Annotated in this window: 58 protein-coding genes (2 of these 58 running past the window's edge); 48 read left to right on the top strand and 10 right to left on the bottom strand. The window is 66.2% G+C overall.

The window, feature by feature from the left end; all coding sequences use genetic code 11:
* From KGA65_RS10760 to radC, 15 genes are all read left to right on the top strand, one after another.
* On the top strand, positions 1-1246 hold the 3' portion of the coding sequence (locus KGA65_RS10760; protein ID WP_225863111.1) for a peptidoglycan D,D-transpeptidase FtsI family protein. It extends 542 nt beyond the left edge of the window; the window shows 1246 of its 1788 coding nt (coding positions 543-1788); its start codon lies off the left edge, out of view; its stop codon occupies positions 1244-1246.
* A 49-nt stretch (positions 1247-1295) separates the two neighbouring features.
* Entirely contained in the window at positions 1296-2813 is a 1518-nt protein-coding gene (locus KGA65_RS10755) for a UDP-N-acetylmuramoyl-L-alanyl-D-glutamate--2,6-diaminopimelate ligase (RefSeq protein WP_225863110.1), read from the top strand.
* Complete coding sequence (locus KGA65_RS10750) at positions 2810-4195, top strand: UDP-N-acetylmuramoyl-tripeptide--D-alanyl-D-alanine ligase (RefSeq protein ID WP_225863109.1); 1386 nt, start codon at positions 2810-2812, stop codon at positions 4193-4195. The genes KGA65_RS10755 and KGA65_RS10750 overlap by 4 nt, the downstream gene beginning before the upstream one ends.
* Positions 4185-5366: a phospho-N-acetylmuramoyl-pentapeptide-transferase gene (mraY, locus tag KGA65_RS10745; protein ID WP_225863108.1), complete on the top strand. Its 1182-nt coding sequence runs from the start codon at positions 4185-4187 to the stop codon at positions 5364-5366. The genes KGA65_RS10750 and mraY overlap by 11 nt, the downstream gene beginning before the upstream one ends.
* A gap of 10 nt (positions 5367-5376) precedes the next feature.
* Positions 5377-7158 carry a UDP-N-acetylmuramoyl-L-alanine--D-glutamate ligase gene (murD, locus tag KGA65_RS10740; RefSeq protein WP_225863107.1) on the top strand — a complete coding sequence of 594 codons (1782 nt, stop codon included), beginning with the start codon at positions 5377-5379 and terminating at the stop codon, positions 7156-7158.
* Positions 7155-8426, top strand: coding sequence for a putative lipid II flippase FtsW (gene ftsW / locus KGA65_RS10735; RefSeq protein ID WP_225863106.1), 1272 nt, complete (start codon positions 7155-7157; stop codon positions 8424-8426). The genes murD and ftsW overlap by 4 nt, the downstream gene beginning before the upstream one ends.
* Positions 8427-8431: 5 nt before the next feature.
* Positions 8432-9517, top strand: a complete 1086-nt coding sequence (gene murG, locus KGA65_RS10730) for an undecaprenyldiphospho-muramoylpentapeptide beta-N-acetylglucosaminyltransferase (protein ID WP_225863460.1) — start codon at positions 8432-8434, stop codon at positions 9515-9517.
* The gene (gene murC / locus KGA65_RS10725; RefSeq protein WP_225863105.1) at positions 9514-10920 is read left to right on the top strand and encodes a UDP-N-acetylmuramate--L-alanine ligase; all 1407 of its coding nucleotides are present in this window, start codon (positions 9514-9516) and stop codon (positions 10918-10920) included. The genes murG and murC overlap by 4 nt, the downstream gene beginning before the upstream one ends.
* Positions 10917-11891 carry a D-alanine--D-alanine ligase gene (locus tag KGA65_RS10720; protein ID WP_225863104.1) on the top strand — a complete coding sequence of 325 codons (975 nt, stop codon included), beginning with the start codon at positions 10917-10919 and terminating at the stop codon, positions 11889-11891. The genes murC and KGA65_RS10720 overlap by 4 nt, the downstream gene beginning before the upstream one ends.
* Positions 11888-12679, top strand: a complete 792-nt coding sequence (locus KGA65_RS10715; protein WP_225863103.1) for a cell division protein FtsQ/DivIB — start codon at positions 11888-11890, stop codon at positions 12677-12679. Before KGA65_RS10720 ends, KGA65_RS10715 begins: the two co-directional genes overlap by 4 nt.
* Positions 12680-12685: 6 nt before the next feature.
* Complete coding sequence (gene ftsA, locus KGA65_RS10710) at positions 12686-13918, top strand: cell division protein FtsA (protein WP_225863102.1); 1233 nt, start codon at positions 12686-12688, stop codon at positions 13916-13918.
* A 99-nt stretch (positions 13919-14017) separates the two neighbouring features.
* Positions 14018-15256, top strand: a complete 1239-nt coding sequence (ftsZ, locus tag KGA65_RS10705; RefSeq protein ID WP_225863101.1) for a cell division protein FtsZ — start codon at positions 14018-14020, stop codon at positions 15254-15256.
* 231 nt (positions 15257-15487) lie between these two features.
* Positions 15488-16693: a tyrosine-type recombinase/integrase gene (locus KGA65_RS10700; RefSeq protein ID WP_046196347.1), complete on the top strand. Its 1206-nt coding sequence runs from the start codon at positions 15488-15490 to the stop codon at positions 16691-16693.
* Positions 16690-17844 (top strand): PDDEXK nuclease domain-containing protein, encoded by a 1155-nt coding sequence (locus tag KGA65_RS10695; RefSeq protein ID WP_046196338.1) that lies wholly within the window; start codon positions 16690-16692, stop codon positions 17842-17844. Before KGA65_RS10700 ends, KGA65_RS10695 begins: the two co-directional genes overlap by 4 nt.
* Before the next feature lie 327 nt (positions 17845-18171).
* Positions 18172-18681, top strand: a complete 510-nt coding sequence (gene radC, locus KGA65_RS10690) for a RadC family protein (RefSeq protein ID WP_046196337.1) — start codon at positions 18172-18174, stop codon at positions 18679-18681.
* Between the two features lie 90 nt (positions 18682-18771).
* On the opposite strand, the gene KGA65_RS10685 is transcribed toward radC, so the two are convergent.
* Positions 18772-19389 carry a class I SAM-dependent methyltransferase gene (locus KGA65_RS10685; protein ID WP_046196336.1) on the bottom strand — a complete coding sequence of 206 codons (618 nt, stop codon included), beginning with the start codon at positions 19387-19389 and terminating at the stop codon, positions 18772-18774.
* 106 nt (positions 19390-19495) lie between these two features.
* Between KGA65_RS10685 and KGA65_RS10680 the strand changes: the two genes are divergently transcribed.
* Together KGA65_RS10680 and KGA65_RS10675 are read left to right on the top strand one after the other, a co-directional pair.
* Positions 19496-20470 carry an arsenic resistance protein gene (locus tag KGA65_RS10680; protein ID WP_046196346.1) on the top strand — a complete coding sequence of 325 codons (975 nt, stop codon included), beginning with the start codon at positions 19496-19498 and terminating at the stop codon, positions 20468-20470.
* 3 nt (positions 20471-20473) lie between these two features.
* Entirely contained in the window at positions 20474-21550 is a 1077-nt protein-coding gene (locus tag KGA65_RS10675; RefSeq protein WP_046196335.1) for a DMT family transporter, read from the top strand.
* A gap of 12 nt (positions 21551-21562) precedes the next feature.
* Here the strand turns inward: KGA65_RS10675 and chrA are convergent, their stop codons facing one another.
* Genes chrA through KGA65_RS10650 form a run of 5 tightly spaced genes read right to left on the bottom strand, consistent with a single transcriptional unit; the run spans position 21563 to position 25338 of the window.
* Positions 21563-22762, bottom strand: coding sequence for a chromate efflux transporter (gene chrA / locus KGA65_RS10670; RefSeq protein WP_046196334.1), 1200 nt, complete (start codon positions 22760-22762; stop codon positions 21563-21565).
* Entirely contained in the window at positions 22762-23484 is a 723-nt protein-coding gene (gene arsH, locus KGA65_RS10665) for an arsenical resistance protein ArsH (RefSeq protein WP_046196333.1), read from the bottom strand. Before arsH ends, chrA begins: the two co-directional genes overlap by 1 nt.
* Positions 23477-23899 carry an arsenate reductase (glutaredoxin) gene (gene arsC / locus KGA65_RS10660; RefSeq protein WP_046196332.1) on the bottom strand — a complete coding sequence of 141 codons (423 nt, stop codon included), beginning with the start codon at positions 23897-23899 and terminating at the stop codon, positions 23477-23479. The genes arsH and arsC overlap by 8 nt, the downstream gene beginning before the upstream one ends.
* 11 nt (positions 23900-23910) lie before the next feature.
* Positions 23911-25005: an ACR3 family arsenite efflux transporter gene (gene arsB, locus KGA65_RS10655; protein WP_046196331.1), complete on the bottom strand. Its 1095-nt coding sequence runs from the start codon at positions 25003-25005 to the stop codon at positions 23911-23913.
* 6 nt (positions 25006-25011) lie between these two features.
* On the bottom strand, positions 25012-25338 hold the full coding sequence (locus tag KGA65_RS10650) for an ArsR/SmtB family transcription factor (RefSeq protein ID WP_046196330.1): 327 nt from the start codon (positions 25336-25338) through the stop codon (positions 25012-25014).
* 226 nt (positions 25339-25564) lie between these two features.
* Between KGA65_RS10650 and KGA65_RS10645 the strand changes: the two genes are divergently transcribed.
* From KGA65_RS10645 to KGA65_RS10625, 5 genes are all read left to right on the top strand, one after another.
* Entirely contained in the window at positions 25565-25915 is a 351-nt protein-coding gene (locus KGA65_RS10645; protein ID WP_046196329.1) for a DUF2958 domain-containing protein, read from the top strand.
* A 65-nt stretch (positions 25916-25980) separates the two neighbouring features.
* Entirely contained in the window at positions 25981-26259 is a 279-nt protein-coding gene (locus tag KGA65_RS10640; protein WP_046196328.1) for a hypothetical protein, read from the top strand.
* 699 nt (positions 26260-26958) lie between these two features.
* Entirely contained in the window at positions 26959-27783 is an 825-nt protein-coding gene (locus KGA65_RS10635; protein ID WP_225863100.1) for a DUF932 domain-containing protein, read from the top strand.
* A gap of 64 nt (positions 27784-27847) precedes the next feature.
* The gene (locus KGA65_RS10630; RefSeq protein WP_225863099.1) at positions 27848-29899 is read left to right on the top strand and encodes a ParB/RepB/Spo0J family partition protein; all 2052 of its coding nucleotides are present in this window, start codon (positions 27848-27850) and stop codon (positions 29897-29899) included.
* Between the two features lie 63 nt (positions 29900-29962).
* A complete protein-coding gene (locus tag KGA65_RS10625; protein WP_225863098.1) occupies positions 29963-30175 on the top strand; it encodes a hypothetical protein in 213 nt (70 codons plus the stop codon).
* 135 nt (positions 30176-30310) lie between these two features.
* Here the strand turns inward: KGA65_RS10625 and KGA65_RS10620 are convergent, their stop codons facing one another.
* Positions 30311-30736 carry a nuclear transport factor 2 family protein gene (locus KGA65_RS10620; RefSeq protein WP_225863097.1) on the bottom strand — a complete coding sequence of 142 codons (426 nt, stop codon included), beginning with the start codon at positions 30734-30736 and terminating at the stop codon, positions 30311-30313.
* 35 nt (positions 30737-30771) lie between these two features.
* Positions 30772-31614, bottom strand: coding sequence for an NmrA family NAD(P)-binding protein (locus KGA65_RS10615; RefSeq protein WP_188590660.1), 843 nt, complete (start codon positions 31612-31614; stop codon positions 30772-30774).
* 102 nt (positions 31615-31716) lie between these two features.
* Between KGA65_RS10615 and KGA65_RS10610 the strand changes: the two genes are divergently transcribed.
* On the top strand, positions 31717-32640 hold the full coding sequence (locus KGA65_RS10610; protein WP_225863096.1) for an AraC family transcriptional regulator: 924 nt from the start codon (positions 31717-31719) through the stop codon (positions 32638-32640).
* 778 nt (positions 32641-33418) lie between these two features.
* On the top strand, positions 33419-33733 hold the full coding sequence (locus tag KGA65_RS10605; RefSeq protein WP_046196320.1) for a DUF736 domain-containing protein: 315 nt from the start codon (positions 33419-33421) through the stop codon (positions 33731-33733).
* Between the two features lie 359 nt (positions 33734-34092).
* Here KGA65_RS10605 and KGA65_RS10600 read toward each other — a convergent pair whose 3' ends face one another.
* Positions 34093-34386, bottom strand: coding sequence for a helix-turn-helix domain-containing protein (locus tag KGA65_RS10600; protein ID WP_046196319.1), 294 nt, complete (start codon positions 34384-34386; stop codon positions 34093-34095).
* Between the two features lie 206 nt (positions 34387-34592).
* Here KGA65_RS10600 and KGA65_RS10595 point away from each other — a divergent pair, with 206 nt between their 5' ends.
* From KGA65_RS10595 to KGA65_RS10555, 9 genes are all read left to right on the top strand, one after another.
* Complete coding sequence (locus KGA65_RS10595; RefSeq protein WP_046196318.1) at positions 34593-34940, top strand: DUF2958 domain-containing protein; 348 nt, start codon at positions 34593-34595, stop codon at positions 34938-34940.
* 341 nt (positions 34941-35281) lie between these two features.
* Complete coding sequence (locus KGA65_RS10590; RefSeq protein ID WP_046196317.1) at positions 35282-36067, top strand: DUF2285 domain-containing protein; 786 nt, start codon at positions 35282-35284, stop codon at positions 36065-36067.
* An 83-nt stretch (positions 36068-36150) separates the two neighbouring features.
* Positions 36151-36432: a helix-turn-helix transcriptional regulator gene (locus KGA65_RS10585; protein WP_043376244.1), complete on the top strand. Its 282-nt coding sequence runs from the start codon at positions 36151-36153 to the stop codon at positions 36430-36432.
* Between the two features lie 26 nt (positions 36433-36458).
* A complete protein-coding gene (locus tag KGA65_RS10580) occupies positions 36459-37316 on the top strand; it encodes a replication initiator protein A (RefSeq protein WP_043371598.1) in 858 nt (285 codons plus the stop codon).
* Between the two features lie 253 nt (positions 37317-37569).
* The gene (gene parA, locus KGA65_RS10575) at positions 37570-38208 is read left to right on the top strand and encodes a ParA family partition ATPase (protein ID WP_225863095.1); all 639 of its coding nucleotides are present in this window, start codon (positions 37570-37572) and stop codon (positions 38206-38208) included.
* Complete coding sequence (locus tag KGA65_RS10570) at positions 38205-38489, top strand: chromosome partitioning protein ParB (RefSeq protein WP_225863458.1); 285 nt, start codon at positions 38205-38207, stop codon at positions 38487-38489. Before parA ends, KGA65_RS10570 begins: the two co-directional genes overlap by 4 nt.
* Entirely contained in the window at positions 38486-39031 is a 546-nt protein-coding gene (locus KGA65_RS10565) for a DUF2840 domain-containing protein (RefSeq protein WP_043371593.1), read from the top strand. The genes KGA65_RS10570 and KGA65_RS10565 overlap by 4 nt, the downstream gene beginning before the upstream one ends.
* Positions 39028-39633, top strand: a complete 606-nt coding sequence (locus KGA65_RS10560) for a S26 family signal peptidase (RefSeq protein ID WP_043371591.1) — start codon at positions 39028-39030, stop codon at positions 39631-39633. Before KGA65_RS10565 ends, KGA65_RS10560 begins: the two co-directional genes overlap by 4 nt.
* Before the next feature lie 436 nt (positions 39634-40069).
* Entirely contained in the window at positions 40070-42085 is a 2016-nt protein-coding gene (locus KGA65_RS10555; RefSeq protein ID WP_225863094.1) for a relaxase/mobilization nuclease and DUF3363 domain-containing protein, read from the top strand.
* 53 nt (positions 42086-42138) lie between these two features.
* Here the strand turns inward: KGA65_RS10555 and KGA65_RS10550 are convergent, their stop codons facing one another.
* The gene (locus tag KGA65_RS10550) at positions 42139-42918 is read right to left on the bottom strand and encodes a GntR family transcriptional regulator (RefSeq protein WP_225863093.1); all 780 of its coding nucleotides are present in this window, start codon (positions 42916-42918) and stop codon (positions 42139-42141) included.
* Positions 42919-43392: 474 nt separating this feature from the next.
* Between KGA65_RS10550 and todJ the strand changes: the two genes are divergently transcribed.
* The 15 genes from todJ to KGA65_RS10475 all read left to right on the top strand — a co-directional run.
* Positions 43393-44199 carry a toluene degradation hydratase TodJ gene (gene todJ, locus KGA65_RS10545; protein WP_225863092.1) on the top strand — a complete coding sequence of 269 codons (807 nt, stop codon included), beginning with the start codon at positions 43393-43395 and terminating at the stop codon, positions 44197-44199.
* Between the two features lie 2 nt (positions 44200-44201).
* Entirely contained in the window at positions 44202-45137 is a 936-nt protein-coding gene (locus tag KGA65_RS10540) for an acetaldehyde dehydrogenase (acetylating) (RefSeq protein ID WP_225863091.1), read from the top strand.
* A gap of 11 nt (positions 45138-45148) precedes the next feature.
* Positions 45149-46210 carry a 4-hydroxy-2-oxovalerate aldolase gene (gene dmpG / locus KGA65_RS10535; RefSeq protein WP_225863090.1) on the top strand — a complete coding sequence of 354 codons (1062 nt, stop codon included), beginning with the start codon at positions 45149-45151 and terminating at the stop codon, positions 46208-46210.
* Positions 46211-46228: 18 nt separating this feature from the next.
* Entirely contained in the window at positions 46229-46639 is a 411-nt protein-coding gene (locus KGA65_RS10530; RefSeq protein ID WP_225863089.1) for a BphX family protein, read from the top strand.
* Positions 46640-46701: 62 nt separating this feature from the next.
* Entirely contained in the window at positions 46702-48078 is a 1377-nt protein-coding gene (locus tag KGA65_RS10525; RefSeq protein ID WP_225863088.1) for an aromatic ring-hydroxylating dioxygenase subunit alpha, read from the top strand.
* A gap of 31 nt (positions 48079-48109) precedes the next feature.
* Positions 48110-48691, top strand: a complete 582-nt coding sequence (locus tag KGA65_RS10520; RefSeq protein WP_310740956.1) for an aromatic-ring-hydroxylating dioxygenase subunit beta — start codon at positions 48110-48112, stop codon at positions 48689-48691.
* Positions 48692-48708: 17 nt separating this feature from the next.
* Positions 48709-49038, top strand: a complete 330-nt coding sequence (locus KGA65_RS10515) for a non-heme iron oxygenase ferredoxin subunit (RefSeq protein ID WP_225863087.1) — start codon at positions 48709-48711, stop codon at positions 49036-49038.
* An 18-nt stretch (positions 49039-49056) separates the two neighbouring features.
* Positions 49057-49887 carry a cis-2,3-dihydrobiphenyl-2,3-diol dehydrogenase gene (gene bphB, locus KGA65_RS10510; RefSeq protein ID WP_225863086.1) on the top strand — a complete coding sequence of 277 codons (831 nt, stop codon included), beginning with the start codon at positions 49057-49059 and terminating at the stop codon, positions 49885-49887.
* A 13-nt stretch (positions 49888-49900) separates the two neighbouring features.
* Positions 49901-50782, top strand: coding sequence for a biphenyl-2,3-diol 1,2-dioxygenase (gene bphC / locus KGA65_RS10505; RefSeq protein WP_225863085.1), 882 nt, complete (start codon positions 49901-49903; stop codon positions 50780-50782).
* Between the two features lie 36 nt (positions 50783-50818).
* A complete protein-coding gene (gene bphD / locus KGA65_RS10500; protein ID WP_043371562.1) occupies positions 50819-51679 on the top strand; it encodes a 2-hydroxy-6-oxo-6-phenylhexa-2,4-dienoate hydrolase in 861 nt (286 codons plus the stop codon).
* A gap of 123 nt (positions 51680-51802) precedes the next feature.
* Positions 51803-52459: an OmpW/AlkL family protein gene (locus KGA65_RS10495; protein WP_225863084.1), complete on the top strand. Its 657-nt coding sequence runs from the start codon at positions 51803-51805 to the stop codon at positions 52457-52459.
* Positions 52460-52638: 179 nt separating this feature from the next.
* Positions 52639-53850, top strand: a complete 1212-nt coding sequence (locus KGA65_RS10490; protein ID WP_048704391.1) for an NAD(P)/FAD-dependent oxidoreductase — start codon at positions 52639-52641, stop codon at positions 53848-53850.
* Between the two features lie 258 nt (positions 53851-54108).
* Positions 54109-55053: a LysR family transcriptional regulator gene (locus KGA65_RS10485; protein ID WP_046196307.1), complete on the top strand. Its 945-nt coding sequence runs from the start codon at positions 54109-54111 to the stop codon at positions 55051-55053.
* Between the two features lie 6 nt (positions 55054-55059).
* Positions 55060-55329, top strand: a complete 270-nt coding sequence (locus KGA65_RS10480; RefSeq protein WP_080731479.1) for an entry exclusion lipoprotein TrbK — start codon at positions 55060-55062, stop codon at positions 55327-55329.
* A gap of 237 nt (positions 55330-55566) precedes the next feature.
* Positions 55567-55732 carry the 5' end (the start) of a conjugal transfer protein TraG gene (locus KGA65_RS10475; protein WP_225863083.1) on the top strand. 1853 nt of this gene lie beyond the right edge of the window, so 166 of the gene's 2019 nt are visible here — the first part of the coding sequence; it begins with the start codon at positions 55567-55569; its stop codon lies off the right edge, out of view.

Genomic DNA, 55732 nt, shown 5'->3' with positions numbered 1-55732 from the left:
GGTGGGCTTCACCGACATCGAGGACAAGGGCCAGGAAGGCATCGAGCTGGCCTACCAGACGCAGCTGCAGGGCCACAGCGGCTCGCGCGGCGTGGTCAAGGACCGGCTGGGCCGCATCGTCGAAGACCTGGGCGAGCCGGTGGACCCGCGCGACGGCAGCGATGTGCAGCTGACGATCGACTCCAAGCTGCAGGCCATCGCCTACCAGCGCATCCGCGATGCCGTGGGTCAGTTCCACGCCAAGGCCGGCAGTGTGGTGGTGCTGGATGCGCAGACCGGCGAGATCCTGGCCATGGCCAACTACCCGAGCTACACGCCGGAGGAGCGCCACAACCTGACCGGTGGCCAGTTGCGCAACCGGGCCGTGACCGATGTGTTCGAGCCCGGCTCGACGGTGAAGCCCTTCGTGGTCAGCAAGGTGATCGAGGACGGCTACGCCACGCCCGACACGGTGCTGGACACCAATCCGTTCATGGTCGGCCCGCTGCGTGTCAACGACGGCGCGCACTCGCACCCCTCGCTGAGCGTGGCGCAGATCATCCAGAAGTCCAGCAACGTCGGCACGGTCAAGCTGTCGCAGCATCTGGACCCGCGCGAAATGGGTGAGCTCTATGCGGCCGTGGGCTTCGGCACCAAGCCGCAGATCGGCTTCCCGGGCGTGGCCACCGGCAAGCTGCGCCCCTGGCGCACCTGGAAGCCGGTCGAGAAGGCGACCATGGCCTATGGCTACGGCCTGTCGGCCTCGCTGCTGCAGATCGCCCACGCCTACACCGCCATCGCGCGGGACGGCGAACTGGCCCCGCTGACCCTGGTCAAGGGCCATCCGACGGGCGCGCCGGTGCGCATCTTCAAGCCGCAGACGGCCCGCACCATGCGCCAGATGCTGCGCGGCACCGTGAGCAAGGAAGGCACGGCGCCGCTGGCGGCGCTGACCGGCTATTCCGCCGGTGGCAAGACCGGCACGGCGGCCAAACAGGAAGGGCGTGGCTACGCTGCGGGAAAATACCGCGCCTGGTTCACCGGCATCGCCCCGATCGACACCCCGCGCGTGATCATCTCCGTGATGGTCGACGAGCCCACGCCCATTCACTACGGCGGTCTGGTCTCGGCGCCGGTGTTCAAGGCGGTGGCGGAGCAGACGCTGCGCACCCTGGGTGTGCCACCGGACATGGACATGAAGCCGCCGCAAGTGATGACGGCGGCTGCCGCGGCTGCGGCAGAGAACGAAGAAGTGGAGCAGCACTGATGATGCGCGTCCCATCGCATCAGATCGCCTTGACCGGAGGGACCCGGGCATGAGCATCACCCATCTGAAGAGTCCCGAGGCGGCGGCCCGCTGGCTGCAATCCTGGGTCACTGGCACGCTGCGCACCGACAGCCGCCTGGTGCAACCGGGGGATGGCTTCATCGCCTGGCCCGGCCAGGTGGCCGATGGCCGCCAATATGTGCAGGCCGCGCTGGCGGCCGGTGCGGCCACCTGCATCGTCGAGCTGGATGGCGTGGAGGCCTTCGGCTTCGAAGACACCCGCATTGCCTGCCTCGCCAACCTGAAGGAGGCCACCGGCCGCATCGCCGACGCCTATTTCGGCCAGCCCAGTCGCAAGCTGCAGGTGCTGGCCGTGACCGGCACCAACGGCAAGACCTCCAGTGCCTGGTGGACGGCCCAAGCGCTGAACCTGCTGGGCCGGCGCTGCGGCGTGGTCGGCACACTGGGCGTGGGTGAACCGCCGGTGCCCGGCCGTGGCGAAGGCCACATCCGCTTCACCGGCCTGACCACGCCGGACCCGGTGCTGCTGCAGGCGGCGTTTGCGGACATGGCGGCCCAGGGCTTCGCGGCCTGCGCGATCGAGGCCTCGTCGATCGGCATCGCCGAGGAACGCCTGGCCGGCACGCGCATCGAGGTGGCGCTGTTCACCAACTTCACGCGCGACCACCTGGACTACCACGGCGACATGGCCGCCTACTGGGCCGAGAAGCGCCGGCTGTTCCGCTGGCCGGGCCTGAAGTCGGCGGTGGTCAACGTGGACGACCCGCAAGGCGCCGCGCTGGTGGCCGAGCTGGCCGGCCGCGGGTTGGATCTGTGGCCCGTGTCCGCCCAGGGCGCTGCCCGCATCGAGGCCCGCGACATCGGCTACACCGCCCAGGGTCTGCGCTTCACGCTGGCCGAGGCCGGTGGTGAGCAGGAGCTGCCGGTGCAGACCGGCCTGATCGGCCAGTACAACATCAGCAACCTGCTGGGTGTGATCGGCGGCCTGCGTGCGCTGGGCGTGCCGCTCACCGATGCGGCGCTGATCGCCCACCATGTCACCCCGGTGCCGGGCCGCATGCAGCGCGTGCCCAGCGGCGAGGGCCAGCCCGAGGTGGTGGTGGACTATGCCCACACGCCCGACGCGCTGGACAAGGCGATCACCGCACTGCAGCCGCTGGCCCAGGCCCGCGGTGGCCGGCTGTGGTGCGTGTTCGGCTGCGGCGGCGACCGCGACGCCACCAAGCGCCCGCTGATGGGCGCCATCGCCCAGCGTCTGGCCGACCGTGTGGTCGTGACCAGCGACAACCCGCGCCACGAGGCGCCGCAGGCCATCGTCGACCAGATCGTGGCCGGCATGACCGATGTGAGCGGCTCCGCCACGGTGCAGGCCGAGGTGGACCGGCGTCAGGCCATCCTGCGGACCCTGGCCGCGGCCGGCGCCCAGGACGTGGTGCTGCTGGCCGGCAAGGGCCACGAGGACTACCAGGACGTGGCCGGTGTGAAGCACCCGTTCTCGGACATCGAGGTGGCCCAGGCCGGGCTGCAGGCCAGGAGCGCGGCATGACCGAACTCACCCTGTCCCTGGCGGCCCAGCTGATCCCCGGCGCCCAGCGCGTGGGAGCCGGCGATCCGGTGCTGCGCCGCGTGCACACCGACACCCGTACGCTGGCCGCCGGCGACTGCTTCGTCGCGCTGCGCGGCGAGCGCTTTGATGCGCACGACTTCCTGCCGCAGGCCGCGGCCGCGGGTGCGGTGGCGGTGATCGGCAGCCGTGGCGTGGCCGAGAGCGGCCTGCCCGGCCTGCAGGTGCCCGACACGCTGCAGGCACTGCAGCAGCTGGCCGCCGGCTGGCGCGCGCGCCACACCCTGCCGCTGATCGCCGTGACCGGCAGCAACGGCAAGACCACCACCACCCAGATGATCGCCAGCATCCTGCGCGCCGCCCACGGCGACGCTGCGCTGGCCACGGCGGGCAACCTCAACAACCACATCGGCGTGCCGCTGACCGTGCTGGGCCTGCGGGCGCACCACCGGGCCGCGGTGGTCGAGCTGGGCATGAACCACCCCGGCGAGATCGCCGAGCTGGCGGCCATCGCCCAGCCCACGGTGGCGCTGGTCAACAACGCCCAGCGCGAACACCTGGAATTCATGCAGTCGGTCGAGGCCGTGGCGCGCGAGAACGGCGGCGTGCTGAGCCGCCTGCCGGCCGACGGCGTGGCGGTGTTCCCGGCCGATGACGCCTACACCCCGCTGTGGCGCGATCTGGCCGGCGCGCGCCGCGTGCTGAGCTTTGCCCCGGCCAACGCCGATGTCACGGGCGAGGCCACCTGGCAGCTGGACCACTGGGCCCTGCAGCTGCACACCCCGGCGGGTGACGCCGCGGTGAAGCTGGCCATCGCCGGGCGCCACAACATCCGCAACGCGCTGGCCTCCACCGCCTGCGCCCTGGCGGCCGGTGTGCCGCTGGCCGCGGTGGTGCAGGGCCTGCAGGCCTTCACACCGGTCAAGGGCCGTTCGCTGGTGCGGCCGCTGGTGCTGGCCGGCCAGCCGCGCACGCTGATCGACGACACCTACAACGCCAACCCCGATTCGGTGCAGGCCGCGATCGCCGTGCTGGCCGAGCTGCCCGGCCCGCGCTGGCTGGTGCTGGGCGACATGGGCGAGGTGGGTGACCAGGGCCCGGCCTTCCACGCCGAGGTGGGGCAGGCGGCCCAGGCCGCCGGCATCGACCAGCTCTGGTGCGCCGGTGAGGCCACGACCGATGCCGCGCGGGCCTTTGGCCCCGGCGCCCGGCATTTCGCGACCACGGCCGCGCTGGTGGCGGCGCTGGGGGAACGCCCGGCCTTCGCCTCGGTGCTGGTCAAGGGCTCGCGCTTCATGAAGATGGAACAGGTGGTGGCTGCCCTGCAGACCATTGCCGCGGGGGAGGACACCCATGCTGCTTAGTCTGGCCCAGTGGCTGCAGGCGCTCTACCCGGAGCAGTTCGGCTTTCTGCGCGTCTTCCAGTACCTGACCTTCCGGGCGGTGATGGCGGCCATGACCGCGCTGGTCATCGGCCTGGCCTTCGGCCCCTGGCTGATCCGCCGCCTGACCGAGCTGAAGATCGGCCAGCCCATCCGCGAGTACGGGGTGCAGACCCACCTGGCCAAGGCCGGAACGCCCACCATGGGCGGCGCGCTGATCCTGATCGGCATTGGCGTGGCCACGCTGCTGTGGAGCGACTGGAGCAACCGCTTCGTCTGGGTCGTGATGCTGGTGACCTTCGGTTTCGGCGCCATCGGCTGGACCGACGACTGGCGCAAGGTCGTTGACAAGAACCCCGAGGGCATGCGCTCGCGCGAGAAGTTCTTCTGGCAGACGCTGATCGGCATCGTGGCCGCGCTCTACCTGGCCTTCAGCGTGTCGGAGACGACCAACGTGCGGGTGTTCGAGTTGTTCATCCGCTGGGTGCAGAGCGGCTTCTCCAACGAGCTGCCGCCCAAGGCCGACCTGATGCTGCCCTTCTTCAAGAGCGTCAGCTACCCGCTAGGGGTGTTCGGCTTCATGGCCCTGACCTGGTTCGTCATCGTCGGCGCCAGCAACGCGGTGAACCTCACCGACGGCCTGGACGGGCTGGCCATCATGCCGGTGGTGCTGGTCTCGGGGGCGCTGGCCATCTTCGCCTACGTGGTGGGCAACGCGGTCTATTCCAAGTACCTGCTGTTCCCCTACATCCCCGGGGCGGGCGAGCTGATGATCTTCTGCGCCGCCATCGTCGGCGCCGGGCTGGCCTTCCTGTGGTTCAACGCCCATCCGGCCCAGGTCTTCATGGGCGACGTTGGTGCGCTGTCGCTGGGCGGCGCGCTGGGCACCATCGCGGTCATCACGCGGCAGGAGATCCTGCTGGGCGTGATGGGCGGCGTGTTCGTCGCCGAGGCCCTGTCGGTGATGCTGCAGGTCAGCTACTTCAAGTACACGAAGAAGAAGTACGGCGAGGGCCGGCGCCTGCTGAAGATGGCGCCGTTGCACCACCACTTCGAGAAGTCCGGCTGGAACGAGACCCAGGTGGTGATCCGCTTCTGGATCATCACGATGCTGCTGTGCCTGGTCGGTCTGGCCAGCCTGAAGCTGCGTTGAAGGCAAGACGATGAAGCATCTGCAAGACCTGTCCGTGCTGATCCTGGGCCTGGGAGATTCCGGCCTGGCGATGGCGCGCTGGTGCGCCCGCCACGGGGCAACGCGCATCCGGGTCTGGGATTCACGCGCCAACCCGCCGCAGGCGGTGGCGCTGGCCGCCGACGTGCCGGCCGCTGCTTTCTTCAGTGGCCCGCTGACGGCCGAGACGCTGGGCGATGCCCGGCTGCTGCTCAAGAGCCCGGGCCTGTCGCCCCTGAAGCCCGAGCTGCAGCCGCTGCTGCGAGCCGCCCAGGCGGTGGGCGTGCCGCTCAACGGCGAACTGGACCTGTTCGCCCACGCGCTGGCCGACCTGCAGGCCGACTGGGGCTATGCGCCCAAGGTGCTGGCCATCACTGGCACCAACGGCAAGACCACCACCACCTCGCTGACCGCGCAGTTGGTCGAGCGCTGCGGCCGCCGCGTGGCGGTGGCTGGCAACATCGGGCCGACCCTGCTGGACACGCTGACCGCCGTCTGGCTGGCCGAGACCGAGGCCCGTGCGCTGGCGGCCGAGCAGGCCGAGGCGGAGGCGGCCCAGGCCGACGTGGCGGCGCAAGCCCCGGTGGCCGAGGCCCCCGACGCCCAGCTGCCGGCCGAGACCGAGAGTGACACCGAGGGCGACGCCGCGGATGGGCCTGATGCCGCAGACGAAGAGGGCGCCGACGCCGCGCCAGTGGACGACGAAGCCCCCACCGTGGTGCTGGCCCCGCCGCCGGCGGCCGAACCGGTGTTCGAGCACCTGCCCCAGGCCTGGGTGCTGGAGCTCTCCAGCTTCCAGCTCGACGGCGTGCAAGGCTTCGAGCCCAGCGCCGCCACTGTGCTGAACGTGACCCAGGACCACCTGGACTGGCACGGCTCGATGGAAGCCTATGCCGCGGCCAAGGCGCGCATCTTCGGCCAGCAGGCGGTGATGGTGATCAACCGCGATGACCCGCTGGTGGAGGCCATGGAGCCGGCGCCGGTGATGGTCAGCCCCGGCCGCGGCCGGCCCAAGAAGGCGGTCAGCCGCCGGGTCTGCCGCTTCGGCCTGAACCCGCCGCAACACCCGGGTGACTTCGGCCTGGTGGTGGAGGGCGGCATGGCCTGGCTGGTGCGGGCGATGCCGGCCGACGAGACGATCAAGCGCCGCAAGGACGAGCCCGAAGAGATCATCCTGCAGCGCCTGATGCCGGCCGATGCGCTGCGCATCCGCGGCCGCCACAACGCGGCCAACGCGCTGGCCGCGCTGGCGCTGGCCACCGCAATCGACTGCCCGCTGGCACCGATGCTGCATGGCCTGCGCGAGTACCGCGGTGAGCCGCATCGGGTCGAATCAGTCGGCATCGTCGGCGGCATCGAGGCCTTTGACGACAGCAAGGGCACCAATGTCGGGGCCACCGTGGCCGCACTGGACGGCCTGGGCGCCGACCGCCACGGCAAGCTGGTGGTGATCCTGGGCGGGCTGGGCAAGGGGCAGGATTTCGCCCCGCTGGCCGAGCCGGTGGCGCGCCATGTGCGCGCCGTGGCCACCCTCGGCCGCGACGCCGAGGCCATCGAGGCGATGCTGGCAGGCACTGGCGTGCCCTTCCAGCGCCATGCCACGCTGGAGGCCGCCGTGCCCTGGTGCTTCGCGCAGGCCCGCAGCGGGGATGCCGTGCTGCTCAGCCCGGCCTGCGCCAGCATGGACATGTTCCGTGACTACGCCCACCGCTCGCAGGTGTTCATCGCCGCCGTCCAGCAATGGGCGGCCGACCACGGCGAGGTGCTCGCATGAAGCTGGCCGCCGCCCTGCCGAACTGGTCCGAGGCGCGTGAGCGCCTGGCCGGGCTGTGGGCGCGCGGTCGTGACGGCAGCGAGCATCTGCCCATCCGCGACTGGGTGGGCGGCAGCACGACGCGGCCGGCCGCGGTGTCCGGCTTCGACGCCGCGCTGATCTGGGTGGTGGTCTGCCTGCTGGCCTTCAGCCTGGTGATGGTCTATTCGGCCTCGGTGGCCATGCCCGACAGCCCGAAGTTCTCGCGCTACGACACCAGCTACTTTCTGGTCCGGCAGTCCATCTTCGTCGGGGTGGCTTTCGTGGCCTCGGTGATCACGCTGCAGATCCCGATCGCCACCTGGGAGAAGTGGGCGCCCTGGCTGTTCGCCACCACGCTGGCCCTGTTGATCGTCACGCTGATCCCCTTCATCGGCAAGGGTGTCAACGGTGCGCGCCGCTGGATCCCGCTGGGCATCATGAACTTCCAGCCCAGCGAGCTGTGCAAGCTGGCCATGGCCATGTACGCGGCCAGCTACATGGTGCGCAAGATGGAAGTCAAGGAGAACTTCATCAAGGCGGTCTGGCCGATGGCGGTGTCGCTGGGCGTGGTGGGCGTGCTGCTGCTGGCCGAGCCGGACATGGGCGCCTTCATGGTGATCGCCGCGATCGCGCTGGGCATCCTCTTCCTGGGCGGTGTGAACGGCCGCATGTTCCTGCTCAGCGTGGCGGTGCTGGTGGGCGCCTTCGTGCTGATGATCGTGTTCAGCGAATTCCGCCGCCAGCGCATCTTCGCCTACCTGGACCCGTGGAACCCCAACTACGCGCAGGGCAAGGCCTACCAGCTCACCCACTCGCTGATCGCCTTCGGCCGCGGTGAGTTCTTCGGCCAGGGTCTGGGCAACTCGATCGAGAAGCTGCATTACCTGCCCGAGGCCCACACCGACTTCCTGATGGCGGTGATCGGCGAGGAACTGGGCTTTGTCACCGTGGTGGTCGTGATCCTGGCCTTCTTCTGGATCACCCGCCGCGTCTTCGTGATCGGCCGTCAGGCCATCGCGCTGGACCGCGTCTTTGCCGGGCTGATGGCCCAGGGCATTGGCATCTGGTTCGGTGCGCAGAGCTTCATCAACATGGGCGTGAACCTGGGCGTGCTGCCCACCAAGGGCCTGACCCTGCCGCTGCTGTCCTACGGCGGCTCGGGCGTGCTGCTCAACCTGGTGGCACTGTCCATCGTGCTGCGAGTGGACCAAGAAAACAGGCAGCTCATGCGAGGAGGCCGGGCATGAGCGCGATGGCCACCACCCGTCATCTGGTCATCATGGCCGCGGGCACCGGCGGGCATGTGATTCCTGGCCTGGCCGTGGCCCGGGAGATGGGCACGCGCGGCTGGACCGTGAGCTGGCTGGGTACCGAGGGCGGGATGGAGAACCGCCTGGTGCCGCCCACAGGCATTCCGATGGACCGGCTGGCCTTCAGCGGCCTGCGCGGCAAGGGCCTGGCCCACAGCGTGGGCGGCGTGTTCCGTCTGCTGAAGGCCTTCTGGGACAGTCTCTGGATCTTCCGTCGCCGCCGCGCCGACGCGGTGCTGGGCATGGGTGGCTATGTCTGCTTCCCTGGCGGCTGGGTGGCCAAGCTCACCGGCCGGCCGCTGGTGCTGGTCAATGCCGACGCCGCCCTGCTGATGAGCAACCGGGCCCTGCTGCCGGTGGCCGACAAGGTGGCCTTTGGCTTCGATGGTCCCGCCGTCGAGAAGGTCAAGCAGGCGGTGGTGACCGGCAACCCGGTGCGCGCCGAGATCGAGGCCATGCCGGCCCCGGCCCAGCGCTTTGCCGGCCGCCAGGGCCCGCTGCGGGTGCTGGTGGTGGGCGGCAGCCTGGGCGCCCGGGTGCTCAACGAACAGGTGCCGGCCGCCCTGGCGCATCTGCCGGCCGAGCAGCGGCCGCAGGTGACCCACCAGACCGGCATGGCCCATCTGGAAGACGTGCGGGGCCGCTACGCCACGCTGGGCGTGCAGGCCGAGGTGCTGCCCTTCATCGACGACATGGACCGCCGCCTGGCCGACTGCGATGTGATCGTCTGCCGGGCCGGCGCGATCACGGTCAGCGAGCTGTGCGCGGCCGGCGTGGCCAGCGTGCTGGTGCCGCTGGTGGTCAGCACCACGTCGCACCAGCGCGACAACGCGGCCTGGATGGCGGCGCGCGGCGCGGCCATCCACCTGCCGCAGAACGAACTCAACCCGCAGTCGCTGGCGGAGCTGCTGTCGCAGCTCACGCGCGAGCGGCTGCTGGCCATGGCCCAGCAGGCCCGTCTGCTGGCCCGGCCGCAGGCCGCCGCCAAGGTGGCCGATGAAATCGAAAGGCTGGTGAAGCCGACATGAAACACGCCGTCAAACGCATCCACTTCGTGGGCATCGGGGGGGCCGGGATGAGCGGCATCGCCGAGATCCTGCACAACCTGGGCTACCTGGTCACCGGTTCCGACCAGGCCGAATCCGCCACCACCCGCCGCCTGGCCGGCCTGGGCATCGGCGTGACGATCGGCCACGACGCTGCCCACCTGGGCGCGGCCCAGGCGGTGGTCATCTCCTCGGCCGTGAAGGGCGACAACCCCGAGGTCATCGCGGCCCGGGCCCACCACATCCCGGTGGTGCCGCGCGCGGTGATGCTGGCCGAGCTGATGCGCCTGAGGAAGGGCATCGCGATTGCCGGCACGCATGGCAAGACGACCACGACCTCGCTGGTCACCAGCGTGCTGGCCGAGGCGGGCGTGGACCCCACCTTCGTGATCGGCGGCAAGCTCAACTCGGCCGGCGCCAACTCGCGCCTGGGCTCGGGCGAATTCATCGTGGTCGAGGCCGACGAGTCGGACGCCTCCTTCCTCAACCTGATGCCCATCCTGTCGGTGGTGACCAACATCGACGAGGACCACATGGACACCTACGGCCACGATTACGCCCGCCTGAAGCAGGCCTTCGTGGACTTCCTGCACCGCATGCCGTTCTACGGCGCGGCGGTGCTGTGTGGCGACGACCCCGGCGTGCAGAGCATCATCCCGATGATCTCCCGGCCGGTGATCCGCTACGGCCTGGCCGAGGATGCGGCGGTGCGGGCCGTGGACGTGCAGGCCCTGGCCGGCGGCCGCATGCAGTTCACCTGCCGGCGCCACTACGGCCACGCCATGCCGGACCTGCCGATCACGCTGAACCTGCCGGGGGTGCACAACGTGCGCAACGCGCTGGCGGCGATCGCGGTGGCCACCGAGCTGGAGCTGCCCGACGAACCCATCGTCGCCGCGCTGGCCAAGTTCAGCGGCGTGGGCCGGCGCTTCCAGCGCTACGGCGAGCTGCGCTGCCAGGGCGGCGGGCAGTTCACGCTGATCGACGACTACGGCCACCACCCGGTCGAAATGGCAGCGGTGGTGGCGGCGGCGCGCGGGGCCTTCCCGGGCCGGCGGCTGGTGCTGGCCTTCCAGCCGCACCGCTACACCCGCACCCGCGACTGTTTCGAGGACTTCGTCAAGGTGCTGGGGCAGGCCGACGCGGTGCTGCTGACCGAGGTCTACGCGGCCGGCGAGCCGCCGATCGTCGCGGCCGACGGCCGCTCGCTGGCGCGCGCCTTGCGAGTGGCCGGCAAGGTCGATCCGCTGTTCGTCGACGACGTCCAGCAGATGCCGGCCGAGATCGCGGCCTTCGCCCGCGACGGGGATGTGGTGATCGTGATGGGGGCGGGCTCGATCGGGGCCGTTCCGGCACAGGTGGTGGAACAAGCGGGGCAAGCATGAGCACGGTGGACGTGAAGGCACTTGGCAAGGTGGCCGTTCTGATGGGGGGCGATTCGGCGGAACGGCCGGTGTCGCTGATGTCGGGCGAGGGCGTGCTCAAGGCGCTGCGCGCGCAGGGCGTGGACGCCCATCCCTTCGATCCGTCCGAGCGCGAGCTCGGCGAGCTCAAGCGCGAGGGCTTTGCGCGCTGCTTCATCGCGCTGCACGGCCGCCACGGTGAGGACGGCACGGTGCAGGGTGCCCTGGAACTGTTGGGCATTCCCTACACCGGTTCGGGCGTGATGGCCTCGTCGGTGGCGATGGACAAGGTCATGACCAAGCGGGTCTGGCTGGCCGAAGGCCTGCCCACGCCGCGCTGGCGCCGTCTGTCCACCGAGGAGCGCACCCGCGAAGCGGTGCGCGAGGTGCCCGATGCGCTGGGCCTGCCGCTGATCGTCAAGCCGGCCCGCGAAGGTTCTTCCTTCGGTGTCACGAAGGTGCAGGGGTATTCCGGCATGGAGGAAGCGGTCACTCTCGCGGCACAATACGACCCCGACGTGCTTTGCGAAGAATTCATTGACGGTGACGAGGTGACCTGCCCCGTGCTGGGTGAGGGCGAAGCCTCCGCCGCGTTGCCGGTGATCCGCATCCAGGCGCCCGACGGCAACTACGATTTCGAGCACAAGTACTACTCCGACGACACCCGCTACCTCTGCCCCTGCGGCCTGCCCGAGGCAGAGGAACGCGAGATCCAGCGCCTGGCGGTGGCCGCCTACCGTGCCCTCGGCTGCCGGGGCTGGGGCCGCGCCGATCTGATGATCCGCGCCAGCGACCGCAAGCCCTTCCTGCTTGAGATGAACACCGCGCCGGGCATGACCGGCCACTCGCTGGTGCCGCAGTCGGCGCGTGCCGTCGGCATCAGTTACGAAGAGCTCTGCCTGCGCCTGCTGGCCGCCGCCAGCCTGGACAGCACGCCCGCCACCCGGACATGAAAACCGCTGCCCTGCCCACCTCTTTGCCGCCAGACGTCCGGGTGACCCAGTTCACGACGGCGCTGGTGGCCGCTGCCGCGGCCGGCCTGTTGCTGGCCGCGGCGGCGGGGTGGGTGGCGCGCCAGCCGCTGTTCGCCTTCCGGGCCATCCGGCTGGATGGCGATGTGAGCCGCAACAGCGCGGCCACGATCCGGGCCAACATCGCCTCCCGCCTGACGGGCAACTTCTTCACCCTCGATCTGTCGTCGGCCCGCAAGGTGTTCGAGGACCTGCCCTGGGTGCGGCACGCGGTTGTTCAGCGCATCTGGCCGAACCGGCTGGAGGTGACGCTGGAAGAACACAGGCCCGCCGCCGTCTGGAAGGGCGATGAAGGCAATGACCGCCTGGTCAACACCTACGGCGAGGTCTTCGAGGCCAACGTGGGCGACGTGGACGAGGAAGACCTGCCCGAGTTCTCCGGCGACGAGGCCAGCGCCCCCGAGATGCTGGCGATGTTCCGCCGCCTGAACCCGGTCTTCGCCCCGCTGGGGCTGGAGATCGCCCGGCTCGCGCTGTCGGGTCGCGGTTCCTGGGAGGCCGAGCTGGACAACGGCGCTGTGGTCGAGATCGGCCGCGGCAGCGATGCGGAGGTGCAGGCGCGCTGTGAGCGCTTTGTGCGCACCGTGACCCAGGCGTCGGCCCGCTTGCCACGAGGCTGGAGCCAGGCCGATCTGCGGCACGCCGATGGCTACGCGCTGCGCCTGAAGGGCGCCGCGGGCAGCCCCCCCCCAACCAGTACCCCGCATTGAGGCAGCATGGCCAAGGAATACAAGGATCTCGTCGTCGGGCTGGACATCGGCACCGCCAAGGTGATGGCGGTGGTGGCCGAGGTCGTGGCCGGCGGTGAGCTGCGCGTGGCCGGGCTGGGCGTGGCGTCCTCGCACGGTCTCAAGCGCGGCGTGGTCGTCAACATCGACGCCACCGTGCAGAGCATCCAGCAGGCGCTCAAAGAGGCCGAGATGATGGCCGCCTGCAAGATCGAGCGCGTCTACACCGGCATCACCGGCAGCCACATCCGGGGCCAGAACAGCACCGGCATGGTGATCGTGCGCGACAACCGCGAGGTCACGCCCACCGACGTGGCCCGGGTGATCGAGACCGCCAAGGCGATCAACATCCCGAACGACCAGCGCCTGCTGCTGGTCGAGTCGCAGGAGTTCGTGATCGACGGCCACGAGGTCAAGGAGCCGATCGGCATGAGCGGCAGCCGGCTCGAGGTCAAGGTGCACATCGCCACCGGCGCCCAGAGCGCGGCCGAGAACATCATCAAGTGCGTGCGGCGCTGCGGCCTGGAGGTCGAGCAGCTGTGCCTGACGCCGACCGCCTCGGCCGCCGCGGTGCTGACCGACGACGAGAAGGACCTGGGCGTGGCGGTGGTGGACATCGGTGCCGGCACCACCGATGTGGCCATCTACACCGGCGGCTCGATCCGCCACACCGCGGTGATCCCGATCGCCGGCGACCTGATCACCAGTGACATCGCGATGGCGCTGCGGACCCCGACCAAGGACGCCGAGGAGATCAAGGTCGAGTACGGCGTGGCCAAGCAGCTGCTGGCAGACCCGGCCGAGCAGCTGGAAGTGCCCGGTCTGGGCGACCGGGTGCCGCGCATGCTCAGCCGCCAGGCCCTGGCCGGCGTGATCGAGCCGCGGGTGGAAGAGATTTTTTCGCTGGTGCACCAGGTGATCCGCGATTCGGGCTACGAGGAGCTGCTGTCCTCGGGCATCGTGATCACCGGCGGCACGGCGGTCATGCCGGGCATGGTCGAGCTGGGGGAGGACATCTTCCTCAAGCCGGTCCGCAAGGGCCTGCCGACCTATTCCAGCGCCTTGTTCGACATGGTGGCCAATCCGCGCTCGGCCACCGTGATGGGTCTGCTCGAAGAAGCACGGCTCGCCCACACCCGTGGCCACAAGGCCGCGCAGCAGGCGGGTTCGGTCAAGACCATGTTCGGGAAAGCGCGGGACTGGTTCCTGGGTAATTTTTGAGTTTCTGAAGTAAGCGGTTCCAAGGGGCAGACACAGGCCCCGGTCGAGCCAGAGTTCAACGCAAACGGCAACTGCAACGAGACGGAGAAGGAGGTCACCATGGCCATCGAGATGATCGAGGAATTCGACCAAGGCACGCAGATCAAGGTGATCGGTGTGGGCGGCGGCGGCGGCAACGCGGTCGAGCACATGATCGCCCAGGGCGTTCAGGGCGTGGAGTTCATCTGCGCCAACACGGACGCCCAGGCGCTCAACCGCAGCGCGGCGCGTCACCTGGTGCAGCTGGGCAACACCGGTCTGGGCGCTGGCTCCAAGCCGGACGTGGGCCGCCAGTCGGCCGAAGAGGCCGAGGCCCGCATCCGCGAGGCCATCTCCGGCGCCCACATGCTGTTCATCACGGCCGGCATGGGGGGCGGCACCGGCACCGGCGCCGCGCCGGTGATTGCCCGCGTGGCCAAGGACATGGGCATCCTGACCGTCGGCGTGGTGACCAAGCCCTTCGAATTCGAAGGCGGCCGCCGCAGCAAGCAGGCCGATGCCGGCGTCTCCGAGCTGGAAGCCAATGTCGACTCGCTGATCGTGGTGCTCAACGAGAAGCTGCTGGAAGTGCTGGGTGATGACGTCACCCAGGACCAGGCCTTCGGCCATGCCAACGACGTGCTGAAGAACGCCGTGGGCGGCATCAGCGACATCATCCACATGGACGCCTTCGTGAACGTCGACTTCGAAGACGTGAAGACGGTGATGAGCGAGCCGGGCAAGGCCATGATGGGCACCGCGATGGCCACCGGTCCGGACCGTGCCATCAAGGCGGCCGAGGCGGCTGTCGCCTGCCCGCTGCTGGAGGGCATCGACCTGTCCGGCGCGCGTGGCGTGCTGGTGCTGATCGCCGCCGCTCGCTCGACCTTCAAGCTGTCGGAGAGCAAGAACGCGATGAACACCATCCGCCGCTATGCCGCGGACGATGCGCACGTGATCTTCGGCGCCGCCTACGACGACAGCCTGGGCGACCAACTGCGGGTGACCGTGATCGCCACCGGTCTGTCCACCGCCAAGCGCGCCGCTGCGCCGCTGACGGTGGTGCAGTCGCAGCCGATGCTGCGCACCGGTACCGACAACCTGCCGATGCTCAACACCCCGATGGGCGCGGTCGCCCAACCGACGGCGGCCCAACCGGTGGCGGCTGCCCCGGTCCAGCAACAGGACTACGGCGCGCTGGCCACGCCCAGCGTGTGGCGCACCGGCCGCACCCAGGCGGCGGCCAAGGTGGAGGCCCTGAGCTCCAACGGCATGGACGAGATCGAGATCCCGGCCTTCCTGCGCAAGCAGGCCGACTGAGCTCGGGCCCTCACTCGTTGCTGTGTTGGAGGGGCGCTTCGGCGCCCCTTTTTCATTTCACTATGACTCCAGCACCGAACTTTGCTGGACTACGCCGAAGCTCGATACAGCAGGTTTATCAATAACTTAGGCGAGTTCAACATATGCCGGTGCTTTCCGAAACCTGACCTGACCTCCCTGCTGGTGGCCCCTATGAGGCTCTTGGGAATCGGGTCTTTCCGAGGAGTCATCGTGGCAAAAATCAAGCTCACCAAGTCCGCAGTCGATGCGGCGCAACCCCAGGCGCAGGCCGTCGAACTCCGGGACACGCTGGTGCCCGGCTTCCTGTGCAAGATTACACCAGCGGGCCGCAAGGTGTTCATGCTCCAGTACCGGACAAACGCTGGCGAGCGGCGCAAGCCCGCCTTGGGCCAATACGGGGAATTGACCGTCGAGCAGGCCCGCTCACTGGCGCAGGAATGGCTGGCCCAGGTACGCCGGGGCGGCGATCCGGCCGCAGACAAGGCGGCTGCTCGCCAAGCTCCCACGGTCAAGGAGCTATGCACGAAGTTCATGGAGGACTACTCCAAGCTGCGCAACAAACCCAGCACGCAACACGGCTACCAGAGCACCATCGACCGCAACATCGTTCCGATGATCGGCCGCATGAAGGTGCAGGATGTGAAGCGCCCGGACGTGGCTGGGATGATGAAGAAGATGGCCCACAAGCCCGCCGATGCGAACCGCACGTTCAGCGTGATGCGCCGGATGTTCAATCTGGCCGAGGTGTGGGGCTACCGTCTGGATGGCACCAATCCTTGCCGGCATGTTCCGATGTTCCCCAACGGCAAAGCCACCCACCTCATCAGCGACGAGGACATGGGCAAGCTGTTCCGTCATCTTGACCATCTGGAGGCTGAGGGGCTGGAGAACTACGTCATCCCGCTGGCGATCCGGCTGCAATTCGAGTTTGCCGGCCGTCGTGGCGAAATCGTCACGCTCCAATGGGATTGGGTGGACTTCGAGAACCGGCGTGTCGTCTGGCCCGACAGCAAGACCGGCGGCATGTCCAAGCCCATGAGCGAAGAAGCCTATCGGCTGCTTTCGGCGGCGCCGCGCCGGGACGATTGCCCTCATGTGCTGCCGTCCCCGACCCATCCCGGCCAGCATCTGACCACGGGCGAGTATTACAACGGCTGGAGCCGTGCGCTCAAAGCAGCCGGTGCAGCGCATGTCGGTACGCACGGCATCCGGCATCGCTCGGCGACCGACATTGCCAACTCGGGTATCCCGGTCAAGGTCGGCATGGCGCTGACGGCGCACAAGACCGTGGCGATGTTCATGCGCTACGTTCACACCGAGGATGACCCGGTGCGCAAGGCCGCCGAGCTGGTGGCGAACCGGCGCAAGACCATCACCGGGGCGCGGCAGCAACAGCCACAGGAGGCGACGGCATGAGCACTCGGACACCCAAAGCCACCACCCTACCTGCAGGCTACGCCGGCATCCACGGCGGCATCGTGGAACTGCTCGATACCGCTCGCCAGGCGGCGGCGCGCAGCGTCAATGCGCTGATGACGGCCAGCTATTGGGAGGTTGGCCGCCGCATCGTGGAGGCCGAGCAGCAGGGCAAGCGGCGCGCGGGCTACGGCGAGCAGTTGATCGAGCGGCTGTCCGCTGATCTGACCGCGCAGTTCGGGCGCGGGTTCGGCGTCAACAACCTGGAGAACATGCGGCGGTTCTTCCTAGCGTATCCCCGCTCCGAGATTTCCCAGACACTGTCTGGGAAATTGGGCGGCGGCCCGGTCTCGGAGAATTCCCAGACGGTGTCTGGGAATTTGAGCCTCGTCGAACTGGCGCAGGTGTTCACGCTGCCGTGGTCGGCCTATGTGCGGCTGCTGTCGGTCAAGGACGATCACGCTCGCCAGTTCTACGAGGTCGAGGCGCTGCGCGGCGGCTGGAGCGTGCGCCAGCTTGACCGGCAGATCGGCAGCCAGTTCTACGAGCGCACGGCCTTGTCCAAGGACAAGGCGGCGATGCTGGTCAAGGGCGCAGCGCCGAGGCCGGAGGATGCCGTCAGGCCCGACGACGCGATCAAAGACCCCTACGTGCTGGAGTTCCTGAACCTCAAGGACGAGTATTCCGAGTCCGATCTGGAAGCCGCGCTGATCCAGCGGCTGGAGGATTTTCTGCTGGAGTTGGGCGAAGGGTTCACCTTCGTCGGGCGGCAGCGGCGCTTGCGGATCGACCAGACGTGGTATCGGGTGGATCTTCTGTTTTTCCATCGCAAGTTGCGCTGCCTGGTCATCATCGACCTGAAGCTGGGCAGCCTGTCCCATGCTGACGTGGGCCAGATGCTCATGTATTGCAACTACGCCAAGGAGCATTGGGCCTATCCCGATGAAAACCCGCCCGTGGGGTTGATCCTGTGCGCCGACAAGGGCCATGCACTGGCGCGGTATGCACTGGAAGGCTTGCCGTCGAAGGTGATGGCAGCGAACTACCGTACCGTGCTGCCGGATGCCGAGCTGTTGCAGAAGGAACTGGACGCCACGCGGCGCTTGTTGGAATCGCGCACGTCGAAGCAGCCCAAGAAACTCCCGCAGTAGCTGGGCGTCCCGGCGTGCCGCCGTCGGGTTCGCGGGCTGCGCCCCACGCCTCTTTCCGAGTCGCGGCCATTCGGCTTTGACCCCTGACGCCTTCGGCCCTCGCGGGCCTGCGCGCTCCGCTTGCCCCAAAAGCCGAGGGTGTGCAGTGGGCGGTGTGTAGGCGGTCTTGCTGTTCCCTTCACCGTATCACGGCGTTCTCGCCGTCAAGGGCGGCGCGCGCTGTGCGCGCTTGCGTCCTGGCGGCCGTCTTGCGACCCCTGACTGCTTGCGCTGCGCCGTGCTGGACACGGTTCCGGGCAATTCCGCCCGAGCAACCGGAGCACGATCATGTCGCAACTGTCCTTTTCCTCGTTCGATGCCGTGCTGATGGTGCGCGATGCACAGGGCCGCTATGTGTTGGCGACGGCCGACCAAATTCTGGAAGCTGCGCGCCAGGCCATCGAGCACAAGATGCAGCGCGGGGCGTCCTTCACCTCACCATCGGCGGTCAAGGAATACCTGCGCGCCAAGCTGGCCGGCTACGAGCACGAAGTGTTCGCGGTGCTGTTCCTCGATACGCGGCATTGCCTGATCGAGTATGTCGAGATGTTCCACGGCACCATCGACGGCGCATCGGTGTATCCGCGCGAAGTGGTCAAGGAGGCGCTGCGGCACAACGCGGCAGCGGTCATCGTTTCGCACAATCACCCGAGCGGAAACCCCGAGCCGAGCGGCGCGGACAAGGCGCTGACCCAGCGGCTCAAGGAGGCGTTGGCGCTGGTGGATGTGCGCGTGCTCGATCACGTCATCGTCGGTGGCAGCAACGCCACGTCCTTCGCCGAACATGGCCTGTTGTGACTTCCGGGGGCTTCGGCCCCCTTTTTGCTGCGCCCGGTGGTGCAACTCCGGCCCTCGCGGGCCTGCGCGTGCTGTGCCGTCACAGGCTCTCTAGTGCATGATGCAATGGCAATAGACGAACTGCTGGATCGCACCGCCTGGCGTGTGGTGGGCTTCCGCCTTGTGTTCCACCAGCTCGAAGGCCGCACCGAATTCGCCATGCAGCGCATCGGCCGAGTAGCGCATCACCGGCAAGCCACTGCATTGAAGCGGGCCATCGGGGCCGAAGGCGGCGACGATGACGTGCCCGCCCGGTCGCACCGCACGGCGCACCTGCGCGACATAGGCCGCCCGTTGCGCGGGTTCGGTGAGGAAGTGGAACACGGCGCGGTCGTGCCAGATGTCATAGGTGTTGGCCGGCAAGGCCACGCTGGTCACATCGCCGGCCAGCCAATGCACCCGCCGGGCCTGTGCGGCATCGAGCCGTTGGCGGGCGACATCCAGGGCCGCAGCGGACAGATCCAGCACCGTGACCTCGAACGGCCCGCGCGTCAGCAAATCGTCCACCAGAGTCGATGCGCCGCCGCCCACGTCGATGAGGCGGCTTGGCCGCCCGGCGGAGACACGCTCGATCAGGGCCAGAGATTGCTCCGCGTGCGGCTGATACCAGCTCACCTCCTGAGCGGAACGGGTCGCGTAAACGCGATCCCAATGTGCGCGACTGTCCATGAATAAATACCGTGATGTTTAATGAGGTCGAACCTCTTGTTTCGATCTACGGCGATATTCCGTCGAATGAACAGATCGCCGATCCCAAGAACTTGTGTCTGTGTCCATTGTCAATTTACGCGAAATTCTCGAAACCCGTCAGATCGCCATTTATTTTGCGGCGGTGGTGCTGGCTGCGGTCTTCGCCTGGCTGCACCCCGGCACGGCCACGCTGGCGCCTGCGATTGACCCTTTGCTGGGCTTCATGCTGTTCGTCACCTTCTTGCAGGTGCCGTTAATGGCATTGCGCCAGGCGTTGTCCAACATGCGTTTCCTGGGCGCCGTCCTGACCGCGAACTTCGTGGCGGTGCCCTTGCTGGTGGCCGCGCTGCGGTTGTGGCTGCCAGATGATCCACTGTTGCGTACCGGCGCATTGCTGGTGCTGCTGGCGCCGTGCATCGATTACGTCGTGACGTTCGCGCACGTGGGACGTGCTGACGCGCGGCAACTGCTGGCTTCGACCCCGGTGTTGCTTGCCGCGCAGATGCTCTTGCTGCCAGTGTTCCTCGGGCTGTTCCTAGGCGATGCCGCGGGCGGCCTGGTGCAGCGGGAACCCTTCGTGCATGCCTTCGTTTGGCTGATCGCCGTCCCGTTGGTGCTGGCGGGTGTCTGCCAAGCTTGGGCGGCCCGTGCCAATGCGGGCCGCTCTGCCGTCGCTGTGCTGGGCCTGCTGCCGGTGCCGGCAACGGCAGCGGTACTGTTTGTCGTGGTGGCCGCCGTGACGCCGCAGCTCGGCCAGGCGTTGGGTGCCGTGCGGGCCGTCGTACCTGTTTATGTGGTTTTCGCTGTCATTGCGCCATTGCTGGGCTGGTGCGTGGCGCGCGGTTGGCGATTGCCGGCCGATCAGGGCCGGGCCATCGCGTTCAGCAGTGCGACGCGCAACTCGCTGGTGGTGTTGCCGCTCGGAATGGCCATCCCTGGGGCCGTACCCCTGATCCCTGCGGTGATCGTGGCACAGACGCTGGTGGAACTCGTCAGTGAACTGGTTTATGTGAAATTGCTGCCGTGCTTGGGCAGGCGCCTGGCGTTGGCTGAGAGGTAGACGATGAGCAACACACTTTCTTTGTGGCATCGCCCCGCATGGCGCGGCGGTCTGCTGGCCCTGCTCGCGGCGGCGCTGTTCGGCCTGAGTACGCCGTTCATTCAGCGGTTGGGCAGCGGCCTGGGGCCGTTGACCGTCGCCGCGTTGCTCTACGCCGGTGCCGCGGCGACCGGCCTGCTGTCACGTCAGCCGGCCCACCGAGAAGCCCGGCTGCGTTGGGCCGATGGGCCGCGCTTGAGCGCCATGGCCGTGTTCGGTGCGGCACTCGGCCCTGTCGCCCTGGCCTGGGGGCTGCGACATACCAGCGGCACCAGCGCCTCGCTGATGCTCACGCTCGAAGCCCTGTTCACGGCGGTGTTGGCGTGGGTGCTCTATGGCGAGTCGATGGATCGGCGGGTCGCTGCGGCCATGGTGCTGCTGCTGGCCGGTGCCGTCGCCCTGGTGCTGGATCAGGGGCAATCGGGCGCCCCGCAGTTGTGGGGGCTGCTGGCCGTGCTGCTCGCCACGGCGGCCTGGGGTGCCGACAACGCCTTGTCGCGGCCGGTGGCCGAGCGCGATCCCGGCCAGGTCGTGATGGTCAAGGCGCTGCTGGGCAGCGCCTTGACGGGGGCGTTGGCATGGCTGCGCGGCGAGCCGCTGCCCACGCTGGCCGCCGCGCTGGCGCTGTTGGCAGTCGGGGCCAGCGGCTACGGCTTGAGTCTGCGCTTGTACCTGCTGGCCCAGCGCGCTTTCGGCGCTGCGCGCACCGGCTCGGTGTTCGCCTTCGCGCCATTCCTTGGCGCGGCGGCGGCTTATGGACTCGGCGAGCGTGGCGCCTCCTGGCTGCTCCTGCTGGGTGGCGTGTTGATGGTGCTGGGCGTTCTGCTGCATCTGGCCGAAGCCCACGACCATGCCCACACCCATGAGGCGATCGAGCACGAACATGCCCACCGCCACGACGATGGGCACCACGACCATGGGCATGACGTGATGCCGACGGGCGCGCACAGCCACCGGCATCGCCATGCCGCCGTGACCCACGCCCATCCGCATGTGCCCGATGCCCACCACACCCACGGGCATGGGGCGGTGGGCGCCTGACCCCCTGGGGAATCAGGCAGACAAGAGCTGTCCGGCGACGGCGGCCAGCACGACCACCAGCACCGGCGGCGTGCGGCCGTAGACCAGCAATCCGAAAGCAGCCAGGGCCAGGGCACAGTCGGTGCGCCCGTGAATGGCGCTTGTCCAGACCGGATCGTAGAGCGCGGACAGCAGGATGCCGACGACGCCGGCATTGATGCCCGCCATCGCGGCCTGAATGCCCTGGCGGTGGCGCAGGCGCTCCCAGAGCGGCAACGCGCCGACCAGCACCAGAAAGGCCGGCACGAAGATCACCGCCAGCAGCGCCAGTCCGCCACGCCAGCCATGCAAGGGCCAATCGGCCACCGTGCCGAGATAGGCGGCGAAGGTGAACAGCGGCCCCGGCACGGCCTGCGCCGCGCCGTAGCCGGCCAGGAAGTCGGCATTGGCGACCGCACCGGTCGATCCGGTGGCCGCTTGCAGCAGCGGCAGCACGACGTGGCCGCCCCCGAACACCAGTGCGCCGGCCCGGAAGAAGCCATCGATCAGCGCGGCCGTCGTTGAACCGCTGGCCGCTGCCCACACAGGCAGGCCGAGCAGCAGAACGGCCAGCAGGCCCCATGCCATCGTGACGACGCGCCGCGAGACCGCATACGAGGCCAGATGCGTGGCCGGCAGCGGCGGCAGTTGGAGCCACACGCGGCCCGCCAGGCCCGTCACGGCGATGGCGGCGATCTGCATCCAGGCCGATGGCAGCAGCAGCGTGAGCAGCGCCGCCAGGATCGCCAGCGCGGCGCGGGGCCGGTCGGGGCATAGCGTCTTGGCCATGCCCCAGACGGCCTGTGCCACCACGGCGACGGCGACCACTTTCAAGCCATGCACCCAGCCCGCATCCGCCAATGCGCGGTATTCCGAGATGCCGTAGGCGAACAGGATCAGCGCCAGCGCCGAAGGCAGCGTGAAGCCGACCCAAGCCGCCAGTGCGCCCCACCAGCCGGCGCGGCCCAGGCCGAGCGCCATGCCCACCTGGCTGCTGGCCGGCCCAGGCAGGAACTGGCACAGCGCGACCAGGTCGGCGTAGCTGCGGTCATCCAGCCAGCGGCGGCGCTCGACGAATTCGGCGCGGAAGTAGCCCAGGTGCGCGATCGGGCCGCCGAACGAGGTCAGGCCCAGGCGCAGGAATACGAGGAAGACCCGCCAAGCGCCATCGCGCAGTTGCGTATCGATTGGCATCAAATCGCCTCTTGTTTCATTCTCTTCGACAGCGCCTCGGCGCTTTCCTTGCGCTCGCTGTAGCGATCCACCAGATACGGCGCCGCGTCGCGCGTGAGCAGCGTGAACTTCATCAGCTCCTCCATCACGTCCACGATGCGGTCGTAGTAGGCCGAGGGCTTCATGCGCCCGGCCTCGTCGAACTCCTGGTATGCCTTGGCGACCGAGGATTGGTTGGGGATGGTCAGCATGCGCATCCAGCGGCCCAGCACGCGCATCTGGTTGACGGCGTTGAAGGACTGCGAGCCGCCCGAGACCTGCATCACCGCCAGGGTTTTGCCCTGGGTCGGGCGCACGGCCCCGACCGACAGCGGAATCCAGTCGATCTGGGTTTTCATCAGGCCGGTCATGGCGCCGTGGCGCTCGGGCGAGCACCACACCATGCCCTCGGCCCATTGCGTGAGTGCGTGCAGTTCCTGGACTTTTGGGTGATCGCCCGGAGCATCGTCCACCAGCGGCAGGCCAGAGGGATTGAACATCCGCGTCTCGCCGCCCAATGCGCGCAGGATGCGCGCGGCTTCCTCGGCGGCGAGCCTGCTGTACGAGCGTTCCCGCAGCGAGCCATAGAGCAGCAGAAAGCGCGGCGCATGGCCGGCACGCTCGGGCGCAAGCAATCGCGCCGTGTCCGGTGGCTGGAACAGCGTCGTGTCGATGTTGAGCAGATCAAGGCGCGATTCAGACACGGCGGCCTTCCGCGTCGATCACCGGCTCGCCGTCTTCTTTGTTGAACGCGCCGCGCTGCGGCTTCGGCAGGATGTCCAGCACCGCTTCCGACGGCCGGCACAGGCGCGTGCCCAGCGGCGTGACCACAATGGGCCGGTTCATGAGGATGGGGTGTTGCTCGATGAAATCGAGCAACTGGTCATCTGTCCGCTTCGGATCGCCCAGACCGAGTTCCGCGTAGGGCGTGCCTTTCTCGCGCAGCACGTCGCGCACGCTCAGGCCGGCATCGGCCAGCAGCTTGACCAGCGTGGCGCGGTCGGGCGGCGTTTTCAGATATTCGATGACCGTGGGCTCTTCGCCGCTGTTGCGGATCAGGGCCAGCGTGTTGCGCGAGGTGCCGCAGGCGGGGTTGTGATAGATCGTGATGGTGCTCATGGAAGGTTCTGTTATCGCGTGGATGAATTCGGGCCGCATTCGTACCAGCCGCGCGAACGGTTGACCATGCGCACGACCAGCAGCATCACCGGCACCTCGATCAGCACGCCGACCACGGTGGCCAGCGCTGCGCCGGACTGAAAGCCGAACAGGCTGATGGCCGCCGCCACGGCCAGCTCGAAGAAGTTGCTCGCGCCGATCAGCGCCGAGGGGCAGGCGATGCTGTGTTTCTCGCCCATCTTGCGGTTGAGCCAGTAGGCCAGGCCGGAGTTGAAGAACACCTGGATCAGGATCGGCACGGCCAGCATGGCGATCACCAACGGCTGCTGCAGGATGGCCTGGCCCTGGAAGGCGAACAGCAGCACCAGCGTGAGTAGCAGCGCTGCGATGGACAGTGGGCCGATGCGTGCGAGCGCGGCATTGAAGGCGGCCTGGCTTCGCCGCAGCAAGGCACGGCGCCAGAGCTGCGCGAGGATGACCGGAATGACGATGTAGAGCGCCACCGAAGTCAGCAGCGTGTCCCACGGCACCGTAATGGCCGACAGTCCGAGCAGCAGGCCAACGATGGGTGCGAAGGCGAACACCATGATGGTGTCGTTCAAGGCCACCTGCGACAGCGTGAACACCGGATCGCCCCCGGTCAGCCGGCTCCAGACGAACACCATCGCCGTGCAAGGCGCGGCAGCGAGCAGGATCAGGCCGGCGACGTAGCTGTCGAGTTGATCGGCGGGCAGCCATTGTGCGAAGACCTGGCGGATGAATATCCACGCCAGCAGCGCCATGGAGAACGGCTTGACGGCCCAGTTGATGAACAGCGTCACGCCGATGCCGCGCCAGTGCTGCTTGACCTGGCCCAGCGCGCCGAAGTCCACCTTGAGCAGCATCGGGATCACCATGATCCAGATCAGCAGGCCCACAGGCAGGTTGACCTGGGCCACTTCCATGCGACCGATGGCTTGGAACACGCCGGGTGCGAACTGTCCCAAGGCAATACCGGCGGCAATGCACAGCAGCACCCACACCGTCAGGTAACGCTCGAACACGCTCATGATGGGGCCGGTGTGTGCTGGAGCGCCGATAGATGAGGGAGGGATCGTGTCGTTCATGGCGGTTCAGCAGGCGCAGCGGGACGAGGGTTCGGTGATTTCGCACACGCCATCCTGGCAGCAGTGTTCGGTCAGGTAGCCGAGCAGCCCGTTCATCTGGGAAAAGTCGGCGCGATAGATCAGGTTGCGTCCTTGCTGTTCGATGCTGACGAGGCCGGCATGCGCCAGTTCTTTCAGATGAAAGGACAGCGCGTTGCGGGCCACGTCGAGTTGTTCGGCCAGCACGCTGGGCGTGCGCCCTTCGGGGCCGGCGATGACCAGGGCGCGGAACACCCGCAGGCGCTGGGCATGGGCCAGCGCGCTCAGGGCGGAAACAGCTTCGGCTTCGTTCATTATTCAATGATACAACAATCATTGAATTTGTGACGATAACCCCAGTGTGTGAGATGTGGGGGCGGCTTGCTGTTCCCTTCATCCTGCCACGGCGTTCTCGCCGTCAAGGGCTGCGCGCCGATGGCGCTGGCGTCCTGGCGGCCGTCTGCGACCCCTGACTGCTTGCGCTGCGCCGTGCCCCGGAAGGGCTGGGCAATTCCGCCCGGCAACCTTTCAGGAGTTCACCATGAACAACGTACTCATCACTGCCGAGCAGCGCATCGTGCTGCTGGCCAACGGCCGCGCATCGCTGGAGAACCCGGACTTCGATCCGGCCCCGGTGGTCAAGCTGTTCACGCCGGACGGCGGCGCGACCTGGCTGCTGACCGAGATTGATCCCGACGATCACGACCACGCTTTCGGTCTTTGCGACCTGGGCCTGGGCGAGCCAGAAATCGGCTGGGTCAGCTTGAACGAGCTGGCGAGCGTGCGCGGCGGGCTGGGCCTGCCGATCGAGCGCGATCTGTCTTTCCGTGGCGAGAAGCGGTTGAGCGCCTATGCGCGCGATGCGCGGTTGGCCGGGCGGATCGTCGTCTGACTTCGCCCTTGGAGCGCCGCAAGGCGCTCCTTGTGCTTTCTCGACCATCACAGGAGATCCATGCCATGAGCAGCCATCACGACTACATCATCGAAATCACCGCGCAGCACGATGCGCTCAAGCCATTCGCGCCGGAGAACGGCCAGCCGCTGCGCTTCCAGATCGGCGATGCGGTGATCTACACCAACGAATACGGCGTGCAGTTCCGTCGTCGCGTCACCGGGTTCTACCGGCCCAGCGGGCTTTCGGGCTCCTATGCGCGTGGAGCGCGCTATCTGCTGAACTCGACTTCGCCGTGGGTGCCGGTTGCGCAATCCAGCCTGCGTCCTGACGACTCGGCTTGATGCCTTCGCGCCCCTTCCGGGGCGCTGCGCGCTTTGCTTGCCTCCAGGGGAAAGCCCTGCGGGCTATCCCCGCCGCGCAGGCTTGGCGCCCCTGAACGGCGCCGACTCGGCTGCGCCGGATCGGCCAGACAGCATACGCAGCAGATCCACGATGCCTTGCGTGCGCTCGTCCTTACCCTGTTGTCCATTCGGTTTTGAAGTCTGGGCGTCCCCAGCCACCTGGGAGATGGCCGGTCGCGCTGTCGTGCTGCGCATCGAACCCCTACGGGGTTTCGCCCCTGTCGGGCTTCCATCGTTCCCTCGCTCCGCTCGGCTGACGCCTCCGGCCCGGCTTCCAGCTTCGGGCCTGCGCGCTTCGCTTGCCGTGCGGTCGGCGTGTGGGAGGGCCGTTGCCATGTCCAGCCGTCTTCCCTGACTTCATCACCTTGTCCGCGACTGTAGCCCGCTCCCGTGTGCCATCAAGGCGCGCAGGGCCGTGTCCTCGGCTGCGCCTGCGGGCCGCACCAACCCTGCGCTTGTTTCCTTGACGGCCCCCGTCCGCGCGCTCCTGACCGTCGCGGGCGATGAACTCAGGAAAGACGGTGGCAACAGGGCCAACCGGGTTCCTCGTGCCGACCGCACCGAACAGCCGAAAGGCTGGGCTCCGAATCTAGGAATCCGGTGTGCGGTTTTCTTCAACAGCCAAGTCAGGAGAACGACATGCTTGCAACCCGTTTCGCTTCCCATTCCCCCGCGCTGCGCAGCGACTACCCGCTGTCCGATGACCAGATTCACCGTGTAGCGCCATCCATCTTTGCGGATGCCCCACATGAGAGCCGTTCGCAGCGATACGCCTATATCCCCACGGCGGCGGTTCTGACCGAGCTTCGCAAGGAGGGGTTTCAGCCTTTCATGGTGACGCAAACCCGCGTGCGCGATGCAGGCAAGCGCGAGCACACGAAACACATGCTGCGCCTGCGCCATGCCAGCCAGATCAACGGCGCGGAAGCCAACGAAATCATCCTGCTGAACTCGCACGATGGCACGAGCAGCTATCAGATGCTGGCGGGCCAGTTTCGATTCGTTTGCAGCAATGGCCTTGTGTGCGGCGACACCGTGGCGGACGTGCGCGTACCCCATAAGGGCGACGTGGCGGGCCAAGTCATCGAAGGCGCGTTCGAGGTGCTGCGCGGCTTTGACCGTGTGTGCGATTCACGCGATGCCATGCGTGCCATCACGCTCGACGAAGGCGAGGCCGAAGTCTTCGCCCGTGCTGCGCTGACCCTCAAGTACGACGACCCGAACAAGCCCGCGCCCATCACGGAATCGCAAATCCTGATGCCGCGCCGCTTCGAGGACCGCCGCCCGGATTTGTGGTCGGTCATGAACCGCACCCAAGAGAACCTGACCAAGGGCGGATTGCATGGCCGCGCCGCCAATGGGCGCAGGCAGCAGACCCGCCCCGTGCAGGGCATTGATTCGGACATTCGCCTCAACCGTGCGCTGTGGCTGTTGGCCGATGGTATGCGCGCGCTCAAAGCCTGAACCGTTCCCCCGCCGGAGGGGCGGTTCCCCTCCATTCCTTGTTTCACTCGATTGGAGAACCACCATGAACGCCATCACCACCACCGAAGCCCGCGCCGTCAATGCCGCTGCCGCTGTCCCGCTGGAGGCCGCCGACCCGACCAAGAACCTGATTCTTGTACCGCTGTCGCGGCTGGTGCCGCGCCCCACGGGCCGCAACGTGCGCAAGACCCCGCGCATGTCCATCCCTGAACTGGCCGCGAGCATTCAGCGCGTGGGCCTGCTGCAAAACCTGATCGTGATTGCCTCCGCCGATGGCGAGCATTACGAAGTCGTGGCCGGTGGCCGCAGGCTGGCCGCGTTGAAGCTGCTGGCGAAAAAGCACCGCATCGCCAAGGATTGGGAGGTGCCTTGCTTGCAGGTAGCCGATGGCACGGCCCGAACCGCCAGCCTCACCGAGAACGTGCAGCGCGAAGCCATGCACCCGGCAGACCAGTTTGAAGCGTTCGCCGCGCTGGTGGCCGAAGGTCGACCCATCGAGGACATTGCGGCGGATTTCAGCGTCACGCCGCTGGTGGTGCAGCGCCGCTTGAAGCTGGCGAACGTCTCGCCGCGCCTGATGGCCGACTACCGCGCCGATGCCGTCACGCTCGATCAGTTGATGGCCCTTGCCATCACTGACGACCACGCCGCGCAGGAAGCCGCCTTCTACGATGCGCCGACGTGGCAACGTCAGCCGTCCGCGCTGCGCGACCGCCTCACCGAAAGGGAAATCGACGCCTACCGGCATCCGCTGGTGCGCTTCGTCGGGCTGGACACCTACGAAGCCGCAGGCGGTGGCGTGCGCCGTGACCTGTTCGCGGAAGGTGACGCGGGCGTGTATCTGACCGATGCCGCGCTGCTGGACAGGCTGGCGCAAGACCGGCTGGCAGGCATCGCCGCCGAGGTGAAGGCCGAAGGCTGGGTATGGGTGGATGCCACGCCGGGCGTGACCCATGCTGACCTGCACGCTTTCCAGCGTGCGCCGAGGGAGCGGCGCGAACCGACCAAGCGCGAAGCGCAGCGCATCGAGAAGCTGCAAGCCAAGGTGCAGGCCATTGGCGAAGCCCTCGATGATGCGCTGGACGCCGAGGACGAGGACAAGGCCGACGCGCTGCAAGAGGAAGGCGAAACCGTGGGCGAGCAGTTGCAGGCGCTGGAAGATGGCTTGCAGGACTACAGCCCGACCGCGAAGGCCGCAGCCGGTGCCATCGTCACCATCGACCGCAACGGGCAGGCCGTGATTCATCGCGGGCTGCTGCGCGAAGCCGAAGCCAAGGCATTGCGCACGCTGGAACGCTTGCGCCAAGGTTTCAGCGGCGAGGATGCCGAGAACGACGACGACGGCGACGCGGCGGACGAAGCGCAGGCCCCGGCAATGTCCGACAGGCTGGCGCAACGGTTGAGCGCGCACCGCACGGTGGCGCTGCAACTTGGGGTGGCTTGCCGCCCACAGGTGGCACTGGCTGCGCTGGTGCATGGCATGGTGCAGACCGTACTGCATGACCGCCGTTACGGGCATGAACTGCCGCTGGGTGTTCGCCTCACGGTGCAAGACCGGCTGGAAGGCATGGCCCCGGATTTGCCGGAATCCCCCGCTGCCGTGGCGCTGATCGAAATGAGACAGGCGTGGTGCGAGAGGCTGCCCAAGGACGATGCCGAGCTTTTCCCTGCCTTGCTGACAATGCGACAAACGGAACTGGTGGCGCTGCTGGCCGTATGCGTGGCCTCGACCGTGGACGTGGTGACGCCCCGCGCCACGCAGCACCAGCCCGCCAGCGAACTGGCGCAGGCCGCAGACCTCAACATGGCCGCATGGTGGCAGCCGACCGCAGAAGGCTACTTCAAGCACATTTCCAAGGCTGCGATCCTGCAAGCCGTGAACGAGTACGCACCGGAGCAGGTTTCCCGGCTGGCGAAATTGAAGAAGGCCGACATTGCCAGCGAGGCCGAGCGGCTGGCCGATGGCACCGGCTGGATGCCTGCCATCTTCAAGGCCGAAGGCCCGGAAGCTGCGCCGGAGGAAGCGCAGGCGCAGGACGTCCCGGAGGAAGCCGAGGCAGTGGCGGATGAACCCGCCGTGGCGCTGGCCGCTTGACCCGTGCCGACAGCAAGCGCCCCGGCCTTGGACCGGGGCGCTTCGCTGGAAGGAGAACACCCCATGACCACCACCAACCGCCCACGCATGGCGGCGATCTACGCCCCCGGTACGGTACGCGCCCGCCGCTGGCACGGTGAGGGCGACGTGCGCGGCTACCGCCAGCCCTCTGGCTGGTCAGCCCGCGCCGACCTCACCGACATTCATCCCATCACGGGCCGCGCCTTGCCGCGTGCCGAGTGGTGGCTCATCGAGACGAAGGAAAAACCCGATTAGCACCGCGCCCAGGCCGTTCCGCCCTGGGCGCGGTGGAACACAAGTCCGGGCGCGGCAGTAGCCGCGCCCGGTGTCCTAGGTCGACAACCAATTCAGAGTTCGGGCCTCTGCTTGAACGACCGATCAGCGCCAAGCTTAGCTTGCACTTGGGGTCAGCGCCTTCCAGGCCGCATGGGAATCCATGTAGTCCCTCCAGTGCGTGATCTTTCGGTTCTCGATTTTGATGATGGAGCAGAACCGGTTGTTGTATTTCGTGCTCGTTGCGAGGATGGTTCCATGTACCTCGTATTCGATGACGCAGCCATCGTCTGTCTTGTGGGTAATCAAGTTGCCGGCCGATTGCAGCGCGATGTTCTCCACATAGCCCCGGAATGCCGCCATCAGGTTGGTTCGTCCCTGGATGACGCGAGGCCAGCCGAGGTCGTAGAGCACCTCGTAAACGGTGTCGTCGGTGACGATATCGAAAAAGTGTTCACCATCGACAAGGTTACCCAGCGCGCCTCGAACCAGATCGAAGTAAGGCTTAGCGGGTTGGAAGACTGCATATTTCTGACTTGGCATTTTTGTGCTCCTTGGCTCAATTCGTGGGGCAGGCTTCATTGGTGCCATGCGGCGGCAGTCTCCGCAGCGAAGTCCGCGAAGCTGCTTGGCGCCTTGCCGGTCGCCGTCAGAACGTCATTGTTCGGACGGGAACCTCGTCCGCTGGCGATCGTCTCTGTCAGGGTGCGAAGCACCTCGCCATATTCGGCAGGCACGCCGGCTTGGATCATGGCGTTGACCCAGGCGTTGCGATCCACGTCCCGGTACGAAATCCTGCGACCGGCGACGTTCGAGAGGTGCGCGGCGGCTTCCTCGAAGGTCAGCGCCTCGGGGCCGGTGGGGGAATAGGCGCGGCCAGCGTGCCGCGCCGGATCGCTCAGCGTCGCCGCTGCGACGGACGCGATGTCCTCCGCGTTGACAAAGGCTTCAGCCCCCATTCCGCAGGGCACCACGATTTCATCGTTCACGGGCTTGACGAAGGTCTCGCTGAAGTTCTGCATGAACCAGGCGGGACGTACGATGGAATGAGAGAGCGAGGTACGCGAAGCCAGATCCAACTCCACAGCGCGCAGCGCGACTTCCGCCGGCGCGTGCTCCATGCCGTAGGCGCTGAGGTAGGTGACATGGCCCACACCGGCGCGCTCTGCTTCATCGAGAAACCGGGCCACGATGCTGGCAAAGTCGACGCGCATCACAGGCGACACGAGATAGACGCCCGAGACCTTGCGCAGAGCGCCGGCGAAGGTCGATGGGTCGTTCCAGTCAAACCGGACGTCCGCGCCGCTGCGCGCTGCGGTGCGGACAGTAATGCCCTGGGCGTTGAGCTTCTGGGCGACTCGGGAGCCGGTCTTGCCGGTTGCGCCGAGAACAAGGGTGTGGTGGTTGTCAAGGTTGTCCATGCTGGGGTTCCTGGTGGATGGGTCGATGAAGTGACTTTATGCGCACTAATTGAGAGCATAAATAATTTATGCGCTCAATAATTTTCGTGATACGCTCACGACATGGACATACTGCAAGAGCATCTAGTGCGCGCCAGAGCCTCTGGTGGCGTGTTCGCGCGTTCCATCGCTGTCGCGCCTTGGGGGCTTCGGTTGCCCGGAACGATTCAGCTTGCCGTGCACGCCATGATTCAGGGGCAAGCGTGGTTGTGGCTTGACGGTGAGGACGATCCCCTCGAACTCAGGCCGGGGGACTTGGCCCTCGTTCGAGGGGGGCCTGACCATTTCATCGCCCACGAGCGAGGGGCGCACTGTGTCTTGCCGGAGGATTTCCGGACCGAGCACGCCTCTGATGAGGCCGAGCGCGATCCGCGTGCGGCGGCGTTCCTCTGCGGGGCTTATCGCTTTGCCGGGGATATCGGCGTGGGATTGGTCAATGCGCTGCCGCCCGTGTTCCTGATTCCCTCGCGCATGGACAATCCCATCCACGGTGTGGTTGCGCTGCTGTCGAGAGAGCTGTCCCGGGCCGAGCCGGGGCGTCAGACGGTGCTTGACCGGCTGCTGGATGTGCTCGTCGTATTGGGGCTTCGGACTGGACTAGCATCGAGCCCGAACGCACCCGCATGGGTTCGGGGCGCGTCGGACGCGCGCCTGTCGAAAGCGTTGCAGGCCATGCACGGGGACACCAGCAAGCCGTGGACGGTGGATGAACTGGCCAGGATGAGCTGTATGTCCCGTGCCACATTCGCGCGCGTGTTCCAGGAAGTGCTGGGCGACACGCCGATGCGCTATCTCACTGACTGGCGGATGACCGTAGCGCGCGATCTCTTGCGGACGCAGGACGTTCCGCTGATGGAGGTGGCGGAGCGGGTCGGGTACTCGTCTATGTACGCATTTGCGACGGCGTTCCGCCGACATCATGGGCAGCCCCCAGGACGGTGGCGTCAGAGTGAGCAAGACTTGCCCGAAGGCACGCTGGCCCATTAATCGGGCGTGTCGGCGCGATGCGCCGCCGGGCTTTCGGGCTGTGCCCCGTGCCGACTTCGCCGTCACGGCCATTCGGCTTCAATCCACTCACGCCTTCGCACCTGCGGCGCTGCGCGCTGCGCTTGCCTCCAGGGGAAAGCCCTGCGGGCTATCCCCGCCGCGCGATGCTTGGCGCCCCTTGAGGCCACCGAACCGGCTACGCCGGATCGGCCCGGCCAGCGCCCCGCCGCGATGGACGGGGTGCTGGCGAACACGCTGGCGCTTGCTGTGGCTGGTTGTGCAAATGCGTGCCGTCCTCAACGCTGGCGGTTCTCGCCCATCACGTCACGAATGACGGTTCACGGACATCCCACCCGGCATCGCTATGGAGCTTCCACGCCCCGCCGCAAGACTGGCGCCGCAAGGTACAGCTGGGGCGTTCTCGCTTGTCGTCGGGTGGTTGACCTGGCCCGCGTCAGCGGGCGAGCCGGAGCAGCCTGCATGCGGGGATGCCGAGCCGGCCCTATCTCCTTGCGGTGCGGTTCGGCCCAAGGCGTCCTTGTGTTGTTGTGAATCCTGGCGGTGGCGCGGCTGCGCCTCGGGCTTCATGGCCGCAACCGTCCGGCGAAAACAATTTCCCCTCTGCTGCGCAGATTCCTCGCGGGACAAATTCTTTTCGCCTCCCGGCTCTCCACTGCGTTGCGACCGCAAGCGGTGCAGCCAGCCCGTCCCCCGCCGGCCGGATCACAACAAGGACGCGATGGGCGCGAACCTTGTTCCACCGAAAGGAGAAATCATCATGGCCAACATCGGCACCTTCACCGCAGACAAAGACGGCTTCACCGGCACCCTTCGCACCCTGACGCTCAACGTCAAGGTCAAGCTGGTGCCCAACGACAAGGGCGACAACGAGAAGACCCCCGACTTCCGCCTGCAGGCGGCCGGCCACGACATCGGCGCGGCATGGAAGAAGACCAGCGAGGCCGGGCGGGAGTACGTCTCCGTGACCCTCGATGATCCTTCGTTCCCGGCCACGGTCTACGCCCGCCTGATCGAAGGCGAGGACGGCACGCACGACCTGATCTGGTCGCGCAGCAAGCCCCAGGCGGCTTGACCGCCGCCCGCAGCGCCCCGTCCATCGCGGCGGGGCGCTGCGCTGTTCGTTCGTCCCGAACATGGCAGCGGCAGGCAGTGGCCCATAGCTGGCAGCATTCTCCTGTCTGAGATCGGCGTCTGTGGCTGCTGTCAGGGCATGGCGTGTCGGCACGATGCGCCGCCGGGCTTTACGGGCTGCGCCCCGTGCCGTCTTTGCCGTCACGGCCATCCGGCTCCAATCCCTCACGCCTTCGCGCCTGCGGCGCTGCGCGCTTCGCTTACTTCCAGGGGAAAGCCCTGCGGGCTATCCCCGCCGCGTACAGCTTGGCGCCCCTCGATACCGCCGAACCGGCTACGCCGGATCGGCGCGGCCAGCGCCTACGGCTGGGCCGCTGCCGCGAGCTGGCTTTCAGCCTCGCTCATCAGCACGGCCGTGCTGCATTCGAGCGCACCGGCGATCTTGAAGATGATCGCCAGCGTGGGCATGTGCTCGCCACGCTCGACCTTGCCCATGTGCGAGCGCTCGATGCCAGCCAGGTGCGCCAGCGATTCCTGCGCAATGCCGCGTTCCGTCCGCAATGCGCGCACTGCCGCGCCGAAGGCTTGCGCCAACTCGGCATCGTAGGTGGTGGCGCCGGCCGGTCGGCCGCGCTGAATGGAGCGCTTCTGCATGGACAGAAGCGTCAAGTCGCAGCACAATTAAAACCACGTTATCTTTAACTCTTTCATCGACATCTCACTGTTTTGCGTTTTTACGGAAATCCGCCTCTACGGATTTACGCATCAGCGCAAAGCCACGGAATCACAATCGTGCTTTTTCCCAAATCCGCCGATCCGGTTTCACGCATGGGCGGATTCGTGCAAATAAGAGGATCGCCATGAACCCTTTCATCACCGAGGACGAACGCCAGCAACTGCTGGCGCACGGTGAGGCTCGCGCAGCGGGCCTGGCTATCGACCCGCTGCCCGTCGTGCGGCTGTTCACACCGGACGCGCACGCCACCTGGCTACTGGCCGCGCTCGATCCCGCTGATGGTGATACGGCCTTCGGCGTGTGCGACGTGGGCATCGGCATGCCCGAACTGGGCACCATCAAACTGTCCGACCTAGTCTCCATCGTCGGCTCGCGCAAACATCCGGTGATGCGCGACCGCTATTTCCAGGCGGTGCGGCCGTTGTCGGAATACCTGCGGCTGATGCAGGAGAACGGTGGCATCGTTGATTGAGCCGTTCGCATCCCGGCGCAGCAGGACGTATTGAGACTATTTCCGTCGAAATTCAGAGTTGTCCGGTCTCAATTCGCACTGTTGCGGTGAAGCCGGGCATTTGAGACGGAAACGGTCACGATCTTTGGCGCGGGTTGCGGCACCTTGATTTGTGCCGCGTGACGTTTTTGGACTGCGCGGCCGTCGTATTCGGATGAGTGATGTAATACCCCGGAGCCAATCGGTCTTGACACTTGATGTTACAGCTTAAACAGGTTCTGATGATGTTTTGATTTGGGCGCGGTGGCTCCATTCTTGACTGTCCGTGGCGGCGTTCCTGCTGTTCGACGGGAGCTTGCGTCATGGTCAATCCTCACCATATCGCGCACTGGTATCCGACCGCCGCGTATCTCTACATCCTCTGCCTGGACGCGCTCGCGCTGGCGTGGGAGTACCTGCGCCGCCACCCCGACTACCGGCTCGACTGGCTACACCATCAGCGCCGGCCGCATGCCGCTCAACAGGCGGCGCATCGCTGGGGCTTGCGTCTGCTGGAAGACCCGGCCCTGGATGCGCGCGACGCGCATCCGGCCTGGCTGCCCGGACACGATGCCGTGGTGCAACTCCATCCCGATGCCGATCCGCCGCCCGATGCGGCGGCCTTCGCGTTCTGGAACATCCCCGGTCACAAACAACTGCTGCATGACGGCAAAGGGCTGGCGCTGATCGCGCGCAGCCCCGGCCATTGCGCGCGCTTCGCGCTGGCGCCCGGCCTGGAAGACGGCATGGCGGTCGCCTATGCCCATCGCGGAAGTGGCGGCGGCGCTGCCACGCCTGCGCGCGACCACGATTCCGGCGACAGCTTCGCCGACACCAGGCCCAGGCCGACTCACGCTGCAATGCTCGAACTGAACACCCTGCAGGCGCTCGACGCGACCCTGGCGGGCGCGTCCTTGCGCGATGTCGCTGAAGGACTGTTCGGTGCCGACGCCGTGGCGGCCGATTGGCACGCCGACGGCGACTTGCGCGCCCGCGTGCGCCGCCTCGTGCGGCGCGGCGATGCGTTGATGCGCGGCGGCTATCGCCGCCTAGCACAACTGCCGCCGCTTGAGAAGGGACGTTTTGATGGGGATGCAAAACGTCCCTGAGCAGCGGAGCTTCGTTTTCTGAGACTGCCTCCATCCGGTTGCGCTGTGCGGCCGGAGCTTTGAAAGCTATGGAGGTGTTCACCATGCGTCCCGCTCCCTTGCGGCCTGCCGCCGCTCCTGTTCCCGCTGCCGCGCAGCCGCAGCGCTATCTCACCAACGACGAAGCCGCCGACTACCTGCGGCTGTCGCCGCGCACGCTGGAGAAGCAGCGCGTGATCGGCGGTGGCCCGCGCTTTCGCAAGTTCGGCCGGCGCGTCATGTACGCCGTCGCCGACCTCGACGCCTGGGCCGCCGACCGCAGCTTCGAGACGACTTCCGATCCTGAGTACGCCGAACAGCACTCGGCGGACAGCCGTGCGCGCTGATCGCTGGCACGCGCCAGGCCATCGCCATGTCCAGTTCCTCGCTGCCGTCCCGGCAGCGGCCTTCGCAAGAACGCGAACAGCTCGACCTGTTCCGCGCTTTGCCGGGCGACATGGCGCCGCGCGACAGCCAGGACTTGATGGCCTTTCCGTTCTTCTCGCTGGCGAAGTCGCGGCGCATCGCGCCGATCGACTTTCACAGCGGCAACGTCACGATCCGCGTGGAGGGCACGGCCGAGCATGGCATCGCCACGATTTGGGATGCCGACATTCTGATCTGGGCGGCCTCGCAGATTGTGGAAGCCCGCGACGCGGGCCTGCGGCCGTCGCGGCTGATGCAGGCCACGCCCTACGAGATCCTGCGCTTCATCGGGCGCGGTACGTCGCTACGCGACTACCAGCGCCTCAAAGCGGCCCTGGATCGCCTGCAATCGACCACGGTGGCCACGTCCATCCGCGAAACCACGGGAAGGCGCCTGCATCGGTTTTCGTGGATCAACGAATGGAAGGAGCTGGCCGATGCCAAGGGCACGCCCTTGGGGTTGGAGCTGATCTTGCCGGACTGGTTCTATGCGGGCGTGATGGATGCCGCCCTGGTGCTGACCATCGACCCGGCGTATTTCCGGCTCACGGGCGGCATCGAGCGGTGGCTGTACCGGCTGGTGCGCAAGCACGGCGGGCGGCAGCAACACGGCTGGCAGTTCGATTTCCGGCACCTGTATCGGAAATCTGGCAGCACCACGCGCTTTTCGGACTTCGCCTACGACCTGCGCGCATTGGTTGCGCGGCAGTCGCTGCCCGGCTACGTCCTGGGCATCGAGCGGATGCCGGGCGATGGGGTCGAGCTGCTGACCTTCCGGCCCGTGCCGTTCACGGCACGGGGATAACTGCGGGAAAAGCGGTGAATGGGCTCGTGCTATCAGGAGTACAGGGTATCGTGCTATCGGGAGTACGACTATCGTGCTATCAGGAGTACGGATCGCCCGCAAACCCAATAGCGGCGCGGGTTTCGGCCTCCCTTAACTTCCCTAACTTAAATTCTCTAACGGTTAGTAGAAGCGCCGCGCCACGGTGGACAACCGCCGTGCAGCCACCAGCGCAGCGGCAACAGCCGGGCTTTCCAACACGGAGGGCCAGGCCATGATCGTCGCGCTGCTCAACCAGAAAGGCGGCGTGGGCAAGACCACGCTCGCCACCCACATCGCCGGCGAGCTGGCGATGCGCGGTCAGCACGTCGTGCTGCTGGACGCCGACCCGCAGGGTTCATCGCTGGACTGGACGCAACGACGCAGCCAGCAAGGCTTGCCACGGCTGTTCAGCGCCGTGGGCCTTGCCCGCGAAACGCTGCACCAGGAAGCGCCAGAGCTTGCCAGGCGGGCAGATCACATCGTCATCGACGGCCCGCCGCGTATCGCCGCCTTGGCGCGCTCCGCGCTGCTGGCGGCCGAGCGCGTGCTGATCCCGGTGCAGCCCAGCCCCTACGACTTGTGGGCCAGCGCCGAGATGGTGGCGCTGATCCGTGAGGCACAAGTCTTTCGGCCTGCGCTGCGCGCGGCCTTCGTCATCAATCGGCGCGTCAGCACCACGGTGATCGGGCGCGAAGCGCGCCAGGCGCTCGCCGACCAGCCGCTTCCTGCGCTGCGCGCGGAAGTGCATCAGCGCATCGTGTTCGCCGACAGCGTGGCCGCTGGCCGGCTTGCACGCGAGACGGCACCAGACAGCGCCGCCGCGCGGGAAATCACCGCGCTGGTGGACGAACTACTGCGGTGGACGACATGACTGCGAAGCCGCCACCGAACAGCAAACGCGCGGCAAAGCGCGTCGGCATCGGCGCGCGTCCGCCTGCGAATCCACACGCTGAAGCGTGGATTCGGCAAGGCGACGCCGATGCGCTCGGCAAGGGCGACCTCTACACGGCCCGCCTCACCCTCGACATCACGCCCGCCATGCGCTCGCGCATCAAGGTATCGGCCTTCACGCAAGGCGTGACCGTGGCCGACCTGCTGCGCGGCCTGCTGGAGCGGGAGTTTCCCGAACAACGCAGGGAGAACACACCTTGACCGCATCCACTGCACCAGCCGCCGCGCCTGCCGCTGTCGCGGCCACGGCTGCACCTGTCGCGCCTTCCGGCCAGCCCGCCAGCGCGCCGCTGACGCGCGTGGCGCTGGCCTACATCGAGGCCCGTTTCAAGCTCTACCTGCGCTTCGGCGAACCCGCGCGCACGCACCAGCTCGACCGCTGGCGGCGCTGCGCCGTGTTCCTGCCGAACGCGGTCTTGTGCCGCATCCGCTGGCAGGCCAACGACTACGGCACGATCCGCTGGCAGCTCATGGTGATGCAAGCCTGCACCTCGCTGGACGCGGCGCAGCGCATCCCAGGCGTGCAGCCGGGCGCGTGCCTGCTGCTGCACGCCGAGGGCGACGGGCAAGTGCGCGCCGTGCTGGAACGCATCGACGCCATCGAGGCGCGCGGCATCGCACCGGCCGATGCCTCGCCCGCGTACTGGCGCACGCTCGCCAACCGGCTCGCCGCGCGCCTGCCGCTGCCCGAATACACCGCCGAGCGGCACGCCGCCTGGCTGACCGAAAGGGCGCTGCCATGACCGCCGTTTCCACCGGCGGCCCTGCGCCGCGTCCTCGCTCGCACACTCGCTCGCGCTCGCGCTTGCGCGCTCGCATCGTACTCGCGGGCCTCGCCGCCTGCGGCCTCGCTGCGCTGGCCTGGGCGTCCTTCGTGCATCCATTCCCGCGCCTGATCTACAACCCGTCCGACAGTGTTCCCGTGGGCTGGTATCGCGTCGATCCGCTGCGCCATCGGCCCGGCTCGCCGCCACTCCCGTTGTCCGTGGGCAGCATCGTCCTGGCCTCGCTGCCGCCAGATGCCGCCGCGCTGGCCGCGCGACGCGGCTACCTGCCGGCAGACGTGCCGCTGCTCAAGCGCGTGGGGGCCGTCGCGCCGCAGGAGGTGTGCATCGCTGGCGGCATCGTCCGCATCGACGGCGTGCCTTCGGCCGCCGTGCTGCGCGCCGACCGCTGGGGCCGGCCGCTGCCATCTTGGCAGCAGTGCCGCCGCCTCGAACCGGGCGAGCTGTTCCTGTTGAGCGTGACCAACGCGGCATCGTTCGATGGCCGGTACTTCGGGCCGGTGCGGGCGTCCGCCGTGATCGGCGTCGCGCACCCGGTCTGGCTGGAGAAGCACCCATGATCGCCGCCGATTCGCTGCGCATCATCGTGCTATCAGGCGTGTCGATCCGGTGGCGTTCCGCGTGTCGTCGCGCGTGCAGTGCGAGCGCATCCGCGCCGCACTTCGCGCTGCCTTCGGCGCAGCCATCCAACGTGCAGGCGTCTTGCCTCGAACGCGCCCGGCCTATGGCCGTCGCTGCGTTCGCCGGCGTGCTGGCTGCTCGCGCAGCAGCGCCGCCGGGCCGCCGCTGCCCGGAGCGCCAGCGAGGGGCAAAGGCGGAAGGCAAGACAAAAGGACGCAGCACCGGGCCGCGTCGAAAGCCAGTCTGCACGTGGGGTTGGCGCGGCACGCAGCGGCTTCGCCGCCGTGCCGCGTATGGGGCGAGGCCCGCGCCGATACGAGCATGTCCGCGTGCTTCGCACGACAGGACACGCCAGAGCTTGCAGGGAGAACTACCATGACTGACCGCCGCGACGACGATTTCCGCGTGCGCCCGAATCCTCCAAAGGCCCCGACGAACCGAAGCAAGGGCCAGGGGCAGAGCTTCGTTTCCAAGGTACTCAAGCAGGCGGGCAAGGCCAGCAGCGGCAAGTCCACGGTGCGCCGTCCTGGCTCGGCGGGAGGCACCGGCCAACGGCCCGGCTCGCGCCTCGGGCGCGGCCATACGGCGGCGCGCTTTGCGGGCGCGAAGCTGACGCCCATGTCCCGGCGCGTGACCATCAAGACGCTGCTGGTGAATCACCAGCGGGCCAGCCCGCAGTCGCTCGCCAAGCACCTGCGCTACATCGAGCGCGACGGTGTGGGACGCGACGGCGAGCCGGGTCAAGCCTACGGAGCGCAGACAGACGTGGTCGACCTCGACGCCTTCAAGGAACGCTGCGCCGACGACCGGCACCATTTCCGCTTTATCCTCTCGCCCGAGGATGGCGCGGAGCTGGAAGACCTGCGCACCTACACGCGGCATCTCATGGGCCGCATGGAGGCCGACCTGGGCACGGGCCTCGATTGGGTGGCCGTGAGCCACTGGAACACCGACAACCCGCACACGCACATCGTCGTGCGCGGGCGCGACGACACCGGCAAAGACCTCATCATCGCGGGCGACTACATCGCCGATGGCTTCCGCCACCGGGCCGCCGAGCTGGCGACCGAATGGCTGGGGCCACGCACCGAGCTGGAGATCCAGCAGACCTTGCAGCGCGAGGTGGAGCAAGAGCGGTGGACGAGCCTGGATCGCACTCTCAAGCGCGAAATGGGCGAGGCCGGCGGCGATGGCCTGTTGCATGTCGAACGGCTCAACGAACCCCGGTTGCAGCGCCAACGCCTGCTGCTGATCGGCCGCCTGCAACGCTTGCAGCGCCTGGGCCTGGCCGACGAGACGCAGCCCGGCACCTGGGCCGTCCATGTCGATGCGGAAAAGACCCTGCGCGCCCTGGGCGAGCGCGTCGACATCATCCGCACCATGCAGCGGGCCATGCGCGGCGAGCCGCGCGAGCTGGCGGTGTTCGAGCCGGGCCAAGATGCCGATGGAGGTGGCCGAACCATCCTCGGGCGCGTGGCCGCGAAGGGGCTGGCCGACGAACTGCGCGACCGGAGCTATCTGGTCATCGACGGCGTGGACGGCAAGGCGCACTACGTCGTGCTCAACGCCCGCGACGAGCTGGCGAACTATCCGACTGGGGCCGTGGTGGAGGTGAAGGTGTCGACCGACGTGCGCGCGGCCGACAGGATCATCGCCGCGCTGGCGAGCGATGGCCTGTACCGCACCGACCATCACCTGGCGGTGGCACAGGGCCAAGCCGTTCCCGGACGCGACCCGCAAGAGGTTGTGGCGGCCCACGTGCGCAGGCTGGAAGCCCTGCGCCGGGCGGGCATCGTGGAGCGTGTGGCCGATGGACTATGGAAGGTGCCGGGCGACCTGCCAGAGCAGGGCCGGCGCTACGACGCGCAGCGCCTGGGCGACGTGGCGGTTGAGCTGAAATCGAACCTGCCCATAGAGCGACAGGCCCGCGTGATCGGTGCTACTTGGCTCGACCAGCAGTTGATCGGCGGTGGCTCGGGGCTGGGTGACCTGGGCTTTGGCGCAGAGGCCAAGCAGGCGATGCAGCAGCGCGCCGACTTCCTGGCCGAACAGGGGCTGGCCGAGCGACACGGGCAGCGCGTGATCCTTGCGCGCAATCTGCTGGGTACGCTGCGCAACCGGGAACTGACCCAAGCCGCGATGGACATTGCAGCTGACACTGGCCTGGAACATCACCCGGTGGCTAACGGGCAGCGTGTGATCGGCATCTATCGGCGCTCCATCATGCTCACCAGCGGGCGCTTCGCCATGCTGGACGACGGCTTAGGTTTCACGCTCGTTCCTTGGAAACCCGTCATCGAACAGTGGCTGGGGCAGCAACTCGCGGCCACTGTGCACGGTGGCGGGGTGTCTTGGGAGATTGGGCGTACACGCGGACCAGCAATCAGTTGAGGCGGTGAAGTCGAAGCCCATTAGGTTCCAGTCCTTGGGGAAACGGGTCGAGGTCAGGCCTCTCTCAGCAACCCATTGGCTCGAATCACATTGGCGGAGCGCCGAATGTGCTGCGAAAGTACCAAAACCGCCTGATTTGCATCGCGGGCTATCGCCGCCTCGAAGATTGTCTTGTGCTCCTCGTGCACCTCAACGGGAATTGGGCCTTGCGTGCCGGACAACCTGCGGTAGCGCTCGGAGTTGTGAAACAGGATTTCTCTGAAGTTCGCGAGCCATTTGGACGGAGAGGCGGCCATGAGTGCGTTGTGGAATTCCTGATTCCTCGCTTCCCATGCATCGAAGGCCTCTCCAGGATTGGCTTCAACTCGCTCCTGCGCTCTCGCCAGTCGACGGAAGCTGATGACGAGTTGGTCTTCCCAGTCGCCCCCACCGAGGTTGATGCTCTCGACGATGGCGGTGGTTTCCAAGGTGATGCGCGCGCTCGTCAGATCATCGAGATCGCAAAGCGACATCGGGGCCACCTTGAACCCTTTCTGCCCTTCGGCGACGACCAGACGGTCTCCAATCAGGCGCGTCAATGCTTCCCGCAGAGTGCTGCCGCTGACACCCAGTGATGACTTGAGTGTTTCGAGGTGGAGCCTTGAGCCTTGGGGGTGGCTTCCCCTCAAGATGCGGTCACGGAGCGTTGCGTAAGTGGACTCGATGGCAGTTGCGGTCTTCTTCTCTTTCGGCCCGACATCGGGTTCTGCCAGTGGCCCTTCGGCCAACCTTGCTGACGCAACCAATCGCGTCAGAAATGCTTGATCTTGCTGTGTCATTGTCTTCGGATTCATTGTTTGGTTGTTGCCGCCATTGTGCAATCAAGCACTGACGCGGCAAGCCCGGTCTGCGTGACGCCGCAGACCGCAGGCCCGCTCCACGTGCACCCACCATAGGCCAGTCCGAGATGATCGACCACCACGACAACGGGCGCATTGCGCCGCCTTAGACGCAAAGGCGGCGTGAAGTGCTGCAGCCCCTACTGCAGGGCCAACGCAGGCTCAGCGTCTGGTCCCGATCAGTGCGCGGCGCGGAGTGAAAGGCTATAGCAAGGGAAAACTCTAATGCTTGAAAGTGCGGCACGTTTGTAGAATCCACCTTAGAAAAAATATCGTTTTTTTTCACAAAAGACGATATTATATAAAAAAGTTTTTGGGCGGGGCAATTTTGCACCTTAGGTGCTCATTCATGCAGCCACATGACAGTGATCTGCGACGGGGCAGCACGCACGGAAGCCGCAGAAATCATGAATCCAGGAGAAATGTCGAATGAGAAAACCAGATCCGGTGTCGGCCAGCGCAGCAAGTGAAGCCGCCGACCTTTTGTACGAGGCCGCCCGGACCGGGGTGGCCGTGGCGCCGGTACGCAACCTGATCGGAGAAAAGGATCTCGAGGTGGCCTACGCGGTGCAGGAGATCAATACCCAACGGGCGCTGGCAGCGGGGCGACGCCTGTTGGGGCGCAAGATCGGACTGACCTCCGTAGCCGTCCAGAAGCAGCTCGGGGTTGGACAACCGGACTACGGCATGCTGTTCGCCGACATGGCACGTACCGAGGGTGAGGAGATCTCCCTCAAGGACGTGCTTCAGCCCAAGGTCGAGGCCGAGATCGCCTTTGTATTCGGCCGTGACCTTGAAGGCGATCAACTGACGGTGGCAGATCTCTTTCGCGCCATCGAGTTCGCGGTTCCGGCGATCGAGATCGTGGGTTCGCGGATAGCCAGCTGGGACATCCGCATCACCGACACCATTGCCGATAACGCCTCGTCGGGCCTGTACGTACTGGGTTCCACGCCAAAGCGGCTGTGCGATTTCGATGCGCGTCAGGCAGGCATGGTGATGGAGCGGCAAGGCGTGCCGGTGTCTTCCGGCGTGGGTTCGGCCTGCCTGGGTTCGCCGCTCAACGCGACGCTCTGGCTGGCCAAGGTCATGGCTCGGGCCGGTCGTCCGCTGCGTGCTGGTGACACCGTGCTTTCTGGTGCGCTGGGGCCGATGGTGCCCGTGGCGGGAGGCGACGTATTCGATGTGCGCATCGCCGGACTGGGTTCGGTAACAGCTGTCTTCGCGAAGGAATGACCATGGCCCGCAAACTCAAGGCTGCCATCCTCGGCAGCGGCAACATCGGCACCGACCTGATGATCAAGATCCTCAGGCACGGCCAGCATGTCGAAATGGGCGCGATGGTCGGCATCGACGCCGCCTCGGACGGCCTGGCCCGTGCCGCCCGCATGGGCGTGGCCACGACGCACGAGGGCGTGGAGGGCCTGACCCGCCTGCCGGTGTTCGCTGACATCGACTTCGTGTTCGATGCCACCTCGGCCGGCGCCCACATCAAGAACGATGCCTTCCTGCGCAGCCTCAAGCCCGGCATCCGCGTGATCGACCTGACGCCCGCGGCGATTGGCCCGTACTGCATCCCTGTGGTCAACGGCGAAGCGCACCTGGACGCACTCAACGTCAACATGGTCACCTGCGGCGGCCAGGCCACCATCCCGATGGTGGCAGCGGTCAACCGCGTGGCCAAGGTGCACTACGGCGAGATCATCGCCAGCATCTCCAGCAAGAGCGCCGGCCCCGGCACCCGCGCCAACATCGACGAGTTCACCGAGACCACGTCCAAGGCCATCGAGGTGGTGGGCGGCGCGAGCAAGGGCAAGGCCATCATCGTGCTCAACCCCGCCGAGCCGCCGCTGATCATGCGCGACACGGTCTACACCCTGAGCGACTTGGCTTCGGAGGATGCAATCGCCGAGTCGGTCGCCCACATGGCCGAGGCCGTGCACAGCTACGTGCCGGGCTACCGCCTCAAGCAGCAGGTGCAGTTCGACCGCATCGACACGCCGATCAACATCCCCGGCGTGGGCCAGGCCATGACGGGCCTGAAGACCTCGATCTTCCTGGAAGTCGAAGGCGCGGCCCACTACCTGCCGGCCTATGCGGGCAACCTGGACATCATGACCAGTGCCGGTCTGCGCACCGCCGAGCACATGGCCCTGCGCATGCTGGCCGCTTAAGGAGAGACCCCATGGCAATCACCAAGAAACTCTACATCTCCGACGTGACCCTGCGCGATGGCAGCCACGCTATCCGCCACCAGTACAGTGTCGCGCAGGCCAAGCAGATCGCCCAGGCGCTGGACGAGGCCAAGGTGGACTCGATCGAGGTCGCGCACGGCGACGGCCTGCAAGGCTCGAGCTTCAACTACGGCTTTGGCGCCCACTCCGACCTGGAGTGGATCGAGGCGGTGGCCAGCGTGGTCAAGCACGCCAAGATCGCCACCTTGCTGCTGCCGGGCATCGGGACCGTACACGACCTCAAGGCGGCCTATGACGCCGGCGCCCGCATCGTGCGCGTGGCCACCCATTGCACCGAAGCGGACGTCTCACGTCAGCACATCGAGTACGCCCGCCACCTGGGCATGGAAGCCGTGGGCTTTTTGATGATGGGGCACATGCAGACGCCACAGGGCCTGGCCGATCAGGCCAAGCTGATGGAAAGCTATGGCGCCACCTGCTGCTACGTGGTGGACTCGGGCGGTGCCATGAACATGAACGATGTGCGCGACCGCTTCAAGGCCTTCAAGGACACGCTCAAGCCCGAAACGCAGACCGGCATCCACGCGCACCACAACCTGAGCCTGGGCGTAGCCAACAGCATCGTCGCCGTCGAAGAAGGCTGCGACCGCATCGACGCCAGCCTCTCGGGCATGGGCGCCGGCGCCGGCAACGCGCCGCTGGAGGTCTTCATCGCCGCGGCTGCGCGCCTGGGCTGGCACCATGGTACCGACCTGTACAAGCTTATGGATGCGGCCGACGACATCGTACGCCCGTTGCAGGATCGACCCGTGCGCGTGGACCGCGAGACGCTGGCGCTGGGCTACGCCGGCGTGTACAGCAGCTTCCTGCGCCATTCGGAGGCTGCGGCACAAAAGTACGGCCTGAAGACCGTGGACATCTTGGTCGAACTGGGGAGACGCCGCATGGTCGGCGGCCAGGAAGACATGATCGTCGATGTCGCTCTGGACCTGCTCAAGCCGCTGGAACATGCGCGCATCCATGCCCAGCCGGTTTCCAGCGAAGCGGGATGACCTCCTCAAGGAGCACGCGTGAAACAAGGACGCATTTTTCTGTGGGCGCTGGGCCTTTTTTATCTGGCCAACCTGCTGGGCACGCTGCAGTTCGCCTCGGCCTCACTGTTCGCCCAGATGTACCCGGGCGTTGCGCCCGACGCAGCCACGCCAGCGTTCCGGCTGCTCAGTGACGCCTGGGCCGTCGTGGGCCTGCAGCTCGGCGCGATCGGCATCGTGGCCTTGTGGGGGGCGCGCGACCCGCAGCGCTACCTGGCCGTGTTCGACATCGTCATCGCCACCGAGGTGGTCGATGGCTTGTGGGATTTTTACAGCATCACCTGGAGCCACCTGGCGACGGCATTCGGGTTGACGACTCTGGTGATCCATCCCGCGTGGATCATTTGGGCCCTGTGCGCCAAACGTGCAGTGTTGAAGGCGGCCCGGTGATGGCACGCGCATACCGGACCTTTTTAATGTGGGCAGATTGGATACTGTAGGAGACATGCATCATGGGAATACATTCGGAACGCGAAGTGCAAGCCGTGCCGCTGACGTTCAAGCGTCGCTGGACGGACGAAGCCATCCGCGCACTGGTCGATCAAGACAAGGGCTTGCTCGACCCGCGCATCTACGCAGACCAAGATCTCTACGAGATTGAGCTCGAGCGCGTCTTTGCGCGCTCTTGGCTGCTGCTCGGGCATGAAGCCCACATCCCCAAGACCGGGGACTACCTGACCACCTACATGGGCGAAGACCCTGTGATCATGGTGCGGCAAAAGGACGGAAGCATCAAAGTCTTCCTGAACCAGTGCCGCCACCGTGGCATGCGCATTTGCCGCTCCGACGCGGGCAATGCCAAGGCCTTCACCTGCACCTACCACGGCTGGGCGTATGACATCGCCGGCAACCTGGTCAACGTGCCCTACGAAAAAGAGGCTTTCTGCGATCAAAAAGAAGGCGACTGCGGCTTCGACAAAGCCGACTGGGGCCCGCTGCAAGCGCGCGTGGAAACCTACAAGGGCCTGATCTTCGCGAACTGGGACGCCGAGGCCCCTGACCTCAAGACCTACCTGAGCGACGCCATGCCCTACATGGACGTGATGCTCGACCGCACCGAAGCCGGCACCACCGTCGTCGGCGGCATGCAAAAGTGGGTCATCCCCTGCAACTGGAAGTTTGCCGCCGAGCAATTCTGCAGCGACATGTACCACGCCGGCACGATGTCGCACGTGTCGGGAGTCTTGGCCAGCCTGCCGCCCAATATGGAATTGACGGATGTTCAAATGCCGAAGAACGGGGCGCAATTCCGCGCGGCTTGGGGTGGGCATGGCACCGGCTGGTACATCAACGATCCCGGCATTCTGATGGCCATCATGGGCCCCAAGATCACCCAATTTTGGACCGAAGGTCCGGCTGCAGAAAAAGCCGCCAAGCGCCTGAACCAGATGCCGACGCAAACCATGTTCGGCCAGCACATGACAGTGTTCCCGACCTGTTCATTCCTGCCAGGCATCAACACCATCCGCACGTGGCACCCGCGTGGCCCCAATGAAGTGGAAGTGTGGGCCTTCGTGGTCGTCGATGCAGACGCGCCCGAGGACATCAAGGAAGAGTTTCGCCGCCAGAACATCCGCACTTTCAGTGCTGGCGGTACCTTTGAGCAGGACGATGGTGAGAACTGGGTCGAAATCCAGCGTGGGCTCCGTGGCCACAAGGCCAAGAGCGCTCCCCTTTGTGCGCATATGGGCATCAACGTGCCCAACAAGAGCAACCCGGATTTCCCAGGCAAGACAGCTTACGTCTACGCCGAAGAAGCAGCTCGAGGCATGTACCACCACTGGGCGCGCATGATGTCCGAGCCAAGCTGGGACACGCTCAAGCCCTGAGTCCACGAAAAATCCTTCAAGGAGATACCACATGACAGCTGTCGCCATGGCCCAGAGTACGGCCGAACTGATCAAGGAATTTGCGTGGCCCGCCCAGCCCGTAAGTCCACAACTGCAACATGAGGTTGAACAGTTTTATTACCGCGAAGCCCAGTTGCTGGACCACCACAACTTCGCAGCCTGGTTCGAGTTGCTCGAACAGGACATTCATTACTGGATGCCCATCCGCACCACGCTTCATAAGCGCGACAGCCACAAGGAATACGTTCCTGCCGGCTCACATGCACACTTCGACGAAGACTACGACATGATGCGCGGTCGCATTCGCCAGCGCACCTCCGACCTGAACTGGGCCGAAGAGCCGCTGTCGCGTACCCGGCATATCGTCTCGAACGTGATCGTGCGCGAAACCGACACGCCCGGCACGCTCGAAGTGGCCTCCGCCTTTTTGCTCTACCGCAACCGCAATGAGCGGCAAATGGACATTTTTGCGGGCGAACGCCGCGACGTGCTGCGCCGCGCCAACAACGGCCTGGGCTTCAAGATTGCGCGCCGCACCATCCTGATCGACCAGAGCACGATTCTGGCGAACAACCTCAGCGTGTTTTTCTGAGCGGAGGAACCAGCACGATGGCGTTTACCAAAGCCTGCAGCGTGGACGATGTTCCGCCCGGAGAAGCCTTGCAAGTCAGTCATGACGCGCAAAAGGTGGCGATTTTCAATGTCGAGGGTGAGTTTTTTGCCACGCAGGATCAGTGCACCCACGGAGAGTGGTCGCTGGCCGAAGGTGGTTACCTCGACGGCGATGTCGTGGAGTGCTCCCTGCACATGGGAAAGTTTTGTGTGCGTACAGGCAAGGTCAAATCGCCCCCGCCCTGCGAGCCTTTGAAGGTCTATCCGATCCGCATCGAAGGGCAGGACGTGCTGGTCGATTTTTCCGCAGCCGCGCTGCATACCTGAACCAAAAGCGAGAACAACATGCAACTCACCAATGAAGTAGCCCTGGTCACCGGCGGCGGCTCGGGCCTGGGCCGCGCCATCGTGGACCGCTTCGTCGCCGAAGGCGCGCGCGTGGCCGTGCTCGACAAGTCGGCCGCCAGGCTCCAGGAGTTGAAGGCCGCGCACGGCGCCAAGGTGCTTGGCATCGAAGGCGATGTGCGCGTGCTGGCCGACCACCAGAAGGCCGCGCGCGAATGCGTTGCTGCCTTCGGCAAGATCGACTGCCTGATCCCCAACGCGGGCATCTGGGACTATTCGATGCCACTGGTCGACATCCCCGACGACAAGATCGATGCCGCCTTCGACGAGGTGTTCCACATCAACGTCAAAGGCTATCTGCTGGCCGTCAAGGCCTGCCTGCCCGCGCTGGTGCAAAGCCGCGGCAGCGTGGTCTTCACGATCTCGAACGCCGGCTTCTACCCCAATGGCGGCGGCCCGCTCTACACCGCCACCAAACATGCCGTCGTGGGCATGGTGCGCGAACTCGCTTTCGAACTGGCCCCGCACGTGCGCGTCAACGGTGTGGCGCCCGGCGGCATGAGCACCGACCTGCGTGGCCCGGCCTCGCTGGGCATGGCCAACCAGGCCATCTCCAGCGTGCCGCTGGGCGACATGCTGGCCTCGGTGCTGCCGGTGGGCCGCATGCCCGTGGCCGCGGAATACACCGGGGCCTATGTGTTCTTTGCCACGCGCGGCGACACCTTCCCCACCACGGGCGCTCTGCTGAACCATGACGGTGGCATGGGCGTGCGCGGCTTTTTCGATGCTGCTGGCGGCAAAGCCCTGCCGCAGAAACTGCAGCTTTCATAACCAAGGAGAAGACATGGGCATCGAACGTTTGGGCTACCTCGGCTTCGCCGTCCAGGATGTACCCGCCTGGGACCAATTTCTGACCAAGAGCGTGGGTTTGATGGCTTCGGGTTCGGCTGGCGACGCTTCGCTGTACCGGGCCGATCAGCGTGCTTGGCGCATCGCCGTGCAGCCGGGCGAACTCGACGACCTGGCCTACGCAGGCTTGGAAGTGGATGGCGCCGCCGCGCTCGAGCGCATGGCCGACAAGCTGCGCCAGGCAGGGGTGGCCTTCACCCGCGGTGACGAAGCGCTCATGCAGCATCGCAAAGTCATGGGCCTGTTGTGCCTGCAAGACCCGTACGGTCTGTCGCTTGAGATTTACTACGGCCCGGCAGAAACCTTCGACCAGCCCTTCCTGCCCAGCGCTCCCGTGTCGGGCTTCGTCACGGGCGACCAGGGCATCGGGCATTTCGTGCGCTGCGTCCCCGACACCGCCAAGGCGATGGCGTTCTACACCGAAGTGCTGGGCTTTGTGCTGTCCGACATCATCGACATCCAGATGGGGCCGGAAATGAGCGTGCCCGCGCACTTCCTGCACTGCAATGGGCGCCACCACACGATCGCCCTGGCTGCCTTCCCAATCCCCAAGCGCATCCACCATTTCATGCTGCAAGCCAACACCATCGATGACGTGGGCTATGCCTTCGATCGGCTGGACGCGGCCGGGCGCATCACTTCCCTGCTCGGGCGTCACACCAACGACCATACGATCTCCTTCTATGCCGACACGCCGTCGCCCATGATCGAAGTCGAGTTCGGCTGGGGACCGCGCACGGTGGATTCCTCCTGGACGGTGGTGCGCCACAACCGCACCGCCATGTGGGGTCACAAGTCGGTACGCGGCCAGCGCTGAGCCGCGTCATTCATCTAGTTTTTTCAGGAAATTCCCATGTCAGAACTCAACGAAAGCACGACGAGCAAATTCGTCACCATCAACGAAAAAGGCCTCTCCAACTTCCGCATTCACCTCAACGATGCAGGCGAGGGCGAAGCGGTAATCATGCTGCACGGAGGCGGACCGGGAGCGGGGGGGTGGAGCAACTACTACCGCAACATCGGCCCCTTCGTCAAGGCCGGTTACCGCGTGATCCTTCAGGACGCGCCGGGCTTCAACAAGTCCGACACCGTCGTGATGGACGAGCAGCGCGGCTTAGTCAACGCGCGCTCGGTCAAAGGGATGATGGATGTACTGGGCATCGAAAAAGCGCACCTCGTGGGAAATTCCATGGGTGGCGCAGGCGCGCTGAACTTTGCTCTTGAATACCCGGAGCGCACCGGCAAGCTCATCCTCATGGGGCCGGGCGGATTGGGCAACAGCCTGTTCACTGCGATGCCCATGGAAGGAATCAAGCTGCTGTTTAAGCTCTACGCCGAGCCTTCGCTCGACACGCTCAAGCAGATGCTCAACGTCTTCCTGTTCGACCAGAGCCTGATCACCGACGAACTGGTGCAAGGACGCTGGGCCAACATCCAGCGCAACCCCGAGCACCTGAAGAACTTCCTCTTGAGCTCGCAAAAGTTGCCACTTTCGTCCTGGGACGTGTCGCCGCGCATGGGCGAGATTAAGGCCAAGACGCTCGTCACCTGGGGGCGTGACGACCGCTTCGTGCCGCTGGACCACGGCCTCAAGCTGGTCGCGAACATGCCGGATGCGCAGTTGCACGTCTTCCCGCGCTGTGGTCACTGGGCGCAATGGGAGCATGCGGACGCCTTCAATCGGCTGACGCTGGACTTCCTAGCCAACGGCTGAGCCCCCATTTCTATTTTCCGCACGGAGCAAATCTGTTGGCCGCTTTCCCGCAAGGGAAATGGGCCGCTGCTTTGCTCTAGAAAAGTCAGATAGTCCATTTGACAGAACATAAGGAGACAACCCGTGAAACGCTTTTTCCGCACCCTGCTTCCGTTGGTCTGCGCCGCAGTGGTCAGCAACGCCCACGCACAAACAGCACCGAGCGCACCAACTTCGCCCTGGTCACTGGCGCTGGGCGCTGTGAACTTTAACTTCAACACCAAGGCCGACCTGTATGCCGGCGGGCCCGTCCCGGGGGCTGGCGTAAACGCCAGCGACGACACCGTACTAGGCCTGGAAATCGCTTATTCCCTTAACCCCAACTGGACGGCCAGGCTGGACATCGGCACGCCCGTCAAGACAGACCTGTCCGGCACTGGCAACCTCGGGACTTTGGGGCGTCTCGGTGGCGTAAAAGGTGGGCCGGCAATTCTGACACTCAGCTACTCGCCGGGCATGTGGGGCCCTATCCGCCCATTCTTCGGCGGCGGCATGAGCTACCTCAAGGTATTCAGCACCAGCGAGGGCGCACTGCAAAACCTCAAGGTGGACAACAACTTTGGCGGCGCCTTCATCGTCGGTGCCGACTGGCCTTTGGCTGACGGCTACAGCCTCTCCTTCACGCTGCAGAAGGTCTACCTCAAGACCACGGCCAGTGGCACCATGGGCGGCGTACCGGTCACGGCCAATGTGCGTCTGGACCCGCTGGTGAGCTTCCTGGCTGTGCGCAAGCAATTCTGATTCTGGCCCGGACAGCGATTTTTGCTGAACTGCAATGCAAGCGGCTCGATAATGTACGGTAATCGTTCGGCGTACAGTGACACGCATGCAAAGTGATGCGGCCGGGCAATTTGCTGCTGAATTGGGCCGCCCCTTTTTCCTATGATTAGTCGAGCCACTGCACGATGCCCCAAGAAGCAATGAAAGCCCCTGTCGTCGTCCTCGGTGCCGGTTTGGCAGCCGTCTCTTTTGCTAGTGAACTGCGCCAGGCCGGCTACCAGGGGCCGCTCACCGTGGTCGGCGACGAGGCCGAGCCGCCCTACGATCGTCCGCCCTTGTCCAAAGACTTCATGGGCCATGGCGACGCCGAGAAAATCCGCCTCGACTGCATGCGCGCGCCCGAGGTCGAATGGCTGTTGGGCGTGGCGGCGCAGTCGTTCGACCCGCAGGCACACACGGTGACGCTGTCGGACGGGCGCACGCTGCCCTACGGCACGCTGGTGCTCGCCACGGGCGCAACCCCGCGCACGCTGCCGGCCTTGCAGAGCGCGCCCATGCCCGTGCACACGCTGCGCACACTCGAAGACGCGCGGCGCATCCAGGCCGGTTTGCGCCCGCAGGCGCGGCTTTTGATCGTGGGCGGCGGCGTGATCGGGCTCGAACTTGCGGCCACGGCGCGCGCAGCGGGTGTCAACGTGACTCTGGTCGAAACCCAGCCGCGCCTCATGGGCCGCGCTGCCTCCCCCACGCTCTCGGACTTCGTGGCGCGCTACCACGCAGCGCAGGGGGTGGACTTGCGCTTCGGCCGCAGCGTCACGGGCTTTGCCGAGGGCGCCGTGCTGCTCGACGACGGCACGCGCATCGCAGCCGACATGGTGGTCGTGGGCATAGGCGTGGTGACCAACGATGCGCTCGCGCGCGCGGCCGGGCTGGCCTGTGACGACGGCATCTTCGTCGATGCCTATGGGCGCACCACCTGCCCCGATGTCTATGCCATAGGCGACGTGACGCGCCAGCGCAACCCTTTGAGCGGGCGCTTCGAGCGCATCGAAACCTGGTCGAACGCGCAAAACCAGGCCATCGCGGTGGCGCGCCACCTGGCCGATCCGGCCGCGCCCGCGTATGCGGAGTTGCCGTGGTACTGGTCCGACCAGGGCGCGCTGCGCATCCAGGTGGCGGGGCTGGCAAGCGGCGGCGAGGAAATCGTGCGCGGCGAGCTTTCCACTGAATCGCCCAAGTTCACGCTGATCGAGCTGCAAAAGGGCCGCATCGTGGGCGCCACCTGCGTGAACAACGCGCGCGACTTCGCGCCGTTGCGCCGGCTGCTTGCGGCCGGCGCGCAGCCCGACCGCGCCGCGCTCGCCGACCCGGCCACCGATTTGCGCAAGCTCGCTGCCGCCGTCGGCACGTGAATGCCTGCGTATGACGTGCTCATAGCTCGGCGTATCAAGAGTGCACATGCCCCGCAGTCGCAATCTCGTGTGTCCATGCGCGCTTCGATCGTTGGCAATTTGAGTGCAAAGCAGAAGAAATCGAAAGCTGGGGCCAGATGGAGGACGGACGGAGTGGCTGGTGGCAGTGCTCCGATAAGAGTTCGTGACAGGGTGCATGAACAGGTGGTGTACCTCTGCTGCCGCATTCCTTGTACCCTCCAAATGGGAGCTTTATGCATGGAACTGCGACACCTGCGATACTTTTTGGCTGTTGCTGAAGAACTTCATTTTGCACGCGCGGCCGAGCGGCTTCATATGGAGCAGTCGCCGTTGTCGCGAGCCATCAAAGAGCTTGAAGAAGAACTGGGCGTGGTGCTATTTGCGCGTACCACGCGTAGCACACAACTGACCCGTGCCGGCAAGCTGTTTTTGGAGCACGTGCGCCGAGTTTTTGCGGCCCTAGAACAAGCGCGTGAGAGCGTGAACGCTGCGGCCAATGGATTTCATGGTCAACTGCGCGTGGCTTTATCCGACGGCATTACGCCGTCGCGCCTTCCCGCTTTACTAGCCCTCTGCCGACAGGAAGAACCCGAGGTCCAGATCCGCTTCTTCGAGGTGCCGCTGTCGCAGCAGATTAAAGGTTTGCATGACGATCTGTACGACGTGGGATTTGCGCAGTTCGAAGACGTAGGTGATGGCATCGTCACCATACCCGCCTGGAGCGATGCGCTCATGGTTGCGGTTCCAGCACGGCATCCGCTGCTGGCTCACAAGCGCATTCCTCTGGACGAGCTACTGCGCTACCCGCTGGTCTTGTGCGATCCGCAAGTTTGCGAAGGTCATGCCAGGCATGTCGAGCGAGTGTTGCGTCGTTCCGACGTGGAGCCGTTGGTCGCGGAGCGGGTTGCGTCCTGTGACCTGATGATGGCGCTGGTGTCGGCGGGTTTCGCGCTCGGACTCACTGGTGCAGCACACATTGCAGCCAGCAACGAAGCCGGCGTTGTGTCCCGGCCGCTGGCATCACGTGTACCGCCGCTGACGACCTACCTGCTGCACCTTGGGGGCGATCTATCTGATGTGATGATGCGCTTTATTGAACGTGTTCAGGCCATTGAATCGCCCGATTCACCCAGGCCCATGCGGGGCCACAACCCAGGCCCCCCGGAGGAACTGATGCCATGAAAACTCATCCTGCCCGTGCTGGTGGCCGCATTGACCGCATGTGACCAATCTGAGGCAGCTCAGAAAAAAGTCGCTGACCCGGAGGCAAAAATTCCGATGGTGGTAGAGCTGGCAGCCAACCCGGAACGACTCAATAAGCTGCGACATCAATGCAAGACTGAACGCTCCAAGCTGGGTGAGGTGTTATGCAACCGGGCCGCCGAAGCCACACGCAAGCGGTTCTATGGCGATGTACAAACGCAATACACCATACCGAAAGAGTCACCCAACCTCTGATTATTTGCGAATCGCCTCACCGCTTTAATTCCTCTGCCCAACACGCCGCAACGCACCCGCGCTTGCGGCGTTCTTCTTTGTCTCGCCACCGCGCTCATTCATTCTTTTTTGCTCGACCTTTAAGCCCTAAACGGTCTTTGACCGGCACTGACGCAGCGCCGATCCTGATGCCTGCGGCACGTCCTTGTGCCGCTTTTTCCATGAGGAATGAGCGCAGGAGAAATCGGAGGCTAGGTCATGCGAGGGACGAACGTGTTGTTCGGTCAGATCGCCGTCGTATTCGGCATCGTGATCGCCGGCGTGTGGGCAGCCACACAATGGACGGCAGCGGCCCTTTGTTATCAAGTACGCCTTGGCTCGCCGTGGTTTGATTTCCTGGGTACGCCGGTCTACCACCCGTGGC

It is taken from the genome of Ideonella benzenivorans, from assembly GCF_020387415.1.
Classification (GTDB): Bacteria; Pseudomonadota; Gammaproteobacteria; order Burkholderiales; family Burkholderiaceae_C; genus Ideonella; species Ideonella benzenivorans.
This window is presented reverse-complemented; position numbering and strand designations above follow the sequence as displayed.

Bases quoted from the DNA above. Each gene is read 5' to 3' on its own strand.
- KGA65_RS10755 (WP_225863110.1), top strand. From the start codon at position 1,296: ATGAGCATCACCCATCTGAAGAGTCCCGAGGCGGCGGCCCGCTGGCTG.
- KGA65_RS10750 (WP_225863109.1), top strand. From the start codon at position 2,810: ATGACCGAACTCACCCTGTCCCTGGCGGCCCAGCTGATCCCCGGCGCC.
- mraY (WP_225863108.1), top strand. From the start codon at position 4,185: ATGCTGCTTAGTCTGGCCCAGTGGCTGCAGGCGCTCTACCCGGAGCAG.
- murD (WP_225863107.1), top strand. From the start codon at position 5,377: ATGAAGCATCTGCAAGACCTGTCCGTGCTGATCCTGGGCCTGGGAGAT.
- ftsW (WP_225863106.1), top strand. From the start codon at position 7,155: ATGAAGCTGGCCGCCGCCCTGCCGAACTGGTCCGAGGCGCGTGAGCGC.
- murG (WP_225863460.1), top strand. From the start codon at position 8,432: ATGGCCACCACCCGTCATCTGGTCATCATGGCCGCGGGCACCGGCGGG.
- murC (WP_225863105.1), top strand. From the start codon at position 9,514: ATGAAACACGCCGTCAAACGCATCCACTTCGTGGGCATCGGGGGGGCC.
- KGA65_RS10720 (WP_225863104.1), top strand. From the start codon at position 10,917: ATGAGCACGGTGGACGTGAAGGCACTTGGCAAGGTGGCCGTTCTGATG.
- KGA65_RS10715 (WP_225863103.1), top strand. From the start codon at position 11,888: ATGAAAACCGCTGCCCTGCCCACCTCTTTGCCGCCAGACGTCCGGGTG.
- ftsA (WP_225863102.1), top strand. From the start codon at position 12,686: ATGGCCAAGGAATACAAGGATCTCGTCGTCGGGCTGGACATCGGCACC.
- ftsZ (WP_225863101.1), top strand. From the start codon at position 14,018: ATGGCCATCGAGATGATCGAGGAATTCGACCAAGGCACGCAGATCAAG.
- KGA65_RS10695 (WP_046196338.1), top strand. From the start codon at position 16,690: ATGAGCACTCGGACACCCAAAGCCACCACCCTACCTGCAGGCTACGCC.
- radC (WP_046196337.1), top strand. From the start codon at position 18,172: ATGTCGCAACTGTCCTTTTCCTCGTTCGATGCCGTGCTGATGGTGCGC.
- KGA65_RS10685 (WP_046196336.1), bottom strand. From the start codon at position 19,389: ATGGACAGTCGCGCACATTGGGATCGCGTTTACGCGACCCGTTCCGCT.
- KGA65_RS10675 (WP_046196335.1), top strand. From the start codon at position 20,474: ATGAGCAACACACTTTCTTTGTGGCATCGCCCCGCATGGCGCGGCGGT.
- chrA (WP_046196334.1), bottom strand. From the start codon at position 22,762: ATGCCAATCGATACGCAACTGCGCGATGGCGCTTGGCGGGTCTTCCTC.
- arsC (WP_046196332.1), bottom strand. From the start codon at position 23,899: ATGAGCACCATCACGATCTATCACAACCCCGCCTGCGGCACCTCGCGC.
- arsB (WP_046196331.1), bottom strand. From the start codon at position 25,005: ATGAACGACACGATCCCTCCCTCATCTATCGGCGCTCCAGCACACACC.
- KGA65_RS10650 (WP_046196330.1), bottom strand. From the start codon at position 25,338: ATGAACGAAGCCGAAGCTGTTTCCGCCCTGAGCGCGCTGGCCCATGCC.
- KGA65_RS10645 (WP_046196329.1), top strand. From the start codon at position 25,565: ATGAACAACGTACTCATCACTGCCGAGCAGCGCATCGTGCTGCTGGCC.
- KGA65_RS10640 (WP_046196328.1), top strand. From the start codon at position 25,981: ATGAGCAGCCATCACGACTACATCATCGAAATCACCGCGCAGCACGAT.
- KGA65_RS10635 (WP_225863100.1), top strand. From the start codon at position 26,959: ATGCTTGCAACCCGTTTCGCTTCCCATTCCCCCGCGCTGCGCAGCGAC.
- KGA65_RS10630 (WP_225863099.1), top strand. From the start codon at position 27,848: ATGAACGCCATCACCACCACCGAAGCCCGCGCCGTCAATGCCGCTGCC.
- KGA65_RS10625 (WP_225863098.1), top strand. From the start codon at position 29,963: ATGACCACCACCAACCGCCCACGCATGGCGGCGATCTACGCCCCCGGT.
- KGA65_RS10620 (WP_225863097.1), bottom strand. From the start codon at position 30,736: ATGCCAAGTCAGAAATATGCAGTCTTCCAACCCGCTAAGCCTTACTTC.
- KGA65_RS10615 (WP_188590660.1), bottom strand. From the start codon at position 31,614: ATGGACAACCTTGACAACCACCACACCCTTGTTCTCGGCGCAACCGGC.
- KGA65_RS10610 (WP_225863096.1), top strand. From the start codon at position 31,717: ATGGACATACTGCAAGAGCATCTAGTGCGCGCCAGAGCCTCTGGTGGC.
- KGA65_RS10605 (WP_046196320.1), top strand. From the start codon at position 33,419: ATGGCCAACATCGGCACCTTCACCGCAGACAAAGACGGCTTCACCGGC.
- KGA65_RS10600 (WP_046196319.1), bottom strand. From the start codon at position 34,386: ATGCAGAAGCGCTCCATTCAGCGCGGCCGACCGGCCGGCGCCACCACC.
- KGA65_RS10595 (WP_046196318.1), top strand. From the start codon at position 34,593: ATGAACCCTTTCATCACCGAGGACGAACGCCAGCAACTGCTGGCGCAC.
- KGA65_RS10590 (WP_046196317.1), top strand. From the start codon at position 35,282: ATGGTCAATCCTCACCATATCGCGCACTGGTATCCGACCGCCGCGTAT.
- KGA65_RS10585 (WP_043376244.1), top strand. From the start codon at position 36,151: ATGCGTCCCGCTCCCTTGCGGCCTGCCGCCGCTCCTGTTCCCGCTGCC.
- KGA65_RS10580 (WP_043371598.1), top strand. From the start codon at position 36,459: ATGTCCAGTTCCTCGCTGCCGTCCCGGCAGCGGCCTTCGCAAGAACGC.
- parA (WP_225863095.1), top strand. From the start codon at position 37,570: ATGATCGTCGCGCTGCTCAACCAGAAAGGCGGCGTGGGCAAGACCACG.
- KGA65_RS10570 (WP_225863458.1), top strand. From the start codon at position 38,205: ATGACTGCGAAGCCGCCACCGAACAGCAAACGCGCGGCAAAGCGCGTC.
- KGA65_RS10560 (WP_043371591.1), top strand. From the start codon at position 39,028: ATGACCGCCGTTTCCACCGGCGGCCCTGCGCCGCGTCCTCGCTCGCAC.
- KGA65_RS10555 (WP_225863094.1), top strand. From the start codon at position 40,070: ATGACTGACCGCCGCGACGACGATTTCCGCGTGCGCCCGAATCCTCCA.
- KGA65_RS10550 (WP_225863093.1), bottom strand. From the start codon at position 42,918: ATGAATCCGAAGACAATGACACAGCAAGATCAAGCATTTCTGACGCGA.
- todJ (WP_225863092.1), top strand. From the start codon at position 43,393: ATGAGAAAACCAGATCCGGTGTCGGCCAGCGCAGCAAGTGAAGCCGCC.
- KGA65_RS10540 (WP_225863091.1), top strand. From the start codon at position 44,202: ATGGCCCGCAAACTCAAGGCTGCCATCCTCGGCAGCGGCAACATCGGC.
- dmpG (WP_225863090.1), top strand. From the start codon at position 45,149: ATGGCAATCACCAAGAAACTCTACATCTCCGACGTGACCCTGCGCGAT.
- KGA65_RS10525 (WP_225863088.1), top strand. From the start codon at position 46,702: ATGGGAATACATTCGGAACGCGAAGTGCAAGCCGTGCCGCTGACGTTC.
- KGA65_RS10520 (WP_310740956.1), top strand. From the start codon at position 48,110: ATGACAGCTGTCGCCATGGCCCAGAGTACGGCCGAACTGATCAAGGAA.
- KGA65_RS10515 (WP_225863087.1), top strand. From the start codon at position 48,709: ATGGCGTTTACCAAAGCCTGCAGCGTGGACGATGTTCCGCCCGGAGAA.
- bphB (WP_225863086.1), top strand. From the start codon at position 49,057: ATGCAACTCACCAATGAAGTAGCCCTGGTCACCGGCGGCGGCTCGGGC.
- bphC (WP_225863085.1), top strand. From the start codon at position 49,901: ATGGGCATCGAACGTTTGGGCTACCTCGGCTTCGCCGTCCAGGATGTA.
- bphD (WP_043371562.1), top strand. From the start codon at position 50,819: ATGTCAGAACTCAACGAAAGCACGACGAGCAAATTCGTCACCATCAAC.
- KGA65_RS10490 (WP_048704391.1), top strand. From the start codon at position 52,639: ATGAAAGCCCCTGTCGTCGTCCTCGGTGCCGGTTTGGCAGCCGTCTCT.
- KGA65_RS10485 (WP_046196307.1), top strand. From the start codon at position 54,109: ATGGAACTGCGACACCTGCGATACTTTTTGGCTGTTGCTGAAGAACTT.